Source organism: Pseudoalteromonas sp. MMG006 (assembly GCF_018101025.1).
Lineage (GTDB): Bacteria > Pseudomonadota > Gammaproteobacteria > Enterobacterales > Alteromonadaceae > Pseudoalteromonas.
In genome coordinates this window covers 1-57,671 of sequence record NZ_JAGJEJ010000013.1, presented here as the reverse complement: position 1 = coordinate 57,671, position 57,671 = coordinate 1, and the positions used below count along the sequence as shown (strand labels likewise).

Below are 57,671 nucleotides of genomic sequence, written 5' to 3'. Positions count from 1 at the left end.
AATTGGTAAAGGTTTACCAGCTGTTTTCCATATCACTAAGCAAGGTGATAAGGTTGAAGAAATCATGAAAATCGAACTTACAGATGCAATGATTTCTAGCTACTCAGTATCAGTTCAAAACGATCGTCCAATCGAAACAATCACTATCAGCTACACAGAAATGATGATGACTGTTACTCCAACAGACGACAAAAATAACATTACTGCTCCTCTTGTATACGGTTACAGTGGTGTTAAAGGTCAACAAATGTAATATTTGTTACCTTATAATGGCTCTGGGCATTGCTCAGAGCTTTTTTTGATTCTTAGGACGGGAAAAGCAAGGAATGCAAAAAGCAACACAAGAAAAAAACGTAATTCAAATTAGCACCCCTGCTGGTAAAGATGCCCTCTATTTAACTCGTTTTGTTGCCCAAGAGGCAATGTCTGATTTGTTTGTTATGTCTGCCAATATGTACACGATTGGTAAACAAATCGCGCACGAAGACTTAGTGGGTAAACCTGTATCTATTAAAGTAAAAAATGCAGATGGCGGTGGTGAGCGTTACTACCACGGCATAGTTAGTCATTTAGTTTCAAATGGCAGCCGTACGGCAGATGTTGACGAGCAAAAAAATTATATAGATTATCAAGCGACGATAGTTCCATTCGCAGCTTCAATGCGCAATCGTAAAAATAGTCGCATTTTTCAAAAGAAAACAATTAAAGAAATATTTGCTGATTTATTTGGCCAACACAATGTTGCATTTAGCGATAAAACCAGTAAAACCTACCCTAAGTACGAATATTGTGTTCAATATCAAGAGTCTGATTTTGATTTTATCCAGCGGTTATTTCAACAAGAAGGTATATTTTACTTTTTTGAACACTCAAACAGCAACCATACGCTTGTTTTAGCTGATGATATTACAGCTTATGAAGTATGTGGCGAAGGCAAAGTTGTATTTTCAACTGGTCATTTAAGTGAATCACATGTATCACGTTGGCAAGGCGGTTTAAGCATTGCCCCTGGTAGTTTTAAACGTGTTGGTTACGACTTTAAACAGCCATCTCGATACCCTGATGGCGAGCAAGCAAACCCTGAGCTTCCTACTCAATCGGTCTCTGAAATTTTTGAATACACGGGCGAGCAAGAGTGTCACCCGCGCGCAGCTAATTTAGCATCTGTACAGTTAGAGTCATTACAAAGAGATATGAAGCTTTCTAGTGGGCGAAGTGATTGTCGCTCATTTACTGTAGGTAAGTTATTTAGCTTTAAAAAGCATGAAGACCCACGCCTTGAAGGTAAAACATTTGTTATTACCTCTATGATGACCTCAATTACAGTGCCTAACCAATCAGGTTCGCAGCAGTCATCGGTAGAGGAAGTTTATTCAAATCACTTTGAATGTGTCCCAAAAGAAATCCCTTACAGAGCACAAATAAATAAGAAGAAGCCTGTAATAAATGGGGTTCAAACGGCAATTGTAACTGGCGATAGCGCTGATGAAATTATGATTGACCAATATGGTCGTGTAAAAGTGCAATTTGATTGGGATAGAGAAGGCAAAAAAGATTCTAAAAGTTCGTGTTGGATCCGTGTTGCGCAAAACTGGGCGGGTAAAAAGTGGGGGGCGTTTTTCTTCCCTCGTGTAGGCCAAGAAGTTCTTGTGGACTTTATAAATGGCGACCCAGATCAACCCATAATAAGTGGGGCAGTGTATAACGCAGACTTAATGCCTCCGTACGCATTGCCTGCTGAAAAAACACAAAGCGGTATAAAAACGCGCTCTACAAAAGAAGGCGGGGCTGATAATTTTAACGAGCTTAGATTTGAAGATAAAAAAGGCAGTGAGCTGGTTTATCTTCAAGCAGAAAAAGACAAGCAACTTTATGTTAAAAACGATCAAAACGATAAAACAGATCACGACCATAATATTGAAATTGGCAACGACAGAAAAACAGATATTGCTAACAACGACACCCTTAAAGTTGCTAAAAATCGTATTGCCGAAATGGGCGAAAACGATACTTTAAAAGTAGGCAAAACATTAAATATAGAAGCGGGTGATGAAATAGTTATTAAAACAGGCTCTGCGCAAATTAAAATGAGCAGTAGTGGTAATATAACTATTGAAGGCACTAATATAAATATTAAAGGTAGTAATGTTAAAGTTGATGGTAGTGCTATTACTTTATCTGCCGGAATGATTAAATTAAATTAGTGCATATATGGAAATAATAAACAGCTTTCATTCAGGACTTAGAAACGGCATTAATAATAACGGCTATGTTGTATATTGCCGTTATGGGCTTGCACATTTAATATGTTTACCAATTAATAGGCCTGATGATCCATTGCTAAATCCTGCATTAACTCACTTAAAAGCAATGAATGGTTATTACGCTAGTCAGTTTTTAAATAATTTACACCCAGTATTAAATAGTGAAGATATTGTGTCGGGATTATACCAATATGCTATGCAAAGCCCTGTTGCACTTTCAGATTACTCTCAAAGTGAGTTAATAGAGTCTTTATCTCTTTTAGTGGCGCACAGTAAGTTATTAATTATCCCTTTATTTGATTAATTTTATTTAAAAAATATAAACAGACAAGGAGTCTTTATGGGTAAGCCCGCAGCTACAATTGGTCACATGCATGTGTGCCCTAAAACAACCGGCACAGTGCCGCATGTAGGCGGCCCTGTAGTTATTGGCTCAACTAATGTGTTAATTGGTGGTATGCCCGCTGCGCGTAAAGGCGACATGATGGTGTGTATTGGCCCGCCAGATAGCATTAAATCGGGTTCTGGCTCAGTGAAAATTAACGGAAAGCCTGCCGCTAGAATGGGTGATGACAGCTCCCATGGTGGTAAAATTGTTGTTGGCAACCCTACAGTATTAATAGGTGGCTAACCTTGCTATCTACATACCTAAGTAATCATAAAGCGCAACTGCTAACAATTAGTGAAGCACAATATTGCCCTTTTACATGCGTAGGTTTTATAAAAACGCTTAAAACAAAGTTACTAGAAGCTTGTTGGTTAACGGCTAAAAAAAATAACGTAACACAAAAATTCAGCCAACCAGATATAGTGCAATTAATCACTTTTTTACAAAGTGACACCAACATTGATACCACAGCACAAGCATGTATTGAGGTTATGGCTAATTTGCCCCAAAACATTAACCTAGCGTTTATTAACGCTTTAATGAATGAGCCCGCCTTACATAGCCTAACTAAATTAATTATTTATAAAGTGTTATTACAACAACATAGCTTTAATTTAATCGCTTATATTGATTTAAAAACGCTGGGCTTTGCATTAACCACTAATCAAGAGTCGCTTGAGAATTTACAGCCAGCGTTGGATAAAAATTTTTTAGTAAGCAGCCAAACAAAAAATACCGATGTAATAAATACGTTTAAACATTTATGTAATGCTGGGCTTATTAATTCTCCGTTAATGTCACTTTTTTTACTATCACTCAGTTGGGAACAGGTGAATGTAGTTGGGAACTATGCAAGTAACACTTTAACGGTTGATCAAACTATGCAGGTTTTACTGCAAAGTAACTTTGCAAAACTTATTCCTTTAGCTAGTACCTCTTTAAATAAAGTTGAAGATCCTAGTGCCATTATTGCTTTAATAAGGCGCTTGCTTGGCGATAAGCTTGATTTATTGGTGAGCTTTGAAACGCAGTTACAAGCGTGGCAGGGCGATGAGCTATCGTGCAGTGAATTTAAGCGTCAGTTACACACTAACTGGCCCAAGTTTGAAGGCGAGCTTTCATCTTCGCGCTTAATAGCTGGGAAGGCATTAAATACTAAGTTAAATGCGATAGAGATGTCTGCTATGGATAGCTATAGCCAAGCTGTATTTAATTTATATAGTTACTACCAGCACGTTACTACTAAGCAGTTAACTGCGGAGGCCGTGCTGTGAGTGCTTTTAATATTAATATGGAGTGCTTTTCAGCGCCATTTTCACAAGACATCGATGAGCTTTTATACGGCGAAAACCCAGCATCAAAAGAGTTTAAAGAATGGCAATCGTGGAATGCTTGCATATACGATTGCATATTAAAAGCAAAAGAGTTATTTGCAAAAGTTGAAGACCTACAAACGCCTTTAGTTTGGTTGCTTCCTGCGCTTGAGTATCAAGGTGAGCTTAAGCAACTTTTGGCAAATAGTTTAAAACAGTTATTTCCACAGCATGTTAATCATATTTTGTTTTATGGTGCTACGGGCGCTAATGCAATGGTTGAACTTGTACAAAAAAATCAGTGGAAAAAGGTTAACGTACTTGCAGTGGACGCAACATACAAAGCAAATAGTAACAGTGAATATATTTATCAAGGTGTTGGTGGTGCATTTGCAACGGTTACGGCAGGTAAAACGGGTTGGATGCAACAAAGCCACGAACTGGCTCCATCTGTAGATTTTATAAAGCATAACCAATTAAGTGGGATGTTTTCTAACATTGCGCTTAATAGTAAAAAACGAATAGATTTTATATGTGCGCCAGGTAATGGCGTAAACCACGAAAGCGATGTGTGGTTAAATAATTTAGAATTGCTCAGTAGTTTAATTAGTGAGCATACACATTATGAATTACCTAATTACAAATTAGGTAAAATTGGTGCGCTTGAAGGACTCGTCAATTTATATCAATTGACCTCAAGCCCAGCTATTGTAAATCACTTTAAACACGCGTTAGTGATTTCTCAAGAACAATCAAAATACCAAGCTGCAGCATCATACTTATGGATAAGTGAGGAAGTACACAACTAATGCAAAGTAATACAGTTGTTTTACAAGGAACGAGTTACCCCATTTGCCTAGTTGCTGGTGCTGCAAAAGCGCCTGCAGGCTACGAAGCTGTTGTAACTAATACCAATGAAAGTGCGAATCGATTGGTTGATCAAGTTAGTGAAACGCTCACAAATGATCCCTCTAAACGGATTGACACTATTAAGCTACTTATAAGTATAGGTATTGGAGCCTCTAAAGCAGACGACCAACGTAAAACCGCTAACTCGCTTATTAAAGCAATTGCTGCAGGCACTATTAGGTGTTTCCGTGAAAAAGTTAAATCTTCTATTCAAGTTAGTGATAATACTAATAGCGGCTCGGCGGATAAAAAGTCTAACAAAAAAACTAAAACAACCGCATCGGGAAAAAGTGCCGCGCAAGCGCCCGCTAAAAATACGGGTGGTGTGAGTAATAACACCGCAAGCGAAGAGCCTATTACAAATCAAGAGTGTCGTTCTGATCCGGTTTCAATGCTATCGGGTGAAGAAATACTGCCGCTTATCGACTTTACCCTAGCAGGCAGTCGCCAATTAGTGTGGCGACGTTTATATCGCTCATCTCATGCTGATGTGTGCACAACAATGGGTAATGGTTGGCGCCATGACTTTATGGCAAGCCTTACAGAGCATTACTTGCCACCGCCAAAAGTGGGCCCTAAGCAAAAAGGGACATACTGGTTAGAGTACCAAGACGAGCATGGCGCTAAACATAAATTTGAAAAGGTAAAGCCTGGCCAATCAAGCTATCAGTTAAGTAGTAACCTTGCGCTGCATTACCAAACAAATGGCAAGCAAGTCCTTGTAACGCCAGATGACCAACACCTTACGTTTAAACCAGGCGCAAGCGCATGGTTGCTTGAAAAAATAATTAATGAAAAAGGCCAAAGCATTGCGCTTTATTACGACGCTAAAGAGCGCCTACATCGTATAGAAGTAAACAAAGTACGTGGCTGCATTATTAGCTACAACGCACAAGGTTTATTAAGCAAAGTAGCAGCGTACTGCACCGATAAGAACAACAAGCAGCAATTGCTATCGCCATTACTTGCAAGCTATGAGTACGACGAAAACAAAAACCTTGTTGAGTCTACTAATCAGCAAAACGAAACTGAGCGCTACGCCTATAATGCCGCTAACTTATTAACAAAGCGTACCCGAGCCAGTGGCTTTAGCCATCATTTTGAGTGGGATAGCTACTCACCTAGCGCTAAATGTATAAAGCAGTGGGGCGATAACAATACCTATACTTACCAGTTTGAATATAACTTAGAGGCTGGTGAAACAACCTGTATAGACTCCCGCGGGCACAAAGAGCACTTTGTACATAACGCACAAGGTAAATTGGTAAAACATACCGACCCTAACGGCAATGTTTGGCAATATACATACAATGCACAAGGCCAAAAGCTCAGTGAAATAAAGCCCGATAGCAGCACAACGCGCTATACCTACACACCTTTCGGCCAATTAGAAGCAATAACACAGCCAGATGGTAACCAAACCCATTTTGCCTACAACCAACTTGGACAACGTGTATTGACTACCTTACCTGATGGCCAAACCATTACGCGTAAATACAGTGTGGCTGGCTTACTACAAAGCGAAACCTTTGGCGATGGCCGCACCACGTTATACAGCTACGATAAGCTCGGCCAGTTAACCCAGCATATAAATAAAAACGGCCAAATTACTAAGTTTATTTGGAACGAGCAAGGCGAGCTGTTAGCAAAGCATTATAACGATGAGCTAATACGTTACAGCTACGACAATTTAGGCCGCGTAAATGCCACACTTAATAACGCAGGCTTACTCACTCAATATAAATACAATGAGCACGGCCAGCTTACGCAAACCATTGCTTTTGATGAAAACGAGCCTGAAAATAAACAGCATCAAAATTTTAGCTACGACGAAGCAGGGCGATTAGTTAGCTCGCAAAACAGCAAAGGCGATACCACAGAGCAACACTTTGAAGGGCTAAGCCAACCACATTGTGTTATTCAACCCGATGGCAGCGCACTGCATTTAACGTACGACAAAGAGCGAAACTTAACAGCCATCGAGCGAAGCGACGGCCACGTATACCGCATAAGTTACGACGCGAACGAAAACCCAACACAAATAACTGGGTTTGACGGTACGCTACAGCAGTATAAATACGATGCCTGTAACCGCTTAGCCTCAGTTACACAAAGCAACAAACGCCATGTACAAATAGAGCGCGACAGCCTTGGCCGTGTAACTGCGCAGCATGCAAGCCTTGCAAGCGACTCACATATTGTTAATAACGCCAATTACTACAGCTACACAAAGCAAGGTAAAATAGCGCGTGCACATAATGCGCAATCAACACTTAAACAAACGTTTGATCAAGGCGGTAGGCTACTGTGTGCTGAGCAAGTTAATAACCAGCAACAAGCGCATACCTTAAAATACAGCTACGACGAATACGGCAGAAGGCAAACGCTTACACTGCCAGATTCAACCACGCTTAAATACAGCTACAACCAGTTTGGCCAGCTAAGCGGTATTAACTTACAGCAAACCAACAGCAAAGAGGTTGAACTTGCGAAGCCGCTTGTAACACTAGGCTACGACAGCCAAGGTAATATTAAAACCCAGCAGTTTGGTAACAGCATAACCCTTACTCAACAGTTCGATGTATTCAACCGTTTAACGCAGCAACAGCTTACACACCCAGCGCAAACATTATTTGATACCTGTACGTACAACTACGACAGCGTAAACCAGCTTATTGCTCGTAAAAACGAAGGCGTAAGCAGCCAAAACATCAATTTTGAATACAACAGCCTCGGGCAGTTAATACAACAAACATTGGCAAGTTCACGTGCTGATACAACCACACATTACCAGTGGGATAGCTTTGGTAACCCGCAAAGCCAAACTGTTCAATCAAACACAAGCGATACAGTCACTAGCGGTACAGAAGCTAGTAATACAGGCGAGCAGGGTATAGAACATGATGCAGCCAGTAATGAGCATACAGCCAGCTCTTCTATTGATTTAACACGCGCCACGCATAGCGAATACAATGAGTTAGCGCCAAATAGTAGTGAAAGTAGTAGTAAAAACAGTAGCAACGCTGACTCAGTAGCAAATAATGAAAGTACTAACAACACCACAATAAACAGTGCCACCGACGCCGACCGGCTAACACACTTTGGCGACAGCGACTTTTACTACGACGAGTTTGGTAACCAAATACGCGAAACCGGCAAAGGCATTAAAACCCGCCGTGAATACAACGCGTTTAACCAGTTAAGCTGTTTTAATAACAACGGCACGCTCACGCAATACGACTACGACCCATTAGGTCGTCGTATTGCCAAGCACACCGAGCACGGCAAAATTGACTACATTTGGGATAACGACCAGTTAATCGGCGAGTGCCAACACGGTGAATATACCTGGTATATCAACCTGCCAAATCGATTTCACCCAGTTGCGCTGATTAAACAAGGTGAGGTGTACTACTACCACCTAGACCAACTTAACACCCCGCGTTTTGTAACCGACAACAAAGCACGAGTAGTATGGGAAAACCAAGCCGATGTGTATGGTTATGAAGAGTTAAAAGCAGAATCAAATAAAGAAGACTCTTTCACTCAACCAATCCGTTTTCAAGGGCAATATTTAGATGAAGAGAGCGACTTACATTACAACCGTTATCGCTACTACAGCCCCAAACAACAGCGCTTTATAAATCAAGATCCGATAGGCCTTGTTGGAGGGATAAACCACTATCAATATGCACCGAACCCGGTTAATTGGGTGGATCCGTTTGGGTTGAGTTGTAAGGAAAATGGCTGGAATACATTCTTAAAAAATACCAAAGGGCACTTTAATAGCACCACTGAAGCTGCAGATAGCTACAAAAAGGTAAAAGAAGTTTTACTTACACCTAAAGCTGAGCGACCAGATCCGTCTACATATCTACCACAATCATATATAGATGCACATATAGCCCAGTTTAATCAACAAGGTGCAGGTTTTATTTCTATTCAAAGTTGGATGCTGAACCCTGAATACCCCACGTTACCCCCAAGAAAGTTTGTAGGGCTTAAAAGTGAAATGGACGCTATTATCGCTAAATACACTCAATCAGGAAATGATTGGAGAATACTTAGAGATGAACTTAGTTTAGGCGAAAACACAGACTTAAGTAATGATGAAATTACGTATATTACAGTCGAACCTGGCGATGAGCGATTTGAGTATGATATTCCAAATGGTCGCGAAGGTGGTGCATACGATGGAGAATGGATCCCAGGAGGCAAAACTAAAGGCGGTATAACAGAGGCTGCGTTAATTAATTCCGAGACTGTCGTTCACAATAATAGTCTTGAAGAGCTATCGAATAGCTTTAAAAGCTCGAGAAGCTTAGATAACGATGAAGTAATTGATGCACAGAAAGACCAAACTTTAAAAACTTGGAGTGCTCCGGTCAAAGTTGATGGCAGGCGTGTTTTTCAGCGAAATGATTTATTTGATCCTAATAAAGTTGATGGTGAGAATCGTACTAATATACAGAGGATGAAAAAGGGAAGGCCTCCGATCGGTTATGATGACCAACCCGTGAATCTTCATCATTTAATACAAAGAGAGCCAGGAACAATAGCTGAAGTAGGTGGTGAGTTTCACTCTAAAAAAACTAAAGTTTTACATGTACCACAATACAATAAAGTAAACGGTGAATGGGTAGCTAGAAAAAATTATAGCTTTAGAGCTCATAATGGGAAAAAATCAACATGGCCTAAAACTAGAACTGGTAAAGTGAAGCAGACAGATGCTCAGAAAGCTTTCACAAAATGGAGTTCTAAATATTGGATAAAAAGATCAGAAGGGTTTGAGTAATGAGTACAATTTTAGATGTTCAGTCAATGTTATCAGAAATGTCTTCTAACGAAGATATTTCAATTGGAGTAACTCATAGCAGTGAAGAGATAGCCAATGCAGAAACCTATTTAAATGTTTCCTTACCTGAAGAGTATAAAGCTTTCTTAAAAAAAATAGGTTATTTATGCTTAGGCTCTTTAGAGTACTATGGGTTGACTAGAAGTAGTAATTTTAGCACTGCTGGTATTCCTAATTTTGTATGGTTCACAGCAAAAAAGAGAGATGAAGTTAACCTACCGAAGAACTTGATAGTTTTTCAAAACTTGAACGATGAGATCTATTATTGCTTAAATGCATCTCGAAAAATGGAATCTTTTGGTAACGTTATTGTTTGGAATAACCTTAGTAGAACAGTTGATGATACTTTAGAAATAAGTTTTTTGGATTTCATAGTTGGTGATATTGATGAGTACAAAGACGAATATGAGACTTGAAAATACTCTCTTTATAATTTTACTTTAGTTAGGTTACATATGAATAATTTATTTGCAGCTGCTTTAAAAACGAATGAGACAAATAGCTTTTTTCGTGGAGAAAAAAACTACTTTGTAAGAACCACTGACTTTGACCAACATAATCATGGTGCAAACCTTGGCGGGCATGTCGAATCTTTTTTAAAAGCGAGTAATGATAACGCTGAAGTTTTCGATGACGCTTTTATAAAATTTTTGGAGTCTTTAGAAGTAACTAAAGAAGATTTGACACATTTTATGGCCAATCTTTCAGCGTTTTTTGCTTTAAAAAATAGAGATAGATTGGAAGGGTCAACGCTCTTTAGGAGCCCGGGTAGCAACGAATCAAAATTAGTTAAAAGCTATTTAACAAATATATCAAACACTAATATATCAAACACTAATATATATCTTACTGAAAAAGATAGGTTATATATACATGCAAATTTTATCTCTAAAAATGGTAACGATATTTTATTAAATACATTGAAAGAAATAGATAAGGGATAGGTTGAACTTTCCATCTTTCACTAACTTATATTTAAATATTAAACGAGCTATATAAAAACTCTAAAAGGACTTTATTGATGTCATTAATCAGAATAACTCAACCTGTTGGGCTGGGTGGGATTAACAGTTTAAATGATGTAAAAACTGTACAAACGGTTTTGAATAAATTACTAAAATTTATTCCTCCTACACAAGCTTTAGCTGTCGATGGTCGCTCAAACCCTCGCCCAGATAGCTATAAACCACCACTAGGATAGATATGAAAAACTTACCTGTAAATTTGAGAGATGAAATTGATGCACTCTATATCGCGGCCTATGAAGCATTAGAAAAAAAAGATCTTAATACGGCGAAAGAGCAAGCAGAAAAAGCATGGGAGTTATTACCTGAGCCTAAATTCGACTGGGACGTAACTCTCAGCTTTGTATCTGGAATTTGCGAAATGTATAAGGAGTTAGGCTTTTATGAAAATTCTCATAAGATAGTGGATGAACTCTTGAACTCAGATCATCTAGATGACTATGATGATGGACCTATATTCTTAAAGGGAGCCATTTATTTTGAGCAAGGTGAGCTAGAGCTAGCAAAAATGTGGTTTGATAAAGCGAATACAATATCTAAAGGGCGCTGCTTTGTTAGTCAGCCGAAGAAGTATAAAACTTTCTATAGTGAGTATAAATAATGGATATTCATGATCAAATAGAGCGGTATTGCGAACAAGGTAATGACTTGTTCGATGAAGATGATTTTTTAGGCGCTATAGCCATTTGGCAAAAAGCGCTTGATTTAATCATTGACCCTGATGAAGATTGGAATGAAGTACTATGGCTCAAAGTTTCGATTGGTGATAGTTTTTACATGATTGATGAATATGAAAAGTCTTTAGACTCTTTATTGGACGCCTTAAATTATCCTGAAGCAAATGAAAATGCATTTATCCACTTTAGAATAGGGCAATGTTATTACCAACTTGGGGATAAAGATAGTAGTAAAAATTCACTGTTAAAAGCTTATATGCTTGCAGGTAAAGAGATTTTTGATGAACATGAAGAAGAAGGGTTGTTTTTTTATGATTTTCTGTCTTCGGAAGTGAACTTATAGGCAAAGTGAGCTGTGCTTAGTGCATGGCTCGGTATTAACAAGGAGCTGTGAGTGATTTCACATAAGCCAAATGATCGTAAAATCAATTTAGATTTAATGAGTACTGAGTTTAAATCAAATTCAGAGAAAGAAACTTTTTTGAAGTGGTTTTTGGATGCTCTAGATAAGGCAGAGGTAATTAATAAAAGACGCCATATAGCAATTTGCCCTATATGTAATGAAAAAAACTTTTTATTACATAAGGAAAATAAAGTCATATCCAAGTATGAGTACAGAATACCCGATGGAGAAATAAATTTTATTGTAGACTCATCCATTCTGCACCTAGTTTCTGTTCACTCCTTAGTGCCGGATCGTTCACTGATTGCAGCCCTAGAAAATTTGTATTGCAAGTCACCTGAAAGTTAGCTGTTCATTATGGTATGTATAAATATCACAAATTTAACATTCCAAGACGTTGCTTCTTTTACGCTAAAAAACAACCCCAGCACAAGATAAACAAGACACCCATCCTAATTTTTGCAGTTTGGCTAACTAAGTACTAGGCTTTTGTAAGTGTAAAAAACAAGCAGGGTGTCTTATGGCAATCGCAAGAAAACGTCAAGTAAGTTTGGCTGATACTAAATATTATCACTGTATCTCGCGTTGTGTTCGGCGTGCATTTTTATGCGGCGAAGACCATTTTACTGGCAAGTCTTACGCGCATCGAAGAGGGTGGGTTGAAGATAAGCTGCTTGAGTTAGCTAAGATATTTTGTATTGACGTCTGTGCTTATGCAGTAATGAGTAACCACACCCATTTAGTCCTGTATGTTGATGATAAAAAAGCGAATCGATTAAATGACAAAGCGATTGTTATTCGCTGGCATAAACTCTGTAAAGGCACATTGTTAACGCAAAAATACATGCAAGGTGAAAAGCTAAGTAACGTTGAGCTCATCTTTTTCAATCAAACGGTAAAACAATACCGAGAACGTTTAGCAAGTATCAGCTGGTTTATGCGCCTATTAAATGAAGATATAGCGCGTAGAGCAAATAAAGAAGATAACTGTACAGGAAGGTTCTGGGAGGGTAGGTTTAAATCGCAAGCTCTCCTTGATGAAGCGGCACTTGCAGCGTGTATGGCCTATGTAGACTTAAACCCCATCAGATCTAAAATGGCAAATACACCAGAAGACTCTAACCATACAAGTGTTCAAAGGCGCTTAACAAGTGCAATAGAAGGTAAGCAACCTAAGCAGTTACTTCGCTTTGCAGGTATGTCGCGCCTAATAATGCCAAAAGGGTTACCGTTTGAACTTAAATCGTACCTTGAACTGGTTGAATTAACAGGACGAATAATGCGAAAGGATAAACGCGGGTATATTGATAATATAAACCTTCCTTTGCTAGAAAGATTAAATATATCGCCAGAAAACTGGCTAAAATTGACTACGCAATTTACACGCGTATTTCACGGTGCTGTTGGTAAGCCATCTTCACAAGCAGGTTACTGCGAAAATTTAAACAGAAAACGACGCGCGAATATTAGTAACTGTGTAAAGCTACTTGCCTAGATTAAAAACCACAATATTAAAAATTAACATTGCAGTTATGCAATTATTTTCATGCTTATAATTTAGGTTTAAGGGTGAAAATGGCTCATTTACTATATGAAAAGAAGTAATGCAGCCGCAAAAACTCAATTATTGACTTAAAAAAATAAATCTAGTGACTCAGCTTTGCTTGCCAAATTAGAGTGGGTGTCTAGTTAGTTACTCACCCGAATATTAGTAACTGTGTAAAGCTACTTGCCTAGATTAAAAACCACAATATTAAAAATTAACATTGCAGTTATGCAATTATTTTCATGCTTATAATTTAGGTTTAAGGGTGAAAATGGCTCATTTACTATATGAAAAGAAGTAATGCAGCCGCAAAAACTCAATTATTGACTTAAAAAAATAAATCTAGTGACTCAGCTTTGCTTGCTAAATTAGAGTGGGTGTCTAGTTAGTTACTCACCCAATACGACTACGACCCATTAGGTCGCCGTATCGCCAAGCACACCGAGCACGGTAAAATTGACTACATTTGGGATAACGACCAGTTAATCGGCGAATGCCAGCACGGTGAATATACCTGGTATATCAACCTACCAAATCAATTTCACCCAGTAGCGCTGATTAAACAAGGCGAGGTGTACTACTATCACCTAGACCAACTTAATACCCCACGTTTTGTTACCAACAACAAAGCTGAAGTCGTGTGGGAAAACCAAGCTGATGTGTATGGTTATGAAGAGCCAGAAGCTGAGTCTAATTTTAATAAAGAAAGCAGCTTCACTCAGCCAATCCGCTTTCAAGGGCAATATTTAGATGAAGAGAGCGGCTTACATTACAACCGCTACCGCTACTACAGCCCCAAACAACAACGCTTTATAAATCAAGATCCGATAGGGTTAGTTGGTGGGATAAATCACTATCAATATGCACCGAACCCGGTTAATTGGGTGGATCCGTTTGGGTTGAGTTGTAAGGAAAATGGCTGGAATACGTTCCAGAAGAACTCTAAAGGCGTATTTTCTAACGTTTCACAGGCCTCCATAGGTTACAAACTCTGGAAAGAGCAAAAGTGGCTTGAATTACAGGATTTACTCGGACCTGAAGCATGGCCTCCAAACAGAGGCTTCGTAAGTATAGAAAAAGTAGAGGTAAATAATGGGAGTACTATAGATCGCTTTGGTGGATTTATAGATCCTAATGGTGAGTTTCGTGATTTTGGTACATTTGTCTCCCCAGAAGGTAATTCATTTGCGAGCAGAGCTTTGCCACCTTCAACTAGGGAAAAAGACTATAATGCATATGAAGTGCTTGAGCCGTTAGAAGTGAATGCTGGGGCTGCAATCCCATGGTTTGGTCAACCAGGGGGAGGGATCCAGTATGAGTTACCAACTTCAATTGAAAATTTGAAAAGTAAAAATAAAATTAAGAAAAAGAGGCCAATTAATAATAAGGAAAATTTATAAATGAAATATATATGTGCTAGTAGTCGCCTACGTTCTGTTTTTTTGGGGAGTGAAAGTAGCCTTTTTGAGTCAGAGTTCCATGTGAAATGCCCAAATTGCAAAAGTCAGATTTATTTTTTCTTTAATGAGATGCATGCCATTAAAGAGGAACTACTTGACTTTGCAAAAGCTTCAAATTTGATAATAGAAACGGAATATAGTGTCGAAGTTAGAGAAGATTTACCAGCTTATGTTGTTAATACAAAATGCGGCGTATGCCACATTAATACACACATTATAGTGGGAATTAAAGAAGTTCAACCTCAACGTTTTAATGCTTATATTAAAAGTGTGATTACCGAGACGTAAACTACTTTGGTAGAAATAAGAAGACATCATTTCAATATGTAAGCTTACTACTGTTTGTTTAACATCCATTAAAGGGTAGATACAGTGAGTAAAAAATACAGCCACTTTTGGGGTTAGTAGACCATAATAATTTGAAAACAGATGAAGAAATCCTTTCAACTATTAATTATGAAATGTTTCCAGATGAAAAAACTTCTTATAAAGAAAGAAAATTATTTGGTAATATCTACTGATTTTTATTCAAAAATGAAAAAGAAAAGACGCCTCACACAATCTGAGTATCCACTACCTGCATTACCTTGGATAATTAATCAAATAGAAAATGGTTTTTTTTAAAAGAAGGATGAAGGTGGTTTTTCAAACTTTGAGCGCAGTACAACCGCAGAGTTTAGCGAAGAGACTATTGGTATCAAAAAATAACAAAGACATATATGGACGCTCCCTTGAAGTCAAGACGAGCTGGTGTATAAACATCAAAATTGATGCCTTTATTTTATTATCATGTATCCCATTTCACAGTAATGATGCGTCACAAGCTTGCTGAAAAGCACAGGTACTGACATATATTCGAGCTATGGTGTCATGATTATCATGCGCCATGCTCCTAATGAGCTTCGTACCAAGGGACCTAAAAAATATTCACCCAAACGAGATTTAATCTCGTGTCTTTATCTGGTTAACCTTGGTTAGCGTGCGCTTTTTGTTTCATTATAAGTGAATTACATACAGGATAAGCGTATGTTACGACTTAAGTGCCCAAACACCCACTCAGGTTTTAAAACCTATGTCTTCGACGGGCTGTCTTAAGTCGTAAACTCGGGTGTGATTGGTGAAGAAATAAACTAGACACCCACTTTAAATAGTAGGTGCCGATTTACGACTAACACATTGTAATTCAAAATATAACTTTAAAGAAAAGGATGCTTCGATGGCAGCAATTAGAATAACTCAATCTGTTGGATTGGGTGGTGCTAACAGTTTAAATGATGTAAAAACTGTACAAACGGCTTTGAATAAATTACTAAAACTTATTCCACCTATACAAGCTTTAGTTGTCGATGGTCGCTTAAACCCTCGCCCAGAAAACTCCAAAACTATTGCTGCTATTAAGTTGTTCCAAAGCAAAGTATTAAATACGGCGCGGCCTGATGGAAAAATAAACCCAAATGATGCTACGTTTCGAAAAATTAATGAAAAGCTTGCCTTATATAACTCTCAAAAAGCAGGAATGAAAGATCCCCAACTTTTTTTGAAAAATATAATAAAACCAACGCTGTTAAAAATCGGTTTATCATCAAAAAAAGCAGAAATCTTATTGCTAGGTACGGCGATTCAAGAAAGTCGATTGAAGTATCGTCAACAACTAGGCGGTGGACCTGCGTTGAGTTATTTTCAGATAGAGCCTGTTACTCATGATGACATTTGGGATAATTACCTAAGTTACAGAGGAGAGTTAGCATTAAAAGTTAAAAGCTTAATGACTACTGAAGATAAGTTAAAGGAGCTAAAAGAGAATGATGCTTATGCATGCGTCATTGCTAGAATTCACTATTTAAGAGCGCCAGCTGCCTTACCTGAAGCTAATGATACTAATGCGCAGGCACAGTATTGGAAAACTTATTATAATACGCCACTTGGAAAGGGAACTGTTCAAGAGTTTATCCATAATTGGCAAACATATGGAGTAAGTATATGAATGTTTTTAAGGCCTTAATTTATACTCTGCTATTAACGATAAGTCATACCGCTTTCGCGTCAGAATGTTTAAATATAAAAGTAACTAAGCCTATAAAAGTTGATGACAAAACAGGGCTATTGCAGTCATTGAAGTTTGAGCAAGTTAAATTACTCCACAAAGATAAGTCAGGTATTTGCTTGCCTACAAGGGATACCTACATCTTGTCTTTTAGTGAAGGGATCCCTTTTATTGCCACTCGATTAAAAGGTCATACACCAGAAATAACATTGCTTGAAAAAGACAAAAATTATTATGCATTAATAAAGTTTTATGCAGGTAACAAATTGCAAGTACTAAAGGGATATCAAGTCATCAAATCAGAGCTATACGCACTCCCTAATTTCACTTTAAGTAGTAATGTAAGCAATATTAGTATTGATGAAGGGGTTATTAGCGTAAATAATACTAAGTTAGTTGAAGAGCACTCCATTGATTCAGTTACGCTTTATAACTTTGATTTATCAGGTGTATCAGTTAAGCATTAAGTAATGTATTTACTAAATAACTATAATATTGAACTACCAAGGGTATTAAAAAGCATGATAAAAAGTAACCTTGGTAAGTTTTTTCTGATTACAGCCTTGTTTTTTATTGCACCGTATAATGAAGCTCAAGGTGCCTCGCAGGTTATATTTAAATGTAATGCGGATGTGCCAACACCTATTGAGCTGGTTATTAACAAAGTAGGGAGTAAATTTCACTTAGCTGAATTTACTATAAATGTAGCCCCTGTTATTGATTCAGCAGACTTTAAAGCTGTAGAAAAATCGAGCTATCATCGCTCTTTGGTTACTGAACATAGTTTAACTTTTAATGGGGGAGAAAGTGAAGTTATAGTAAGTGATTACTATAGCGAAGAGTTTGATACAGTAAAAAAAGAAAACACAGTCACACTACAAAAGAATGATATAAAGAAATATTGGGTTTGTGACAGTACCGCTATTAGTAAATTAGCTTCTATTGAAGATTTTTAGCCAATTAAAAGCGCTGATCGCGCACACTATTTTATTAAGCTTTATTTTTTGTTCTAATACTCAACATACTAATTTATTAGAGCTTGATGACTTTAGAAAAGCGGTTAGTCGTGCTGACTATTTAGCTAAAGTAAAAATTATCAAAATAGAATTTTTTCAAGAGGTTGATGGTTCCCAAGGGCATGTTTTTACCGCTGATGTAGTTACTACCTATAAAGGCTCAACTCATAAACAGATTTCTTATGAGATGCTTGTTGAGAGAGGTGAAGATGTAATGTGTAACTCGGCGCCCATTTACCTAGCACTTTGTAAGAGTTTAAACGGGTCTTATTATTGGCCTGGTACGGGTTCAGAGTTTAAACCTACACCTGTTATTAATGCTTGGATTAATGAAAATAGAGTTTCCCTTAAACTAGCACGCACACCAGCAGGTTGGTGTGACTAGCTTGGGTTTTTGAATAATATTAAGAATATTAAACATAAGGAAATACAGTGAGTAAAATAAACACGGATGTAAATTACAGAACAATGGCAGGTAACGCGCGCTTAGTGATTATTGCCGAGTCTAGCCATAATCCAGTATCTTATAAATATGAGGCTATAAAGGCTCTAAAACAACTTAAAGCTGCGGGTTTCACTCATTTTGCGATGGAAATGTTACCTATAAAGATAAAAGAAAAAATAGATTTTTATCAACGTACTGGTAAAGGTTTTGATGTCATTTACAAACATTTTCGAGAAAATTGGTATTGGAATGGTGCTGCTAGCACAGGTTATGGTGAACTAGTTAAAGCTGCTAACTCTCTAGGTATGAAAATTATTCCGTTAGATATGCCCGTTGAGGTGATGGATAAAATTGATGGTAGGTGCAGTTGGGAGGACGCTGATGGTGGTTTATGTACTGATTCACATATTCAAAGAAATCAAATGTGGGCGAGCATACTAAGTAGTACCCTTAAAATTGAAAAAGGCTCCCGTATTGTTGCATTTATGCATCGGTACCATGCATTTAATGCTGGTAATAGGCATATAGGTGTTGATTCTATTTTACTTAATTTAAAAATCAGTGGAATAAGTATAATTGACTATATTGGTGGGATGACCTGCAAAGATAGCGGAGTTTGTGAAGGTGAAGGCGACTTAAAAAAGCCGCTTAGAGAGACTTATTTCTATAGGAAAGGTGCATTTTTACCTTCACCAGTACCTTCTTATACTGTTCATCTTCCTGAACAATCTTTAGGGAAGTGATTTTATGGATAAATTATTATTATTGTTAATTATAATGGCGCCTTCCATTTATGCCGCAGGTCCTCGATGGGATAATACTATAGATATAAATGACCCAGATTTAACTGTAATAACCGCCGCACAGCAATGTCATAAAAGCTTAATTAACGCGCCAGAGTATCTTGAGGAGTGGTGTGAAAAAGCTTATTCCATGGGATACTGGAAAGCATTGATTACTTTAAGCCTTCACACTGGGGATGGGACTCGATTATTAGAGGAAGCCAAAAAGCGGGTTGCGGCAAAAGAGATAGAAGCTTATTCAACATTAGCTTGGTTATATGGAAGTGGCATGTTTGTAGGGCAAGATATTGATAATGCAATTTCCCTTCACAAAGAATTTTTAGCGTTAGGTACAGAATTGCCAGATTCATTAGTTACAACGGCGCATTTTGAGTTAGCAAGTTTATATAAATCGCAGCATAATTGGCTTGCAGTAAAAGAGCATGCACAATATGTTATTGAACACAGCGCTTTAGCTTATGACAAAGAGCAAGCTGTTAGTTTATTACAGTTAGCAAAAGAGAAAGCTCAATTAAAAATAAATCATTGAATTAAAACTGATACACAAAGGAGCTATAAACGCCTAAGCTAAGGCACTATAGAAATAATATGGAACAACAAAACCAACAAACACTAACTAACCTTGTTTACGATATATACGAGAACCCAACTTTAATAGAAGAGCATCAAGTGCTTATAATGCCCTTGTTGAGCGATTTAGTTGCTACTGCGCCAGCTGGGTTTGAGGGCATGGCGACAATGATTAATACCCATATTTCAAATGGGTTTAAATTCAAAAATCCTAAAATACAAAAATTTGAACTTGAGTCGGGGCTTTTAAAACTTAAAACATATTTTCAAAAAATAAACCTATAACCCCCATCATAATTACACACTCAATTTTTAATATTAATGCAGCACGTGTGCTGCATTTGTTTTTCTCATTAAGGATGATGTATGAGCCTTATTACCACGAGTATTTTAATGCTGTTTTTACAGCCTTTATTTGTATATTTAGCTCTTTTTAAAGAGTCAGATCGGAGTACTCCAAGCCGTTCATTAGATAACGAAGATGCTATGTATCTATTTATAGCGCCTGGTTTAGCCGTATTTTATTCTGATGAGTTTTGGCAGGCGGTACTTTATTTAGGAAGTGTATGCCTATTAGGTTTAATGCTTGCCACTATTGTAAAAAGCAAAGCTAAAAAACGATTAACAAGGGATGACGCTATCGGGTTTACTATTGCCAGCTTTTTATTTTTTTGGATTATAAAATTAATTATTGGTGGGATAGGGTATCTTTTTACCGAAAATGCCGCGAATGCTTCAGCAGCCGACATAGGCCAGCAAGCTTATTCATCAAATTCAGGTGAGCTTTTAAACTGGGGGTACTTATATTATCAGTTTTGGCCAACGTTATACTTTTTACTCTTAATGCTAGCCACATTAGCTATAAAAATAATTGAGAGCCGATTTAATAAACATTCATTTTCAGGCTCGCTCTTAATATTGGGCGCAGTTTTGGCAGGTGTATCACCGTTATTTGGGCATGCTTTTATTTTAGGCGTTATCGCAAACTTTTTTATATTTTTTGTTGTGTGCACGGCATGTATAGAAATTGATAAAAGGAGCGATCCTTCAGCGGGTGCTATTAGTTTTATGTATGGCTTTTTGCTTATGGGCGGCATCATGTTTAGTGGCATTGGTAAATTAATATATACACTATTTTATAATTAGATTAGTGATTGTTTTTTGATTAAAAAACATGCAGTATAATTGTACCTAATTAGACCCCTACTTTTCAGTATAAATATGGCTGGTGTAATTAATTAGCCATATACATTAAGTAGTCTATAGCTAGGCCTTGGGAGAGAGTTTGCTTTGTTTTTATCGCGTTTAAAAATTTTTGTGTTGGTAATAGTCTCTATTGCCGTTGTTTTTTTTACTACATCACAGGCTTGTGCGGATATGTTTGGCTTTTTTAATAAACAAGAATTTTATTTATCGGCTCCAGTAAAGGGGCAGTTATTAGATGCTGGGCAGCCAGTTGCAAACACTAAAGTAATGCGCTCACTCACCTATGGCGATGAATACGTTGACGAAACCACAACAGACGAACACGGTTATTTTACTTTTACAGAAAAAACAATAAAAACAGGTAAGCCCTCTAATATGTTTGATAACGACTCGTTGGTTCAGCATATTTATTTAGAAAACGGCACGCCAGAAGGAATTGTTTTGTGGTACACGCTTGTTTCAATTCATGAAAAAAGTGACACACTTAAAGAGCTTCTTGCACACTTGAAGTGTGATATTTCTAAAGAGCCGCAAACATACGATATTCCAATTAAAGAAGATACCAGCCACGCTTTTGCGATTTACACATCATGTAAACTTTAACTATTAATTTAAAGGGAACTTATATGAATACTTTGACGCCAACCCAAGCGGTACAGTTAGCTAACCTTGCTTATAAAGCAAAAAGCATTAAAACCACTAACTTACTTCATCGTTCACTTCATGCATCTTTGCGCGACAATTTTAACTTTTCAGTTAACCCTGGCGCAGTACAAGGTGTAACAGGCGGTTTTTTCTCCCATTTGTTTAATTTAAGTACGGGTTTTGCTTTAGTAGGGCATGGGCTTGGCGATTATCAGGGTGATTCGGTTATAACAATTCGAGGTACTAACTCGCTAAGAGATGGCTTAACTGATGGCCATTTTGGTTTAAGTGGAGGCTCAAACGGCAGTATGGTGCATGCTGGGTTTAATAAAACCTTTTATAGTATGAAACCAGCGTTAAGAGAGTTTGTTGAAGCTAATATTAAAGATAAAGTAATCGAATGTATTCATTTAGTTGGCCACAGCTTAGGTGGTGCATTAGCGACGCTTTCTGCTGATTGGATTAGAGCTGAATATTCAATACCTGTAAAGCTATATACGTTTGGCTCACCGCGCGTTGGGCTTGAAAACTTCTCTCGGGCTGCGACATCAAGAATTGATAAAATTTACCGCTGTACTCATGGTGCAGACCCAGTTGCTAAGGTACCTTTGTGGCCGTTCTCGCATGCACCTTATAGCGGTCAAGAAATTCGCTTAGATAATGGGCAAGGTTTAAAAGGTGCTGCCCATACCCTCAATGGTACGCCTGGCTATATAAACACAGCCAATAGTAATAATTGGAACAACTTAACTATTCAAGCTAATCATTTTTTGAGTACCCCTGTACGTTTGAAGTTTGAAGATAGAAATCAAGCCTCTTTTACTTCCCACTGGGCTGATAAACTAGGGGCTGCGTTAGTCACACTTTTAAAAGATGCCGGCTATTACAGTGCAGTTGCTGCCCAAGCTGCTATTGGTACTGGGCTTACTTTTTACGATATGTTGGCGCGTACTTTAGATAAAATAGCGAAGGCTTCAGCCTCGTTTGCAACACAAACCTTAGGTTTACTAGGGCATATGTTAGTGTTTGCTGGCAAAGTAATTAGTAAAGCGGTGGAGCTTACATATAGCTTTATAAAATCGGTATTCGATTCAACCCTAGGTGCTCTATACCGAGCGGCGAGAGAGGGACTAAGCGGCTTAGATTAACTTTAATCTAGCCCTCAATCTTGCTCTAACAAAATAGCACCACTTTGGTTTTCGCCTAAGTGGTCGTTTTTGTTATAGATAGGGCATTTACTCATAGATAAACACCCACAGCCAATACATCCATCAACGCGATCGCGCAAACGCTGCATATACGCTATGCGCTCATCTAGCTGTGTTTGCCATTGCTTTGAAAGGGCTGACCAGTCTTTTTGTGTGGGTGTGCGCTGATCAGGTAATGTGGCTAGGGTGTGTTTAATTTCATCAAGCGTTATTCCCATGGCTTGTGCAGCTTTTATTACCGCTATACGGCGTAGTACGTCTTTTTTATAGCGGCGTTGATTGCCGCTATTGCGCCAACTACGTATTAGCCCTTTTGTTTCGTAAAAGTGCAGGGTTGATACTTTTACGCCGCTGCGCTTGGCGACATAACCAACCGTTAAGTTGGCCTCTGTTAGTTTTTTTTGATCTGTTTGCATTATTTTTAATTTCCGTTTGACCTCAATATAACTTGAGGTTTTAAGCTTCTTTCAACATTAAAAAAGGAGCTAACTAAATGCAACAAAAACTTGAGCGTAGCACGGTTATTATTTATTCAAGCGCACGTAAAAATGGCAATACACAGGCGCACGTTAACAGCTTTGCTGAGCAAAATAATGTGCGGGTAATATGCTTAGATGATTATAAAATTGCGCCATACTGCTACAGTAAAAACTATAAAAACGATGACTTTTACGCAGTATTTGAAGCACTTTTAACGTATGACCATTGGGTGTTTGCTTCACCCGTTTATTGGTACAGCACCACAGTACAAATGAAATTATTTATTGATAGAATAACCGATTATATGGACGATGAAGCATTAAAACCTAAACTTCGTAGTTTACGCAGTAAGCATTTTTCGGTGCTTTCTAATGCCTCATCAAGTGAAGCCCCCGCCTGTTTTATAGAGCAGTTTAAAAATACGTTTAGCTATTTAGGCATGCAGTTTATTAACCACAGCCATAAAAGTACCCAAAAGGTTGCTTAAATTGCAGCCTTTTTTGGTTGTCTCTGGTAGTTTAGTAATATGCTTAAAAAACAAAGGATAGTTTTATGAAATATTTACTATGGTTAGTGCTACTTTTTAGCCCTTTAATAAATGCAGCTGAGCAACCAATTAAAGGGTTTGGTAATTATTATGATGTACCCGAACACGATAAAATTAATAGCTCTACGGTATTTAAAATAGCATTTGATGTTGCCGATGGCGCTGAAAAAGGCACGCAAAATAATTCAATAAATTCGCTTGCGCGCTTTATCAACATGCATGTAGCGCATGGCGTAAAGCCTGAAAACATACAACTTGCATTAGTTGTGCACGGCAGCGCAAGTGTTGATGTATTAGCTAATAGCGAATATAAAAAGCGCTTTAGTGCCGGCAATAAAAACCAAGCCTTAATTAAGCAGTTACTTGCTAATAACACTAAAGTGTATGTATGCGGGCAATCGGCTACTCACTTTAAAGTAACGCCAGCGCTTTTAATTGATGGTGTAAAAATGTCGCTTTCAGCGATGACTGCTCACGCGCAACTTCAACAACTAGGTTATACGCTCAATCCATTTTAATGACTCAAATAATAAAAAATATACTTTGCTTTGGTGACTCAAATACATGGGGATTAAACCCTAAAACGGGTAAACGTTTTGATGAAAATACTCGATGGACATCACTGTTAAATAAAAACCTAGGGGCTGGTTTTAATGTGATAGAGGCTGGGCAGCCAAATCGTACTTTGGTAAATAATCCGCCGTTTGACGGTGTGCTGAGCGGTGTTAGTTACTTAAAACCTTATTTAGATGCGTATGAGCTTAATTTTATAATAATTGCATTGGGTACTAACGATCTAAAAAAACGTTTTGATTTAACGCCAAGCACAATTGCAAACGGGTTAAACGACTTAATTAATGCCATAAAAATGTATTATCAATCAAAGAGTAACCCTGTGCCTCAGGTTGTTGTTATTTGCCCTGCTAAAATAAGATTAACTGGACAATATGCTCGCATTTATAACGGCGCCGATGCCAAGCTAAAATCGCTGTTTAACGAATTTAAGAAAATAGCTGATAATCATAAATACGAATGTTTAAGTTTGAGTTCGATTGAGGTATCAGCTGAGGACGGTATTCATTTTAATGCAAAAGAGCATGTAGATATCAGTCACAAAATGGCAAATATAATAGGTCGGTTAACGGGTGGTGATTAAGTCTATCTGGCTGAATTTAATGAAATTCATGTAATTCCCCACTTCAATCGCGATATTACTATCTGGCAGGTAAAAAGGGCTGTTTAGTCTGATGGGTAGTCTCTTTTTTATCTTATGAAACGGGTCAAGCGTGCAATAGTAATAATGCTAATTATTGTACAGCGCTGCATCTACCTTGGAGTACGTTTTTTCAAATAATCATTTGTTTAGAAATCACGGAAGATGAATACCTTGATACACGTATTGCCCTCGCTCAGTTTAGAACCTTGGTTGAGTCTGGTTTTTATTTGTCGTTAGATGGCTTTGGTACCGATTACTCACATTTGAGAAATTTACAAAATTTGAGTTTTCATCAACTTAAAATCGACCGAACATTCGTTCAAGATATAGCGACTGAGGGTTTCAAAGCGTCGATGAACCCTAATATTATGGAGCTTGTATATAAATTTGATTACACCTGTGTGGCAGAGGGCATAGAAACCTTTGAACAAGGTGCTACATTAAAAACATCAGGTGCGCATTAACGGACAAGGTGGATGTATGGAAAGCCTGTGACGGCCGCTAAATCTAAAACGTTTTTATCTAAACTAAGTTTTTAGATCTTAAATACTACATTAAACGTAAAGTTATGATATTCATAAAATTAGGGCTAGATATGTTCAAATTAATAATAAGTGTGTTTGCATTTTTGCTGTTGAGTGCGTGTTCTGCTCAATACCCAAATCAGCAGGTAAAGGGTGAGCACTTTCCAAGTATTAGCGGCGAAAGCCTAGAAAAACAAAATGTCTCTATTCCTAATGATTTTAAAGCAGCTAAAACACTTTTACTCCTTGGCTACAAGCAAGATAGCCAGTTTGATATAGACCGCTGGTTAATAGGGTTAGACATGGCTGGGGTGTCGATTCCTACCTACGAGCTACCTACTATCGCCGGTATGGCACCGCGTATGTTTAGCACATTTATAGACAATGGGATGCGCAAAGGTATTCCTAAAGAGTTATGGGGTGGGGTGATCACTATTTACAAAGATGGTGACGCTGTTCAAAAATTCACAGGCAATGAAAGCCCAAACAACTCGCGTGTAGTACTTATAAATAGCAGTGGCGAAATTTTATATTTTTACGACCGTGGTTTTTCGGTAGATGCACTTAATAAGTTAAAGGAAAATATAAAGTAAGGGTAGTTTAAGAGCTTCGACATAGGTTCTATCTATATAAATATTTTTTGACTTCATTATAGACTCGCTAAACGCTAATTAACGTTGCATGTATTAAGAAATATTATAAGTACAGCCCAGTTAAACATACTGATTAGATGTATGGATATTAACGGGTTAGGATGCTATTTTATTTGTAACGTTATGTTATGTAATAGTTTAATCTAATAGTGTTAGTGAAAAACATGCAGTTTCTCATACCAAAATCGCATTGTAACTTTGGAGTAATTTCGGTAATGTAGTTTAAACATTTCAAGGATGAGATTTATGTCGCAGCAGGCTATTTTTGTAAAAACCACATTCCAATCATCTTTTCACAGTGAAAGTTACACAACCATTCTAAAAACTATACAGGCGCTTTTTGGCGACATCAAAATGGACGATACTTTGCCCAAAGCTGAACAGCGTAGCCAGTATTATTTATTTTTAATTGATGGTTCTAAAAACAATTGGCATGACCTGATACCTGCTGATTTAATATGCCTTGCCAAACAACACTGTATTGTTATTTTTAACGTAGACAAAGACAGTGTTTGTGAAAAAAACTTATTGCTAAATCATATAAATGGTGTGTTTTATAAATCAGACGAACCTGAAGATATTTTTAAAGGATTAGTAAGGGTAAGTGCCGGAGAGCTTTGGTTTACTCGTAAGGTCATTTCTCAAGCATTTAACGATATACTCGCTGTGACGACTTCATTTAGTAGCTTAAAAGATAAGGTAGAGCGTAAGCAAGATGATTACGCTCATTTAACTAAGCGTGAAAAGTCGGTTATTCACTTAATTGCACAAGGAGCGAGCAATAATATTATTGCTGATAAGCTTAATATTAGCGATCACACTGTAAAAACTCACTTGTACAGCGCGTTTAAAAAAACCAACTCTCGTAATCGAATTGAATTAGCTAACTGGGCTCAGCGTTACATATCGGTCTTACTACCGTTGGTTAAATAATTTAGTATTCCTGAGGTGCCCTTAAGCCCGGCTTTGCTGGGCTTTTTGTGTTTTATGATAGGTGGAATAAGCTATTAGAGTGTATTTTGAATAGATAACTAGGCTTTTTTATACGGGTGGGTTTTAAGCCAGTGCTCGGCGATTTGTTCGCGCGTGGCAAACCATACCTGCTCATGCGCGCTGGCATATTCAAAAAACCTTGCTAATGCTTTTATTCTTCCTGGTCTGCCAATTAAGCGACAATGTAAACCTATCGACATCATTTTTGGGGCGTTTTCGCCTTGTGGGTCACCTTCTTCATAAAGCGTATCAAAGGCATCTTTCAAATAATTATAAAACTGATCGCCGGCGTTAAAACCTTGCACAGCTGCAAAGCGCATATCATTTACATCAAGGGTGTAAGGTACTATTAATTGTGGTTTACCTTCTTTAATACTGTAAAAGGGTAAGTCGTCGCTGTAATCGTCGGCATCATATAAAAATGTGCCATTTTCTACCACAAGGGCTGCTGTGTTGGGGCTTGTACGCCCGGTGTACCAGCCTGTGGGCTTTTTACCAGTAAGCGTTTGAATGATCTCAATGGCTTTTTGCATGTGCTCGCGCTCGGTTTGCTTATCTATATGTTGATAATTAATCCAGCGTAGGCCATGGCTTGCTATTTCGTGCCCTGCATCAACAAAAGCTTTAGCTACATCGGGGTGGCGCTCAAGCGCCATCGCCACGGCAAAAATGGTGACCGGTATATCGTATTTTTTAAAGAGTTTAAGTAAACGCCATACACCTGCTCGCGAGCCATATTCGTAAATAGACTCCATGCTAATATGGCGGTCTTCTACATGTGGAGCGCTGACTATTTCAGATAAAAATGTTTCGGCCGCTGCATCACCATGTAATACACAGTTTTCGCCGCCTTCTTCGTAATTTAATACCACTTGCACAGCAATGCGGGCTTTATTGGGCCAATTTGCATGGGGCACCTGTGATCCATAACCAACTAAATCGCGCGGGTAGTGTTTAAATTGCTCGCTCATGTTATTGCTCCTTTTTAAGCGTTGTGAGCCAAGAGCCTAGCGTTTCGCGCTCTGCATCAGTCATTTTGGTCATATTTGCCAATGGCATGTCTTTGGTTATAACCGCGCGGGTATGAATAAGCGTGCTGGCTTTTTTTACATCAGCAAGTGAGTCGAGCTTAAAGCCAAGCGGCGCTGTTTGAAAAAGTTTTGATGTAGGTGTGTCACTGTGGCACTGTGTACAGTGCTTGCTGATTATATCCCACGCTTGAGTGTCGGTAATGCTTGCTTGTAAAGGTGCGTTTTCGCCTGCATTTGTTGAGCTGCTAGGCCACGGAGCTATAGCCAGCATTAGGGCAAAAAAGGCGGCAATACCACTTATAAGTACCGAAGGTTTATTAATACCTTGGTGCTTTAAGTTAAAGTAATGGCGTATCCACATGCCAATACCAAATAGCGCAATTAATATAAGCCAGCCAAAGCTGTGGCTGTAGGTATAAGGAAAGTGGTTGCTCAGCATAATAAATACCACAGGTAACGTAGCGTAGTTATTATGAATAGAGCACAGCTTTGCTTTTAAACCTGGTGCTGAATCAGGAATACGGCCAGCTTCTACTTCGCTTACCATGTAGCGTTGCCCTGGCATAATAATGTGGTACACATTGCCAACCATACACGTACCAATAAGCGCACCTACATGAATATATACAGCGCGGTCACTAAATAGCTGGTCAACCCCGTAAGTCCAAAGGGCCAATATGCCAATAACCACAGCAATAAACGCTTTACCGTTTTCAACGAGCGGGGTTTTGCACAATAATCGATAAACACCATACCCTAAGCTAATAAAGCCAAGCGACGCGCCAATAGCGGCAAATTTACTTAGCTCACTTTTACTGTTATCGATTAGGTAAACATCGGCGCCAACATAATAAAGTAGGCTAAATAATAAAATACCGGTGATCCACGTTGTGTAGGCTTCCCATTTAAACCAGTGCAGGGTATGCGGCATTTCTTCAGGGCCATTTTGATACTTAGCCACTTCGTAAAAGCCACCGCCGTGCACGGCCCATAAATCGCCTTTTATGCCTTTGTCTTGTTTCCACTGTGGCGGAGTTTGTAAGTTATTATCAAGCCATGCAAAATAAAACGACGCCCCAATCCATGCTATGCCCGCAATCACATGAAAATAACGCAGGACTAAATGGGCAAGCTCAAATAAATAGTTTTCCATTAGGTTAAGCCTCTTCTAATTGCGGTGAATGGGTTGTTGAAAACTGCTCTTTTGCATCGCGCTTATACACGCTTTTACCCATGATGTAGGTTTGTTCTATGCAGCGATCATCGCCTAGCATCATCATGGCAAAAAGTTGCTCATGCAGGGTTTTTGCATGGCCAATTCTGAATTTTAAAAATGAGGTAGCCGCATAGTCCATTACTATAAAGTCGGCTTCACAGCCAATAGCAAAGTTACCTATAGTGCCTTCTAAATCAAGCGCCCGTGCACCACCTAAAGTAGCGAGATACATGCCTTTAAATGCTGAAAACTTTTGACCTTGTAATTGCTGGATTTTGTAAGCTTCGTTACCTGTTTGTAGCATAGAAAAACTTGTGCCTGCGCCTACATCGGTACCCATACCCACGTTTATTCCGTGCTCTTCACATCTCTTTAAATTTAATAAGCCAGAGCCTAAAAATAAGTTAGAGGTAGGGCAGTGCGATATGGCCGCGCCCTGATCTGCAAGGCAGCAAAGCTCACGTTCAGATAAATGAATACTATGGGCAAATACCGAGCGTTTACGCACCATTTTAGCTTGCTCGTAAACGCCAAGGTAATCTTCTGCTTCTGGGAATAATCCTTTTACCCATTCGCACTCGTCTTTGTTTTCAGATAAGTGTGTATGCAGGTAGGTGTCGGGGTATTCTTCTAATAATTGAGTACATTTTTGTAGTTGTTCAGGGGTTGATGTAGGCGCAAAACGTGGCGTTACCGCATAGCTTAACCTATCAACATTGTGCCATTTTTCTATCAGTGCTTTTGATTGATCGTAACTGGTTTGCGCGCAATCTGATAAGTCATCTGGGCAGTTTCTGTCCATCATAACCTTACCGGCAATCATACGTAAATTACGTTTTTGAGATTCGTTAAAAAACGCATCTACCGATTGCGGGTGCACAGTACCAAATACCAATGCGGTAGTGGTGCCGTTTCTAAGTAGCTCATCTAAAAAGCGATTAGATATATCTTTTGAATAATGCTCACAGGTAAACTTTTTTTCGGTTGGAAAGGCATATTCGGTGAGCCAGCTTAAAAGCTGCTCGCCATACGCGCCGACCATTTCGGTTTGCGGCAAATGTATGTGCGTGTCTATCATGCCGGGCATAACCAATTTGCCATCGTGGCGAATAATAGTGGCTGATTTATCTAAGCTTGGCAGTATGTCTTGCTCGTAACCAAGCTTAACGACTTTGCCGTTTTGAATAACCAATGCGCCTTTTTCAAAATAGCGATGGGCGCTTTCGCCTGCTATGGCGGGGTCGTCAACAAAGTCGAGTATGTTGGCACAAATTACGGTTATTTTATTATTGTTGTGGGTGCTCATAATTAGCTGCCTCTGTACGTTGAGTAGCCAAATGGGCTAAGCAATAACGGAATATGATGGTGTTTTTTATCTTGCAATCTAAAGGTAATTTGCGCCTCAGGGTAAAACGCGGGGGTAGGTTGATTTTTATAGTAACTATCTAAATCAAATACCAACTTATAGGTTGCAAATTCAACGTCTGTATTTAGCCAGTCGGTAATACGCCCGTCGCTATTTGTTTTACCTTGAGCAATTAATTGCCACTTGTTATTAGTGAGTAAAAACAATTGTACAGCTACATCGGCTGCAGGTTTACCAGTGCTGGTATCGAGAATATGGGTAGTGATAGGGCTTTTATTCATACTTTTATTCATATCAGGGACTCCAATCTTATTTTTGTTATTTTGGCTTGTTCGCCCGCGGCTATATTAAGCTCTGTGCTGCGGGTGTTGTGTATACGCTGCTCAATAAGTTCAAGCATTTGCTCAGCACTTTTGCCGCTGGCACACACAATAAATATAAAGCCAAATTTACTGAGGTATTCTTTATTTAGCGCAATCATTTTTTTAAGGGTTTGCTCGTTTGCTTTGCTCATTCCTGATTGTTCGTGCCCCGCTTTTTGCGCTGTAGCGGCGTACTTTTTACTTAATGTTGATAAATCGCCAATTTGCGGGTGGCCTTCAAAAGCGGCTAAATAATCGCTCTCACCTAGGCTATCCCATACGCTTTGAGCGCTCTGAAATAGGTGCTCTTTATTTTCAAATGGCATGGTATTTAGCATACCGCTTACCCAGTTAGGGGCGGCGCAACAGTGCTCTAAAGCTTGATGCGCTTGCGCTTCATTTAGGTTATTAATTTTTAAGCGACTCATGCATTTACTTCCTCTTGCGCGGTGCTAATTAAGGCATTTTTAAGTGCACGCCATTGCACACCTTGGCGTTTAGGCGCATGGGCTTGCATAGCCTGATAAAGACCAATTAACTGCCCACTAATCGAAATAGCCACTTCCATAGGGAGCTTGCCCGTTACATTTTCAAGCCCGACAGGGCAGACCATTTGCTTTATTTGCTCGGTGGTAAAATCGCGATGAGCTAAGCGCTGCTTAAAGCGTTTTGCTTTGGTATCTGAGCCAATAACGCCAAGCCAATTGGCATCGGTGCGTTTAATAATGGCTTGTGTAAGTGCAAAGTCGAGCTGGTGGTTATGGGTGAGTATTAAGTAATTATTAGCTTTGGGCGCGAGTTTAACTTGCTCTGTTGGCTCTTCATCAACCACTTTTACTACGTTATTAGGAATGTCCTGTGGGAATACATCGGCGCGGCTATCTATCCAACGTATACGCATAGGCAGCTGTGCCAATATACCAATAAGCGCTTGTGCTACATGGCCTGCGCCATAAATGTCGAGGGTAAAGCGCTCGCATTGCATGCACTCAAGCATCACGGTGGCAGCTCCCCCGCAGCACTGGCCTAAATTTGCGCCTAGGTTAAATTGCTCTATCACTTGTGTGGCCTCACCTTTGGCAAGCAGTTCGCGGGCTTTTTCTATTACTACGTATTCAAGGTGACCACCGCCAAGGGTGTCGTAAATATGTTCGCCACTTATTACCATTTTAGAGCCTGTGCCCCGTGGGGTTGAGCCATTGGTTCCAAGCACAGTCGCAATAACATAGTTAGTGCCGCTCTGCTCGTGCTCGTTTATAGCTTGCGCCCAATTTTGAGTATGAAAACCCTGAAACGACTCATTTAAATTAGCCATGTTGATGCTCCTTAAACCAGCTAGCGGTTTGCTCAATTGCATTTAATACACGCTCAGGCGTAGCAGGCGTATCAAGTGGGGCGGTGTATTTGTAATCGGCCACACTGCTGATGGCATTACGAATAGCACTCCACACACTAAAGGCCAGCATAAACGGCGGCTCGCCTACGGCTTTTGATCTAAACACGGTGGTCTCTGGGTTGGCCGAGTTATATAAATTGACGTTAAATTCGGCAGGTGTATCGCCAATAGCCGGAATTTTATAGTTAGCAGGGCCAAAGCTTGCAAGCTGGCCTTTATCATTCCATTGTAAGTCTTCGGTGGTAAGCCAGCCCATACCTTGCACAAAGGCACCTTCAATTTGCCCAATATCAAGTGCTGGGTTAATTGAGCTGCCCACATCGTGCAGAATATCAACACGCGTTACGGTGTTTTCACCTGTCAGCGTATCTACTTCTACTTCACTAAGTGCTACGCCGTGAGCGTAGTAAAAAAATGGCCGGCCTTCGCCTTTGGCTCTATCGTAATGAATTTTAGGCGTGGCGTAATAACCCGTTGATGAAAGCGATATACGATTCATGTAAGCAAGGTTTGCAAGTTCGCTAAAGCTAATTTCGCCTTTACTAAAGGTAATGAGATTATCTTTAAATACAATACTTTGGCTGTCTACCTCAAAGTGCTCACTTATAAAATTTATTAAACGCTCTTTTATGGTGTTTACCGCGTTTAGCGCCGCCATGCCATTTAAGTCGGTACCGCTTGAAGCCGCTGTTGGCGAGGTGTTTGGTACTTTGTCGGTACGGGTAGCGCTTATGCTTACTGCGTCAAAATCAACGCCAAACCCATGGGCTACAATTTGCGCTATTTTAGTGTTTAAGCCTTGGCCCATTTCGGTGCCGCCATGGTTTAAATGAATTGAACCATCACTATATACATGCACTAACGCACCTGCTTGGTTTAAGTGCTGTACCGTAAACGATATACCGTATTTTACCGGCGTCATCGCAAGGCCTTTTTTGATAATAGGCGATGTGGTATTAAAGGCTTTAATAGCCTCTTTTCGCGCCCAGTAATCCCCCGACTCTTCAAGCTGGGTTATCATATCCTTTAAAATATGCTGCTCTACGGTTTGATGATACGGCGTGGTATCGCGGCCTTTTTTGTATAAATTAAGTTTTCGGATCTCAAGCGGATCTTTACCTAACTTAGCGGCTATGTCGTCCATTATTAGCTCGCCCATGATCATGCCTTGCGGGCCACCAAATCCTCTAAAGGCGGTGTGGCTTACGGTGTTTACTTTACAGCGATTCCCTTTAATGGTGGCAGTTGGGTAGTAATACGCGTTATCTGCATGAAACATTGCACGGTCTACAATGGCATCAGATAAATCAGGCGAATAACCACAAAATCCATTTACGGTTACATCAGCGCCTTCAATTAGGCCATTTTCGTCAAACCCTACATGGTACTGGTTATAAAATGGGTGGCGTTTACCGGTAAGTTTAAAGTCGTCGCTGCGGGCTAGGCGCATTTTCACTGCACAGCCAAGGTAATAAACCGCAAGCGCTGCAAGGCAAGCCCACGGTGCGCCTTGGGTTTCTTTACCGCCAAAAGCACCGCCCATACGGCGGGTTTCTACGTTAACAAAGCTAAATGGCTTTTTTAAAATTTTAGCAACTAAGTGCTGCACCTCTGTAGGGTGTTGCGTAGAGCACTGAACATGAATCCCGCCGTCGTTATCGGGCTGAGCGAGTGCTATTTGTCCCTCAAGGTAAAAATGTTCTTGCCCGCCTATGTGTATTTCACCTTTAAGCTGGTGGGCTGCATTGTTGATGGCTTGCTCGCTATTACCACGGTTGAGTGAATGGGGCGGCCTTACCCAATGTTCTTTTTTTATGGCTTCTTTAATATCAAGTATGGGTGTGGTTTGCTCGCACTCTATAATCACTAAGCGAGCAGCGCGGCGCGCAATGGCGTAGCTGTCGGCAACGACTACCAGCACAGGTTGCCCGTGGTATTGAATTTCATGGTTAGTAAGCAGTACATCACCTGGAAATACTGGGCCAATATCAAGCTTACCGGGTACATCATCGGCCGATAAAATACGTTTAACACCTACCACTTCAAGCGCTTTACTTGTATCAATTGATTTAATAAAGCCGCTAGTAATAGGCGCAAGCACAGGGTAGGCGTGTAAGCAGCCATGGGGCTCTGGGTTATCGTCGGCGTAGTTTGCATTGCCACATACTTGTTTTATTGCACTTTCGTGGTATTTAGATTGCCCAACGCTTCCGCCTTGGGCTTTTAGTTTATCCATTTCAAAGTGACGCATGTGAGATCCTCGTAATGGCAATGTTGTTATTATTTTTATTGCTGCTTGGCTGCGTACCGCAAAACTCAATACCAATACGCTGCAGCAAGTTTTTGCTTACCGTAGTGCGGTAATGTGCGCTGCTGCGTACATCGCTCATGGGTGCAAAGTCATCATTTATAGCATTAGCGGCATCTATAAACGTGCTTACTTGTAAGGGCTGAGCATTAAGCTTTTGCTCTATATGCGCGGCGCGTTTGGGTATGGCAGCCATACCGCCCATGGCGCAGCGGGCATTACTAATTAAACCTTGTGTTTGCTCAATAGCCAGTACTAAACACACGGTAGATATATCGTCTTCAAAGCGTTTTGAAATTTTATGACACGCAAGCTTTAACGAATCTGGGCGTTTTGGCACTGTAATTTTGCTAATGACTTCGTCGCTTTTAATGACTGTTTTTTTGTAATCAACAAAGTAGTCGGCCACGTTTATAGTGCGTGTGCCTGCTGCGCTTAATAAGTCCATAGTGGCATTAAGTGCAATAAGTAAAGGGGCCGGATCGCCAATAGGAGAGGCATTTCCTATGCTGCCACCTAAGGTGCCACTGTTACGTACTTGGTTAGAGCCAAGGCGTTCAAACAGCTCCTTAGACTCAGGGTAGTAATTGTAAAAAGCGTCTACAAACTGGCTGTAAGGGAGTGCTGCACCAATATGTAGCTCGCCGTTGTTATCGCTTAATGTGCATAGCTCTTTAGCTTGGCTGAGGGATATTATTACATCGGGCAGTAGCATATTTTGGCTAAGCTCAATGGCAAAGTCGGTGCCACCAGCAACCAAGTGTGCATGGGGGTAAAGCGCTTTTAGTTCAACAAGCTGCTTAGCATTTTGTGGCAAGTAGAATTTGCGAGGGCCATTTTTTAAAAATGGAACATCGTCATCATATTGCGTATTAAGTGAGGCTTTAAACTGAGCTGCCATGGCTGAGTAAGGCTCATTTTTGCGCTCATAGCTGTAGGCTTTTTCTACCGCGAGTAAAATAGGGCTGTAACCAGTACAACGGCACAAGTTACCACCTAAAGCATGAATAGCGGCTTTTTTACCTGGGTAACTCGGGTTATTAATATAAAGCGCCAACATGCTCATTATTATACCTGGGGTACAAAAACCGCATTGCGAACCATGGCACTCTACTAATGCGCGTTGTACTGGGTGTAAGTCTTCAAGAGTTGGGTAAAGCCCAGCAGTTACAGCCTCTACGGTTACTATATGCTTTGCGTGTGCATTGCCTAATAAAAGCAAGCAGCTGTTCATGGTTTGGTAGTGCCAAACTGCGTTACCGTTTGTATTTTTTTTTTCTTCGCCGACTAAAACTGTGCACGCGCCGCAATCGCCTGTAGCACACCCTTCTTTGGTGCCCACTTTCCCTTTTTTGGTGCGTAGCCAGTCCAAAATGGTGAGACTTGGCGAGCATTCTTCTACTTCTATTGGCGTGTCATTTAATAAAAACTGAATCACACAGACCCCCTTATTTTTTATAAAGCCCTGATATGTAAAGGCTTGGCGTATATTTTTTCTTGTTGTTTGCGCACGGGTAAGAAAAATACTTTTTCATCTTGGTAAGTTTATTGCAGTTACCATGCCATTGTTGACCGTTTGGTCAGCTAGTTTTCTAGGCTAGCTTATTTAACCAACAAGCACAAAAAAGGTTTAAATAATGGACAATAAATACCGCCTTACTATGCAGGGAATGACAAAGCACTACCCCGGATGTATAGCCAACGACGGCGTAACAATAAAAATAAAACACGGTGAGGTGCATGCCCTGCTAGGTGAAAACGGCGCGGGTAAAAGTACGTTAATGAAAATGCTTTACGGTGTGGTTAAACCTGACCAAGGGGACATGTTTTTTAATGGCCGAGTAATGAACATAAAAGAACCGGCCGATGCCCGCGAATTAGGCATAGGTATGGTGTTTCAACATTTCTCGTTATTTGAAACCTTAACTGTTTCGCAAAATATCGCATTAGCACTGGGCGATTTAGCAGGACACAGTAGTTCGCTTGCTAGCAGAATTAGTAAAACATCGGCTAGGTACGGCATGCCGCTTGACCCGCATAGGTTGGTGTCGACGCTTTCAACAGGCGAGCGGCAGCGGGTAGAAATAATAAGGTGCTTATTATTAGATATTCAGTTACTTATTTTAGACGAACCCACCTCAGTACTCACCCCTCAAGAAGTTGATGCTTTATTTACAACATTAAAATCATTCAAAAAAGAAGGCTGCTCGGTACTCTTTATTAGCCATAAGTTGCATGAAGTTATTGAGCTGTGCGACAGCGCGACTATTTTACGCGGCGGCAAAGTGAGTGGGCATTGCATTCCTAAAAACGAAACGAGCGAATCTATAGCGCGCTTAATGGTAGGCGACAGTACGCCAATAAGTAACCAAACGCGCAGAGCGAAAGGCACAGGCGACTTTTTAACAGTCAATAATTTATCAACCAATGCGCAGGCACTATTCGACACGCCACTTAAAAATATTAACTTTGCCGTACAGCAAGGCGAAATAGTGGGTATTGCAGGCGTTGCTGGTAACGGGCAAGAAGAGCTATTAAAAGCGCTCTCGGGTGAGGAAATACAAGAAAACAGTAGCGCTATAAAATTTAAAAATACCGTAGTTGATACTTTATGCCCATTAAAAAGGCGCAGGCTCGGGCTTGCCTGTGTACCAGAGGACAGGCTAGGGCGCGGCGCAGTACCCGATATGGACTTAGCTCAAAACGCACTACTTACTAGTTTTGATAGTGGTTTAGTTAAAAATGGCTTTTTAGTAAAACAAAAAATTAGCCAACTCGCCGATAAAATTATTAAAAAATACAAAGTAAAAACCCCAAGTAACCGTACGCATGCACTCAGCCTTTCTGGTGGTAACTTACAAAAATTTATTATTGGCCGAGAGGTCGAGCAAAACCCACAACTGTTAGTAATGTCGCACCCAACATGGGGGGTAGATATTGGCGCGCAAGTAGCCATTCACGAAGCTATTTTAACGCTGCGCGACGAAGGCTGTGCGGTGCTGGTTATTTCAGAAGACTTAGACGAGCTCTATAAAATTTGTGACCGAATTGGCGCAATTTGCGATGGCAAACTCTCTCCTATTTTAGATACCGACTGTGTACCGCTTGTGCAATTAGGGCAGTGGATGGCGGGTGATTTTAATCACGACCTTAAAGCTAATACTGCAAAAATAAAACCGCAAGGAGCGCTAGCATGATAAAGCTTGAACCTCGCGTAGAGCGCTCAAACACATGGAGCTATTTCTCTCCTGTTTTAGCCATATTGCTCACATTAATAACAGGTTATGTGGTGTTTGCCATACTCGGGCACGATCCGCTTAATGCCTTATATACGTTACTCGTAGCGCCTATTGCTGATTGGTACGGCGTTACAGAGTTATTAGTTATGACCATCCCTATTTTGCTATGCGCCTATGGCTTAGCGCTTTGTTATAGAGCATCGGTTTGGAATATAGGCGCCGAAGGGCAGCTACTTATTGGCGGTGTATGCGCCAGTACCGTAGCTGTTAACTTTGTTGATTCTACAAGTGCATTTGCATTACCGCTTACATTACTTGCGGGTATTGCCGGTGGCATGTTGTGGGCAGGCCTTGCTGCATTTATGAAATTACGTTTAAACACTAACGAAATTTTAGTCACCATTATGCTCAATTACATTGCCGTTAATGTGTTGCTGTGGGCAGTGCATGGGCCATTAAAAGACCCTCACGGTTATAACTTTCCTGAAAGCGCGCTCTTTGGCGATAGCACTTTACTGCCTGTGATTTTTGACGGCACTCGGCTTCACTTAGGGCTGGCTTTTGCGCTATTAGCGCTATGTGCAACATGGGTGTTTATTAGTAAAACCTTTGTGGGTTTTCAAATTCAAGTACTCGGGCTTGATGCGTCTGCTGCCAAAATGGCGGGCTATAAACGCGCGCTTTTAATTGCTGGTGTATTAGTGATTAGTGGCGGGTTAGCAGGGCTTGCGGGAGCTGGTGAAGTGGCTGGGCCTATTGGGCAATTAGTGCCGCAAATATCACCCGGATATGGTTACGCTGCGATTATTGTAGCCTTTTTAGGGCGTTTGCATCCTCTGGGTATTACCTTGGCAGGGCTGTTAATGGGACTTATTTATATGGGCGGCGAAATGGCGCAGATAAACATAGGTTTGCCCAATGCGATTACCGGTATTTTTCAGGGTTTGATGCTGTTTTATTTACTCTCGTGCGATGTGCTTATTGGTTATCGCATTAAATTATCGCTGCCATTTAAACAACAAAAAACGCAGCTAACCCCCATTGCACAGGAGTCATAAAAATGGATTTAGAGGTTATTACTAATATTTTATACGCCACCATTAGAACCGGCACGCCTTTATTGCTGGTGGCACTAGGTGAAATGGTATGCGAGAAAAGCGGCACGCTAAACCTTGGTCAAGAGGGCATGATGCTGTTAGGCGCGGTGGCAGGGTTTATAACCATGTACCAATGCGACAACCTATTTTTAGGCTTTAGTGTGGCTGCACTTGTGGGGGTTATGGCGTCGTTAGTATTTGCGTTTGTAGCACTTAATTTAAATGCCAGCCAAGTGGCAGCAGGATTGGCGCTCACTATTTTTGGTACGGGTTTGTCGGCTTTTTTAGGCGCCGACTATGAGGGAAAAACCATTAATGCTTTACCTACTTTAGCAATTGCTGGGTTTGAGCATATTCCGGTACTGGGCAAAGCGCTATTTTCGCAAGATGCCATTGTGTATTTAAGTTGGGCGTTAGTGCTAGGTGCTTATTTATTTTTTAAACATCACCGAGCAGGTCTTGCGGTACGTGCTATAGGCGAAAACCCAGGTGTTGGTAATAACTTAGGTTTACCTGTTATGCGTACTCGTTATTTAGCGGTGATGTTTGGCGGCGCATTAGCAGGTATTGCAGGGGCGTATTTGTCGCTTGCTTACACACCGCTTTGGACACAAAACATGACATCAGGACGTGGCTGGATAGCGCTGGCTTTAGTGGTTTTTGCAAGCTGGCGAATTGAGCGGGTAATGCTCGGCGCTTATTTATTTGGTTTTGCCAGCATTATGCACTTAGTGGCACAGGCATTTGGCTTAGCGGTTGATTCTAATTTACTGGCCATGCTGCCTTATGGGGCAACGCTTATTGTACTAATTATGCTAAGTAAAAATAAACAAAAGTTAAAAATGTACGAACCCATGTGGCTAGGGAAACCGTGGCACAAAGGGCATTAAAATTTTAAATAAAGAGTAAAAGTAAGCCTTCAACAGGATATTAAAAATACAACACGGAGAATAACAATGAAAAAACTAATAACAGCGCTTGGCGTAGCACTTAGCTTAGGGTTAAGCGCTACTGCACTTGCAAAAGACAGCGTAAAAGTAGGGTTTGTATATGTAAGCCCCATTGGCGAAGCCGGTTGGACGTACACACACGATGTAAGCCGCCACTACCTAGAAGAAAAATTTGGCGAAAAAATAGAAACCACCTTTGTAGAAAGCGTTCCTGAGGGCGCCGATGCAGAGCGAGTTATTACACAATTAGCTAAAAGCGGGCACGATTTAATATTTACCACCTCATTTGGCTACATGAACCCGACCATTAAAGTGGCTAAGCGTTTTCCTAATGTAAAATTTGAACATGCAACAGGTTATAAACGCGCTAAAAATGTAGGCACTTACTTTGACCGTATTTACGAAGGACGTTACTTAACCGGTGTTATTGCTGGGCACATGAGTAAGTCTGACAGCATTGGCTACATTGCTGCATTTCCTATCCCAGAAGTAATACGTGGTATTAACGCGTTTACTCTAGGCCTGCGCTCAGTAAAGCCTGATGCTCAAGTAAAAGTAGTGTGGGTTAATAGCTGGTTCGATCCTGGTAAAGAGCGCGAAGCTGCCGACAGCTTAATCGACCAAGGTGTTGATATTATTACCCAACACACCGACTCGCCTGCACCACTGCAAGCCGCAGAAGCCGCCGGAATATACGCCATTGGTTACCACTCAGATATGAGCGGCTATGGTAAAAAAGCGCACCTTACAGCGCCTGTGCACCATTGGGATGAGTTTTATGCCGAACGTGTACAGCAAGTGCTTGACGACAAGTGGCAATCACAAGATGTATGGAAAGGCATAGACGCCGGTATGACGCGTTTAGCGCCACTGAGTAAAGATATTCCTGCCAATGTAGTCGCTGAAATAGACGCACTGAGTGCAAAAATTGCTAATGGCGAGTTTCATCCATTTGCTGGGCCAATAAAAAATCAGCAAGGTGAGCTGGTTACTAAAGCGGGTCAAACAATCGATGATAAAACTTTGCTAGGTATGGACTTTTACGTTGAAGGCGTAGAAGGGCAGCTTAAATAAACGCAAACGTATTTGAATTAAAATAGGGCAAGGCGTTAATACCTTGCCCAAATTTGAGCGCTAAAAGGATATTGACCATGTCAAACCAAGAAGCTATTTCAGAAGACATAATTTACGCAGTAGATGATAAACCAGGGCTAACTGAATCATTTTTTGCCGCACTACAACATGTGCTAGCAAGTTTTGTTGGCATTATTACACCCACACTTATTATTGGCGGGGTGCTGGGGCTTGGCAGTGAAATACCGTACTTAATAAGTATGGCGTTGTTTGTATCGGGTGTTGGTACGTTTATACAAGCGCGCAGAGTTGGGCCTGTTGGTTCTGGGCTTATATGTGTGCAAGGCACAAGCTTTGCTTTTTTAGGTACTATTTTAGCCACGGGCTTTACGGTTAAGGCCACCGGAGGCAGTAACGATGAGGTACTGGCAACTATTTTTGCAGTGTGTTTTTTGGCGGCCTGTGTAGAGATATTTATTAGTTTTTTTATAGAAAAACTCGGCAAAGTAATTAAGCCTGTTGTTACCGGCGTGGTTATTACCACTATAGGCGTTTACCTCATTAAAGTAGGTATGACTGATATAGGCGGCGGGCAATGGTTATTAACTAACATGCCTGAAAAGTTCGCTTCAGCAAGTAACTTAATTGTGGGCTTTTCGGTGGTCGCGCTAGTGGTATTACTTAACGCCAGTAAAAACCAATGGGTAAGGCTAACTGCGGTGGTTGCAGCAATGATAGTAGGTTGGGTGCTGGCCGTTATATTAGGAATAGCTAAATTTGAGGTGGGCGAATTTGATTTAATCGCCATGCCAATACCTTTTAAATATGGTTTTAGTGTAGATTTTGGTGCCATGATTGCTTTTGGCTTTTTATACCTTATTACAGCCATAGAATCGACCGGCGACATAACTGCTAACTGTGCGGTGTCTAAATTACCCGTTAAAGGTGCCAGTTATTTAGCACGTATACGCGGCGGTATTTTAGGTGACGGTGTAAATTCAATGATTGCAGCTGCGTTTAATACCTTTCCTAATACTACTTTTAGCCAAAATAACGGCGTAATTCAGTTAACCGGTGTAGCAAGTAGGTACATAGGCCTGTGGATTGGTGCAATACTCATTATTTTAGGGTTGTTTCCGGTTATTGGTGCTGTGCTTCAAAACATACCAAAACCAGTATTAGGCGGCGCAACGCTTGTGATGTTTGGCACAGTGGCCGCAGCAGGGGTGAAAATACTGGCCAGTGAAAAAATTAATCGCCGTAGCTTACTTATTATTGCAGTGAGTTTAGGTATGGGATTAGGTGTAAGCTTTGTACCTGAAATGTTTTTAAATGCGCCAAAACTTGTTACCGCCATATTTGGAAGTGCAGTAACAGTATCAGGGTTAACTGCAATTATTATGACCTTGGTATTACCTGAAAATTACTCAGCAAGTACAGATCATCTTAACTAAACTAATAAAAATCATAAAAGGGATTAACAATGAAAAATAAAACAATAAAAAAATTAGCATTAGTAACTGCCATTGCAATGTGCTCAACGGGCGTGTCGGCAAAAGAGCTTTGGTCGGATTTTAGTATTACCGCAATGACCGGAGCTGACTACCTAGAACCATTTTCTGGCGAGGAAGATGACAGAAGCGTAGTCACCATTGAGCACGCATCGGGCCATACTTGGGGGAGCACGTTCTTCTTTATGGATAGGTTGAGCAACCCTGATGAAGTGTACGGAGAGCTAAACATAAACCCAACACTGTATAAGCCAGAAGACAGCTTTGTAAAAGAGGTGTTTTTAGGGCTACAAACAGAATATGGCTCAGGCGATACCGATCAAAATAACTATTTATTAGGTGGTGGCGTATCGTTAGATGTACCTGGTTTTCAATACTTTAACGTGGCTTATTACCGCCGTTTTCAAGACGATATAGGCATAGAGCGTGAAGATAACAACCAAATAACGGTTACGTGGGGCTATAACAACGGTAACTTTAGATTCGATGGCTTTTTAGATATTGTTGATAGCACCGACACTATGTTTGGTAAAAGCGAAGGGGGTTTTAACTTTACCTCGCAACTTAAGTACAACATTGCCCCAATGCTTGGCATTGACACAGGCCGCCTAGATGTAGGTATTGAATATGTATTTTGGAAAAATAAGTTTGGTGTAGATGGTCAAACAGAGCACAACCCAAATTTAATGGTTAAGTGGCACTTTTAAATTTTAAGCGCTTCAGAATATGACTACATAAGGCTGCTATTTAATGCTGCCTTTTTTGTAATCGAGATAGTCTAACTACAAATCTACATAATTCCCTTACAATTGATCATTACACTATCTATAAATATTTATATCTGCTGTGACATATTGGAGCGAAAAAAATGAAAAACTTATGGATATTATGCTTTGCCATAGTGTGCGGGGTTTCGTTAGCTGGGTGTAATAACAACACAAGTGATACACAAAGCTCGGAATCCAATACGTTTAAATTAGTTAGTAACGTAATGAAAAATAACGGTACGTTACCTGTAGCCTATACCTGTGATGGCAATAGTGTTAACCCCCCTCTTAGATGGAGTGGGGCACCAAAAGGCACAAAGTATTATGCTCTTATAATGCATCACAATGCGCCCGATGGAGTACATTGGTATTGGAATGTTTATAATATTAATGCAAGCACTTCACACATAAATAGTGACCAAAATTTAGCTGATATTAAAGCAGAGCTTGGTAGCAACAGTGTTAATAATTTAAACCAGTATGCGCCGCCTTGTTCAAAAGGACCCGGTGAAAAACGCTATACGTATACTGTTTATGCATTATCGGATGCGATCAATTTTGCTAAAAACACTCAAGTAGATAGAGCAACCTTACTTAAAGCTATAAAAAATATTACCCTAGACTCAGCACAAATGACGGTAACTTACGAGAGAGCAGGCAGCCCACATAAGCCTGCACGTAAAAAGCCTAAAGTGTATGAAGGTATAAAAACACCCTTAAGTTTAGTTAATTCAACAGCCCCTGTTGCTTTAACCGCTTCACAATCTAGCCGCTGTAATACAATAAAAAGCTCGGTGAATGACGCTGGGTTTAATAAAAACGCTCGCGTGATTTGTGATAATGAGTATGCCTATGTCGTATCGAATACGTATCCCGAACACCCAGTGATGACAGGTATAACAGGTACTAATGAACAGGTGCCAGTTCCTGCAAAAAATTACGCCGCACCTATTAAGTTAGCTCCCAAAAAGGCTAAAACGTTTACAACAATAGATGCAGCTGTAGGTATAGCGGTAAATGGGGTGCCAATTTACGATTATTCATCACAAGGTGAGCTGAACGTTAATGAGTATGATCCCAAACACGATACTTTAAAGTTAGGCCAGCTAGATAACTGTGGCGGCCATGCAGGGCGTGGGGATGATTATCACTACCATGTAGCACCGACATGTATGATCGACACAATGAAAAATAAAAGTAGCGATGCCATTATTGGCTGGGCGTACGACGGATACCCGCTTTATGGTAATAAAAACCCTGATGGCAGCACCATTACAAAAAACGAGCTCGATGTATGTAACGGGCAAAGTGATAGTAAGTTTGGTTATAGGTATCACACATCTCAAAGTGCCCCTTATATTATTCAATGCTTAGTAGGTGAAGTCGATACGCGCGTATTACCTCGAGTTGCGCCGCATAGTGGTGATACCCAAGGTATTAGAGCTGAATTAAAACCACCTGCTGGTGGGGTAACAAATTTAACGCATACCGTAGCTGAAGATGGTAGCCGTACTATGCGCTATACATATAAAAATGAGCAATATTTTACTACTTATAGCCCTTCACAGCAGGGGGATGACTGCTTTGACTTTAAGCAAAAAACCATTAGCAATAAAAATGGTGTTGAAACAGGTATATTTTGCAGAGGTCAGCAACCACAAGCCAAAAAACCAAGTCAAAATAATCCTGAAGCTCGTTTTAAATTAGAGGCATGGGCCGACAATTGGTTTGCTGCATATATAAACGATAAGTTGCTTATTGAAGACTCTGTACCTATTACCACGGAGCGTTCTTTTAATGCGGAGAGTATTAACTTTTCGGCGTCGTACCCTATAAATCTTAATTTTATTATTAAAGACTTTAAGCAAAATAACACAGGGCTTGAGTATATAGGCACACGCAAACAGCAAATGGGCGATGGTGGCTTTATTATGCAAGTTACTGATACTCAAAATAATAAAGTAATAGCGGTAAGCAATAAAACCTTAAAATGTGAGGTACTACACAAAGCCCCACTAGATAAAGCATGTGAAAACAGTCAAAGCCCAACAGCAGGAACTGCACCGTGTAACTTCATGGCTAAAGAGCCACCAAGCAACTGGTTACAAAGTAATTTTGATGATAGTGCCTGGCCTAATGCTACCGAGCATACCTATTCATCGGTAAGCCCTAAAGATGGATACGATGAAATAAACTGGGATAAAACCGCTCAATTTATTTGGGGAGAGGACCTTGAAACCGACAATACGCTTATTTGTAGAATGACCATAAATAAGCCGCATTAATAACTTAAAGGCAACGTATGTTTGTATTAAAAAAATACTATTTAATTTTTATGTGTGTATTTCTGAGTTTCAGTACAGCTGTGAGCGCGCATGAGCTTAATGGTACAAGTGCTCATATTATTTTAAGAGATGGCCAAGTAGAAGTTAAAATAATAACCGACACAGCCCATTTAGCAGCTACATTACAAAGTGATCAAGCGTGGTTAATGGGCGACATAGAACAAGTTATGCCAGAAAATTTGGGCATAAATGATCAGCAAAATTATATTAAAAATATGCTTTTACAATCGACTCAATTGCAAATAAATAACCAAGCAATAAAGTTTGAGCGAGCATTATTCAACACATACCCAAATCAACATGATGAAATAGTTTTGCTAGCACGGCATAAGGTTTCAAAAGTAAGTGATGTGTCGTTGTCGTTTTCTAAAAGCTTAGGCGCGGTGCACGCTAACATTGTTAAACCGCAGTATAAGTTGCTCAATGCTGGTGAAGCTTTAAACGCCAGCTTTTAATGTGCTAAATAACGAGGGGTTATTTATTTAAAGCTTAATTGTAAACCCTCGTTATGCAATACTGCTAATTAGAGTGTAAGCACTATTACCGCACACGCCTACAGCCTAAAAAAATAGAGTACCTGTGAAATTAATACATAAATTCTTTTTAGCATTTTTTATAACGAATATAACGCTCGTAGGCTTAATGTTTGTGTTTATTTACATGAACTTTGCTAGCGAATTTAATAATTTTGTTGAAAAAGAAGAACAACAGCACTTAGCAAATGTAAAACAGCAACTTACAAAAGTGTATAGCCAATATAATAGCTGGCAGGGTATTTCTCAAAGTGTACATTTATGGCGCTCTATTGTCGCTCCAAAATCTAAGCCTGACAAAGGTACCCCAAAAAGTAATACTGCAAATAATCCGGTTAAGCCAATTCCTTCATTGTTATGGATAAACTTGCCTGCTGATTTACTTAAAACAGGCCAGCGTATTAGCTTATATAACGCAGATAAACATGTTGTGGTAGGCAAGCCTCAAATAGCCGACAATCCTCATATTGAACCTATAGTAATTAACAAAATTACCGTTGGCTGGCTTGGTTTAATGCCGTCACGCTTAGTTGAAAACAGCCCCGCAAAAGCCTTTTTAACGGCTCAGTTTCATAACTACTTTATGATCACGCTGCTTGTCATTTTATTGGCTTTTGTAATGGCTATTTTACTCTCTCGCCATTTAACTAAGCCAATTAAACAAATAGTGCATGGCACAAATCAGCTTAATAAAGGGTACTTTTCAAACAGGATCACTCCTTTAACGCGTGATGAGCTAGGTATACTCGCAAATAATGTAAACGTGCTGGCTAATACGCTTGAGCACAACCAGCAAATGCGTTTTCAGTGGATGTCGGATACGTCTCATGAACTTAAAACACCTATTACCGTACTGCGCTCTCATTTATTAGCGGTGCAAGATGGCGTATTTGTAGCCGACGAAAAACGAATAAACTTATTAATAGAGCAAGTAGATAACTTAAATCATATTGTTGACGACCTAGCTCAACTGGTAAATAACGACACAGCTAATTTAACCTATCATTTTATTAAGCTTGATTTAACGGATACAGTTAAACTCGCTTTACAAAGTTTTAGTGCACGTTTTAAAGAGCGCTCCTTAACCTTAAACAATGAAAGCGTAATAGCTGCACCACACTATTATATAAATGCCGATAAAGATCGCTTAATGCAACTATTTACCAACCTACTAGAAAATACCTGCAGATACACCCATGCTGGTGGGCAAGTAAATATAACTATTAGCAAAAACCGTAAACGTAAAGAAGTTACATTATGTATTCAAGACTCAACACCCGGGGTTAAAATCGAAGAATTAAACAAACTTTTTGAGCGATTTTACCGAGTAGAAAAGTCTCGCAATAGAGAATTTGGCGGCTCGGGGCTTGGCTTAGCGCTTTGCCAGCAAATAGTGTTGGCGCACAATGGCGATATTACGCTTGGGCATAGTGAACTTGGTGGGCTCAAAGCTAAAATTACCTTACCGCTATTTGAGTAACACAATGACCAAACAAAAAATACTAATAGTAGAAGACGAAAAAAACATAGCCGAAGTACTTATAGCCTACAGCCAACAACAAGGTTACATCACCGAATATTTTAATACGGGTAAAGGGGTTGTGGACTTTGTTAAACACAATGTACCCGATTTGATTTTGCTCGACTTAATGCTCCCTTATGTTGATGGACTGACTATTTGTAAACAGATCAGAGAGTTTTCTAGCATCCCTATTATTATGGTCACTGCTAAGCATGAAGAGATAGATAGATTAAAAGGGCTGGAACTTGGTGCTGATGACTACATATGCAAACCCTTTAGCTCTAAAGAGGTGATGGCCAGAATAAAGGCCGTATTAAGGCGCACAAGCCAGCCTAAAAACAATGTGATTAGTTATGGCGAATTTGAGTTATTTAAAGAGGATTATGTTGCTTTAGTTCATGGCGAAAACTTAGCGTTTACAGCCGTTGAATTTAAAATATTTTTGCTATTTATTAGCCATGTTGGCCGTGTATTTAGCCGTGAAGATATCATTAATAGCGTTTATAACCACACAGTTGAAATATCAGATCGCAATATTGATAACCACATTAAAAATATTCGTAAAAAAATTAGTGATATTAAAAGCGATTTAAACCCCATTACAGCCGTTTATGGAGTCGGGTATAAATTTAATAACTAAAAACGGCCTGACTCATAACTTATTGAATATTATTAACTATGTATGCTACTTTGAAGAGGGTTATTCAAAGGAATGTACAAAATTGAACACTCAAATAGACTTTACCCCCTACACCTTAGATGAGCTTTACTCCAGCGCAAAAGCAATTGACCGAGAATGCTTTTCTAAGCATGCAAAAGAAATAGACGAGCTTATTAAAACCCGAGAAGCGCAAGGTCCCATACAAAATACCGACTTAAAAATAGTGGACGAACAAGCATCCCGCGGGGATAGGCGCGTTGCTGCCATTATTGACGGCTTAATAGGAATCGCTTTTACTGTACCTTTAATTATGTATATCGGCTTTGATAGTTTAATGCAGCCAACACTTGAGTTATCTTTGTTTTTATTGGGTTATGGTGTACTTAGCGTTTTAGTGCTTCATGGTTACCTTATGTATCAACGCGGACAAACTATTGGTAAATACTGTATGTCTATTCGTATAGAAAACGTAGACGGCACAAAGGCAAGTTTTACAACTATTTACTTTAAGCGCATGTTACCCATGCAGTTGTTATCGCTCGTTTAATCTCCTCGGGTTAAATATCACGCCGCTTGTGGCGTAAAAACTTTAGCCTTAGACTAGGAGCTATTTAATCGCGGCGCGAGATTTGTAATCGAGTGGGCTCGGTAACTGCTCCTGCATGAGCCTAATGACTTACATCCATGTAAGAATAAGCAAAAACCGAGCAAAGTTTGCGCGTCGTGCTCATGCCCTTTACCAACATCTATGTAGGCAGCAAAGAGTAAATAGCCCCTAGAAAGAACCCAAAGGGGAGCGCATGTTTGGTCTTTATGCTACGTTATTGCTCATTTATGAGGAATAACCACACAGCATTGCCTAAATACCAAACATACCGCTGAAGATTTAACTTTTGAATATAAAGATCATTGCTCGTTAGGGCTAATGTTGTTTACTTTTGTTTAAGTAAGTAGGCGCCATTGGGCCTTTCGTAAGGCATGTATTCTTCATCGTTCTCTATTCTTCTTTGTATTTTGCGCATGATTTGCATTTCATCGGTGCTCATATAACCATTTTTTTGGGTTGTAGACCATGTTATACCTGCACCCGCATCAGTGATTTTTCGAGTAAAACGATATGCTTGCTCTACCCCAAATACAAGGTCAGTTTTTGCTACGCTCCATCTTGATCTTATAGGGAACCATGCATGTTTTAATACGTTATTTTTTCCTTCAAAGTGATCCCAAGGTGCGCTGACCATATCAGGGATTGTATATTCTTCATACGCCCATGAGTTAGGTGGAGCGCCACGACCTAACGGTGTAATATGGCCACTGGTAAAGTCTTCAAATTCATTGGTTGCTGCGTATTTTATTATTTTATAGTTTCTCTTATCTGTATCATTGACCCCATCGCTATCTACATAGATAAAATCATCGTTGTTATTTTTAAAGTATGTTTTAGTTTTATTTACGGTAATTGCCAAGGTTGGGTCAACACTTCGAAGCATGGTAACAAAATCAGAAACCTCACCAGGTAATTTGTTGGCATTATCTAACCAATAGCCATCAACTAAACCATCAAATCGCTGAGCATAACCTAATACTAAATCACGCCAAGCAGCGCCTTCATCACCAGCCCACTTAGAGTTGTAGTAATTTTTCCACGCTTTTTTAATCGCTATTTCATTATTAGGATCGGAGCTGAGTATCATTGAAGGACCTGCGGCGTTTAAGTACAAAATGACCTTTTTACCAGCACGACGATACACATTAATAACATCGAGTATTATTTTTTCATTATCAATTGAAGGTACCATATCTGGGTGAATTGCAGCTACGTCTACATTGTTATTATCACGCAGGGTAAAAAGGTATGCATGGGCAGGATGAGTAAAAGAGGTAATTACATGCCCCACTGACGGCAAGTTTTTAACTATTTGCTCTGCACCAGCAACCCAATTAGAAGAGTTGGCAGTTTTGTCGAGTTTATAGCCGCCATCAACCCGCTGAGTAACCCCCCAGGAGCCGGCTAACCACTGTGCATTTTGTTTAATGTATATATCATTTTTGGTGGTGTTTTTTATTGGTATGCTATTACACGCCAGTAAGCTACTTATAACTACCAAAATTAATGGCCATTTTATTTCATTTTTTATCATTGCAGTGCATATTTTAGCGTTAAGTTGAGTGATTTTAGAGGGGTAGCTTACTATAGGCAATAAGCTTAAAGAGGTTGTAAGAAATTTTATAGAATTGCTGTTTGGAATATAAATAAAAGAGATTTTTAAACTCAATATTAAAGTGGTTTATACCGATTACGCCCGAATCACTCTAATCATCCTAAATGAGGTAAAGCTAGTTCTTCAATTGTAATAACGTTTAAATTTATATTTTTGATAGTTCAAAAATAACCCACCTTAACTAAGGTGGGTTATTTATCAATTCATATACATTTAGTTACTTTCAAGTAAATAGGCTCCACTTGGCCTTTCATAAGCTTCATAGTCTGGCTTACGCTTTTGGCTCATTCTGTCCTCTATTTCGAGCATCATCTCCATGTCTCTTGCTCTTAAATGGCCATCTTTTTCAGTGGTTGACCATGTAATACCTGCACCGGCATCAGTAATTTTGCGTGTAAAACGATAAGCCTGCTCTATATTAAACACCATATTAGTGCCCGTACTCCACGTTTTTCGTATAGGAAACCATGCATGCTTAAGTACGTCTTTTTTCCCTTCATAGTTATCCCAAGGCGCTTTTTGCATGTTGGGAATAGTATACTCTTCATATCCCCAAGAGTTAGGTGGAGCACCTTGACCCAGTGGTGTAACGTGCCCACTAGTAAAGTCTTCTAATTCATTAGTGGCAGCATATTTTATTATTTTGTAATCAGTGTCATCTAAATCATTGAAGCCGTCGCTATCAACGTAAAGAAAATCTCCATTTTCATCTGTAAAGTATTCTTTTGTTTTGTTTACAGTAATAGCAACTGTTGGGTCAACACTGCGTATCATCTCAACAAATTCGGCTTCGCTTCCAGGTAGTTTTCGTACGTTATCTAACCAGTATCCATCTGCTAAACCATCAAAGCGTTCAATGTAGCCTAGTATTAAATCGCGCCACGCTGCGGCCTCATCACCTTTCCATTTATCAGAGTTGTAGTAATCTTCCCATGCTTGTCTTATTGCTAGCTCATTTTCAGGAAAATTACCTTCAATCATAGAAGGGCTGGCAGTATTTATATACAAGATAATTTTTTTACCGGCGCTACGGTATTTCTCAATTACATCAAAAATAATCTCTTCGTTTTGACGCGAAGGCACCATATCTGAATGTATTCTCTCAGCAACATTAACTCTTGTGTTATCGCGCAGTGTAAAAAGGTGTGCACGTGCAGGGTGAGTAAGTGATGTGATTACATGCCCTGCAGAGGGTAAATTTTTAATAATTTCGTCTGCGCCGAGACGCCAGTCAGAACTATTTACAGCATTATCAAGTATATAGCCACCATCTAGTCGGTGTGTAATACCCCAAGAGCCGGCAAGCCAGTTTGCGTTTCGGTCACTATATCGATTAGTGCTTTTTGCCTCTGCATCACTACAATCAAGTGTAATAAGCGTAATTACTGATAATAATAAAGGCCACTTTATTAACGTTTTAATCATTGTTTGTACCGTTTTTAACTTCAGGTGGCGCATACTAAAGGGTTGCTTTATTTTTAACAATAGGTAGATAGGATTGGGTTTTGAGTGCTCGACTTCGTGTTTATACTCTTACAAATAATCAAGTTACTAAATGTGTAAAAACTACATTTATATATAATAATTTCATCTATTACTTCATTCGAGTTGAAAAGTATTTTGTTAATGTATTACTTTAAAAATTTAAGTTGTTGATTTTTATTGCTTTTATTTTTTGGCATGCAAGTTGGATTAGTGATGCATACATTTTTAAAAGGAATTAGCATGACTGACGAGTATTTTATGGTATTGGGGCTGCTTGGGGTGGCATTTTTTTCTGTAGCAGGTGCATTGCTCGGCTACGATAAAAACATAAGTGGCTTTGGCGTAGTTGTGGTGGCAACTGTAACTGCGCTAGGGGGCGGTACCCTCAGAGATATGCTGTTAAATAAGCCAGTATTTTGGATCGCCACGCCAGAGTATTTGTACTCAACTTACGCCGCTATTATTGCAACCATATTTTTTGTGCGCTACTTACCTCATGTAAATAATTATTACTTTTTATTAGTAGATGCCTTAGGTATGGCATTATTTAATATTATGGGAATAGAAAAAGCCCTGATCAGTGGCGCAGGTATGGCAATTGCCATTACTATGGGGATCACCACAGGGATTTTTGGCGGCCTTATACGAGATGTAATTTGCCGCGAAGTGCCCTCAGTTATGCGAAATGAGCCTTATGCATCAGCGTGTTTAGCGGGAGGCTTGGTTTATGCGGCACTATTTACATTAGAAGTAGATTATATCTGGTGTATTTTAGGTTCGCTTTTTACCACAATATTTTTAAGACTAGGCTCGCTTCATTGGGGTTGGCACTTAACCATTTTCAGAAAAAAAGATTTTAAAAACCAAAGTGATTAGGCATTAAAACCAATGCTTTTAATAGGCTGGGTTTATAAGGTATTAGTATTTACTACCTTAAGTGATGCTAAAGCGTTTTTTAAGTCACTAGTAACTCATTATTTAACTGTATTAGATATGAGTAATTAGGTTGTTTATTTGTTCTTTTTATATGCTGCTTTAATAAAGTTAAGCCTAATTAAACTCCTTTTATAGCAGCCCTAAATTGATTAATAGGGCTGCAAGTTCGTATTTAAGCATTTGGTATTAACTATGCTGGTAAAGCAAAAATACTATTACCAATACCCAAGTGCCTTCCACCAAAGACCGCCAATAATACCCCACACACTTAAATTAATAATGCTCATAATAAGCCCCATTACCCACCAATTTTTTAAAGAAACATAACCTGATCCAAATACTATGGGGGAAGTACCGGTAGCATAATGGGTTAACGACATCATGAGTGATGAAGCGCCCGCTAATAACAAACCAAGAAACAATGGTGGTGCGCCAAGTGCTATACCTGCAGCGTAAAAAGCAGCAAACATAGCTGTGATGTGTGCAGTCGTACTGGCAAAAAAGTAATGAGCGTAAAAATACACTGCAACCAGTATTATGGCCGATATAATCCAATCGAAACCGAGCTGCGCAATATTGCTCTCAACTAGGCTTGAAAACCATGTAACTAAACCTAATTTATTTAAAAATGTTGCCATCATTACCAGCGCTGAAAACCACACTACCGTATCCCAAGCAGACTTTTCTTTAAGCACATCGTCCCAACTTAATACTCCGGTAATTAATAAAACCGAGAGCCCTAAAAAGGCCACTGCGGTTGTATTTACCGCATAATCAGCACCTAAAATCATAGCGGGAACACCGGCCCATAAAGTAAGTAGCATGGCAAACACACCCACCATTACTTTTTCGCCGTAACTCATAGGTCCTATTTCAGACAGCTTAGATTCTGCGTAGGTTTTTGCATCGGGCGTACTTTTAACCTCAGGAGGGTAAATGGCATATACAACCAAAGGCACAAGGGCAATACATAGCAAACCAGGTAAAAGTGCAGCAAGGGCCCACGTACCCCATGTAATACTAATATTAGCGCCTGTAGCGTCTGCAATCAGTTTTACAATTAGTGGGTTTGGCGCAGTTGCTGTAATAAACATAGCAGAGGTTATAGGGTTTATGTGGTAACTCACAAGTGCGAGGTAGTGGCCTATTTTACGAGATGTGCCTTGCTCTGGTGATGACCCAAAGCTTGTAGCAATAGACTTCATAATTGGGTGGATAATAGCACCACCTCGAGCAGTATTACTTGGTGTTACAGGGGCAATAACCAACTCAGAAAGAGCCAGTGCATACCCAATCCCTATTGTTTTTTTGCCAAATAACGAAATGAAATTATAGCCAATACGGTTACCTAGACCGGTTTTAGCCAATCCACGAGAAATTATAATAGCAATACCAATTAACCAAATCAGCGAGTTAGAAAAGCCACTCAGTGCATCTTTAACAGCGCCTGAAGGGCTACTATTTGTCACTCCCGTTAATGCAACAGCAGTAATGGCTAAAATTGCTATCGCGCCAATTGGCATCGCTTTTCCAATAATGGCAACCACGGTGCCAACAAATAAAGCCAATAAATGCCATGCGTTTTCAGTTACACCTTGCGGAGCCGGTACTGCAAACCAAAGTATTAAAATAACGGCAATGGAAACCACGCCAGAGCTCACTTTAATATCACTACCTTTCATTAAAAATATCCCTAATTTTTATAAATGCATACATTATGTATATTAAAAATATGACGTTATTCTACTTCATTTAATAATCAAAAAAGATGATATACATCATGAGGAAAGTGATGAAAAAACCAATTTTATTAATTAACCGAAATAAACTACGCGCTTAAAAAAACACTAAATACCAATAAGCGCTTACAGTGTACTTAAACAGGGTTTAGTTTTTAAGGGGGAGTTTGAATTGTTTTATTACCTTATAAGGTCTTTATGTATCTGAACTAATGTACGGAAATAAAATGAATTTAAAACTAACCAACAACGTGGTCGCATTTTTATTAACAATTAGCTTTTTATTGCTTGGTTTGTCATTTGCTTTAGGTGCTGGCCAAAATTTGTTATCAGCAACATTTAGCTTTTATCACATTGACTCGCTTATTTCTGTATCGGCTTTAGGCTTACTAAGCGGCTCATTTATGATTGCGCTGGGCTTTGCGACCTTACTGGCTCATTTTCAATTAATGAAACCTACCGCTGCATTGGTGTTTGCGTCTGTTATAAGCTTAATCCCCTTACTTACCTTGTTGGCCAGCAACCGCTGGATGGCACAACTTGGCGGCTTTCCAATAATTGGTAGTGGGCAGGGCATAATTAAATACTTTGCTGTAGTACCTTTGTATTTATTTTTGTTTTATAAAGACAAACTTACCGACAAACAACACGTACTTTTAAACTTTATTCCAGTGGCTATGGTTTTACTATGGATTGGCGGCATGAAGTTTTATGAGTTTGAAGCAAAAGGCATTGTAAGTCTTGTTGAAACATCTCCGTTTATGTCGTGGTTATATACGTTATTTAGCGTACAAGGTGCATCAAACGTAATTGGCGGGTTCGATGTATTATTTGCTGTGTTACTTGGCGCGGGTATTCTTCTGAATAATAAAAAGCTAATTATTGTAAGTGGTTTAGCGTGTTTGAGTGTATTTTTAATGACTCAAACCTTTTTATTTACTGCAACAGGGGCATTTAGTGCCGCCACTTTATTAGATGGTCTCGGTATGTTTGTAATTAAAGATCTTTGGTATATCGCCAACCTTGCAGTAATAGCACATTTAATGCTTTTTCAATCAGCTAAATAATTTATAACGAGGCTTTATGATCAGTTGCCACCAATATGACTACATCGAAATTGCCTGTATGCACAGGCTTAATATTGAGCTTGTATTAAAAAATGGTGATGGAGTCTGTGGTGTAGCCACTGATACAAAAAGTAATGCAAATAAAGACGAATGCATAGTTGTTAACGTAAATAACGAACTGCAACTCATTGTGCTTAATACAATAAGTGTACTTAAAGCGCGTGAGAAAAACCCATACTTTGACCGCGTGAATTTTGATGTAAAGTAAACACCTCATTCATTCGTTTTTATCATAAACACCTCAGCGGGCCTGTATCATTAATATGTTAAGGCTCACTTATTTAACTAGTGTTTAAGCTAATTACACGCTAAACACATAAAGCCAAAATTTTTCTATTACTTTCTTCTCTTCTTTACTCGAGTTTGTCTACCGAATAAGGCTAAACGCCAACTATTAAAGCGTGTAAAGCCCCTAACAAGTAGTAAGTAAACCTTCAAAGCGAGCTGTTTATATAAACAGCTATTTTAGTTTGTTCAATAACATTATTAAAAGCCGTTTTGGTGCAAAATAACAAAGGCTTTTCATTACATACCTAATTGTTTGTTTACATTGCAGTTATTTAGTGGAATTATTGAGCGGTGTAATATACGCCGCTTTGGGGTGTTATAACCCCCCAAAGTGGTGTTCAATAAGCTGTTATGTGTATCAATTAGGTACTTGCTTCAATTATTGGGGGCAGTTATTACAATATTAGTAAAAGGACTCTTACAAAAATAATGAAATCAAATTTTGAAGAAAAAACTTATGAAAGTTACTTTAATAATGAACTAGATAGGAAATCTCAAGTTTATTTTCCTCCCGGACAAGTATTAGAAGGTAGTCTAGGCTTTGATTCATCTTCCTTTTCTAAAAATAGAAAATTATGGCGACGACTCGGTCATCCATATTGGTTTCATCCTGATTTTGAAGGAGCCCCTTTAAGGGAGGTTGCAGATGAAATGGAACACTTTTTGGGTAGGGAAATAAGTAACCTACCAAACATGAAAGCTAATATCTTATTTCAGTATAAGCGACCTGAATTTATAACTTCAAAAAAGGGAAAGGAATGGAAACATTGGAATAAGCCGTATTTTAGATATGATATATATAAAGAGCAGCAAATAATTCTAAATCAGATCCATGACAAATTTAACTCTAAAGTATTAGTTGTCTATGCATCTCCTTGTACCAAAGATGTTAATGAACTTATTCACTTAAGAAAAGACATTATTAAACATTCAAACTTTGCCAAAGCTGTCGATTTAAATGGACACCATAAAAATACATATGTTAAATCTGGAACTTATTCAATTGCTTGTAGTGATCCATCAAGAGTTGAAAGTTTGAACATAACTGAAGCAATAGAAACGTTAGGATCACTTAATTATGAAGAGCGAACTGATAATAGTGAATTTATAATTAATTTTGGTAGAAATATAGAATCCATTATTAATAAGTATCAATATTTATCTGAGTCCTTTGCCGACTTAAATGAAGAGGCTCATAAAGTTAAAGATTATAAATTATTTTATAATTTCTTAATGATGAGTAACTTTCGTAAAGTAACAGGTACGCAGTGGATCGCTAAATTATAAGCGTGCTCAAAAATACACA

At 39.4% G+C, this 57,671-nt stretch carries 58 protein-coding genes and 1 pseudogene (1 of these 59 running past the window's edge); 47 read left to right on the top strand and 12 right to left on the bottom strand.

All coding sequences use genetic code 11. The annotated features are described in order from the left end of the window. From J8L73_RS13035 to J8L73_RS12910, 26 genes are all read left to right on the top strand, one after another. Positions 1 to 253: the 3' portion of a type VI secretion system tube protein Hcp gene (locus tag J8L73_RS13035; protein WP_024594574.1), read on the top strand. It extends 227 nt beyond the left edge of the window; 253 of the gene's 480 nt are visible here — the last part of the coding sequence; the start codon falls outside the window, past its left edge; it ends in the stop codon at positions 251 to 253. A gap of 73 nt (positions 254 to 326) precedes the next feature. Next, on the top strand, positions 327 to 2,204 hold the full coding sequence (tssI, locus tag J8L73_RS13030) for a type VI secretion system tip protein TssI/VgrG (protein ID WP_211017662.1): 1,878 nt from the start codon (positions 327 to 329) through the stop codon (positions 2,202 to 2,204). A gap of 7 nt (positions 2,205 to 2,211) precedes the next feature. Beyond that, positions 2,212 to 2,568, top strand: a complete 357-nt coding sequence (locus tag J8L73_RS13025) for a hypothetical protein (RefSeq protein WP_058547837.1) — start codon at positions 2,212 to 2,214, stop codon at positions 2,566 to 2,568. A gap of 36 nt (positions 2,569 to 2,604) precedes the next feature. Then, positions 2,605 to 2,895: a PAAR domain-containing protein gene (locus tag J8L73_RS13020; protein ID WP_024595244.1), complete on the top strand. Its 291-nt coding sequence runs from the start codon at positions 2,605 to 2,607 to the stop codon at positions 2,893 to 2,895. A gap of 2 nt (positions 2,896 to 2,897) precedes the next feature. Then, positions 2,898 to 3,926, top strand: coding sequence for a hypothetical protein (locus tag J8L73_RS13015; protein WP_211017660.1), 1,029 nt, complete (start codon positions 2,898 to 2,900; stop codon positions 3,924 to 3,926). Beyond that, positions 3,923 to 4,774: a hypothetical protein gene (locus J8L73_RS13010; RefSeq protein ID WP_211017658.1), complete on the top strand. Its 852-nt coding sequence runs from the start codon at positions 3,923 to 3,925 to the stop codon at positions 4,772 to 4,774. Before J8L73_RS13015 ends, J8L73_RS13010 begins: the two co-directional genes overlap by 4 nt. Further along, the gene (locus tag J8L73_RS13005) at positions 4,774 to 9,669 is read left to right on the top strand and encodes an RHS repeat-associated core domain-containing protein (protein ID WP_211017657.1); all 4,896 of its coding nucleotides are present in this window, start codon (positions 4,774 to 4,776) and stop codon (positions 9,667 to 9,669) included. Before J8L73_RS13010 ends, J8L73_RS13005 begins: the two co-directional genes overlap by 1 nt. Then, entirely contained in the window at positions 9,669 to 10,145 is a 477-nt protein-coding gene (locus tag J8L73_RS13000) for an SMI1/KNR4 family protein (protein WP_211017655.1), read from the top strand. The genes J8L73_RS13005 and J8L73_RS13000 overlap by 1 nt, the downstream gene beginning before the upstream one ends. A gap of 39 nt (positions 10,146 to 10,184) precedes the next feature. Next, positions 10,185 to 10,673 carry a hypothetical protein gene (locus J8L73_RS12995; RefSeq protein ID WP_211017653.1) on the top strand — a complete coding sequence of 163 codons (489 nt, stop codon included), beginning with the start codon at positions 10,185 to 10,187 and terminating at the stop codon, positions 10,671 to 10,673. A gap of 77 nt (positions 10,674 to 10,750) precedes the next feature. After that, on the top strand, positions 10,751 to 10,930 hold the full coding sequence (locus tag J8L73_RS12990) for a hypothetical protein (protein WP_211017652.1): 180 nt from the start codon (positions 10,751 to 10,753) through the stop codon (positions 10,928 to 10,930). A gap of 2 nt (positions 10,931 to 10,932) precedes the next feature. Beyond that, positions 10,933 to 11,355, top strand: a complete 423-nt coding sequence (locus tag J8L73_RS12985; RefSeq protein ID WP_182719978.1) for a hypothetical protein — start codon at positions 10,933 to 10,935, stop codon at positions 11,353 to 11,355. Further along, entirely contained in the window at positions 11,355 to 11,774 is a 420-nt protein-coding gene (locus tag J8L73_RS12980) for a hypothetical protein (RefSeq protein ID WP_182719977.1), read from the top strand. Before J8L73_RS12985 ends, J8L73_RS12980 begins: the two co-directional genes overlap by 1 nt. A 51-nt stretch (positions 11,775 to 11,825) precedes the next feature. Then, entirely contained in the window at positions 11,826 to 12,182 is a 357-nt protein-coding gene (locus J8L73_RS12975; protein WP_211017650.1) for a hypothetical protein, read from the top strand. 172 nt (positions 12,183 to 12,354) lie between these two features. Beyond that, entirely contained in the window at positions 12,355 to 13,329 is a 975-nt protein-coding gene (locus J8L73_RS12970; RefSeq protein WP_211017649.1) for a transposase, read from the top strand. A 689-nt stretch (positions 13,330 to 14,018) separates the two neighbouring features. Then, the gene (locus J8L73_RS19460; RefSeq protein ID WP_348771980.1) at positions 14,019 to 14,780 is read left to right on the top strand and encodes an RHS repeat-associated core domain-containing protein; all 762 of its coding nucleotides are present in this window, start codon (positions 14,019 to 14,021) and stop codon (positions 14,778 to 14,780) included. Next, entirely contained in the window at positions 14,781 to 15,128 is a 348-nt protein-coding gene (locus J8L73_RS12960) for a hypothetical protein (protein WP_211017647.1), read from the top strand. Between the two features lie 928 nt (positions 15,129 to 16,056). Beyond that, a complete protein-coding gene (locus tag J8L73_RS19380; protein ID WP_247659654.1) occupies positions 16,057 to 16,824 on the top strand; it encodes a hypothetical protein in 768 nt (255 codons plus the stop codon). Continuing rightward, on the top strand, positions 16,821 to 17,351 hold the full coding sequence (locus tag J8L73_RS12950; protein WP_211017645.1) for a hypothetical protein: 531 nt from the start codon (positions 16,821 to 16,823) through the stop codon (positions 17,349 to 17,351). The genes J8L73_RS19380 and J8L73_RS12950 overlap by 4 nt, the downstream gene beginning before the upstream one ends. A gap of 3 nt (positions 17,352 to 17,354) precedes the next feature. After that, positions 17,355 to 17,840: a hypothetical protein gene (locus tag J8L73_RS12945; protein WP_211017644.1), complete on the top strand. Its 486-nt coding sequence runs from the start codon at positions 17,355 to 17,357 to the stop codon at positions 17,838 to 17,840. Next, on the top strand, positions 17,827 to 18,285 hold the full coding sequence (locus tag J8L73_RS12940; RefSeq protein WP_211017642.1) for a hypothetical protein: 459 nt from the start codon (positions 17,827 to 17,829) through the stop codon (positions 18,283 to 18,285). The genes J8L73_RS12945 and J8L73_RS12940 overlap by 14 nt, the downstream gene beginning before the upstream one ends. A gap of 47 nt (positions 18,286 to 18,332) precedes the next feature. Next, positions 18,333 to 19,088, top strand: a complete 756-nt coding sequence (locus J8L73_RS12935; RefSeq protein ID WP_211017640.1) for a ChaN family lipoprotein — start codon at positions 18,333 to 18,335, stop codon at positions 19,086 to 19,088. Positions 19,089 to 19,092: 4 nt separating this feature from the next. Further along, entirely contained in the window at positions 19,093 to 19,677 is a 585-nt protein-coding gene (locus tag J8L73_RS12930) for a hypothetical protein (protein WP_211017638.1), read from the top strand. Positions 19,678 to 19,736: 59 nt separating this feature from the next. Then, positions 19,737 to 20,003 carry a hypothetical protein gene (locus J8L73_RS12925; RefSeq protein WP_096042758.1) on the top strand — a complete coding sequence of 89 codons (267 nt, stop codon included), beginning with the start codon at positions 19,737 to 19,739 and terminating at the stop codon, positions 20,001 to 20,003. An 81-nt stretch (positions 20,004 to 20,084) separates the two neighbouring features. Then, positions 20,085 to 20,864 carry a hypothetical protein gene (locus tag J8L73_RS12920; protein WP_211017636.1) on the top strand — a complete coding sequence of 260 codons (780 nt, stop codon included), beginning with the start codon at positions 20,085 to 20,087 and terminating at the stop codon, positions 20,862 to 20,864. Positions 20,865 to 21,095: 231 nt separating this feature from the next. Then, positions 21,096 to 21,527, top strand: a complete 432-nt coding sequence (locus J8L73_RS12915; protein WP_247659653.1) for a transthyretin-like family protein — start codon at positions 21,096 to 21,098, stop codon at positions 21,525 to 21,527. A gap of 23 nt (positions 21,528 to 21,550) precedes the next feature. Further along, positions 21,551 to 22,717 (top strand): lipase family protein, encoded by a 1,167-nt coding sequence (locus J8L73_RS12910; RefSeq protein ID WP_211017634.1) that lies wholly within the window; start codon positions 21,551 to 21,553, stop codon positions 22,715 to 22,717. Positions 22,718 to 22,731: 14 nt separating this feature from the next. On the opposite strand, the gene soxR is transcribed toward J8L73_RS12910, so the two are convergent. Beyond that, positions 22,732 to 23,193 carry a redox-sensitive transcriptional activator SoxR gene (gene soxR / locus J8L73_RS12905; RefSeq protein ID WP_211017632.1) on the bottom strand — a complete coding sequence of 154 codons (462 nt, stop codon included), beginning with the start codon at positions 23,191 to 23,193 and terminating at the stop codon, positions 22,732 to 22,734. A gap of 77 nt (positions 23,194 to 23,270) precedes the next feature. Here soxR and J8L73_RS12900 point away from each other — a divergent pair, with 77 nt between their 5' ends. The 6 genes and pseudogenes from J8L73_RS12900 to J8L73_RS12875 all read left to right on the top strand — a co-directional run bounded on the left by J8L73_RS12900 (position 23,271) and on the right by J8L73_RS12875 (position 27,130). Beyond that, a complete protein-coding gene (locus tag J8L73_RS12900) occupies positions 23,271 to 23,744 on the top strand; it encodes a flavodoxin family protein (RefSeq protein WP_211017631.1) in 474 nt (157 codons plus the stop codon). Between the two features lie 65 nt (positions 23,745 to 23,809). Beyond that, positions 23,810 to 24,322, top strand: a complete 513-nt coding sequence (locus J8L73_RS12895; RefSeq protein WP_211017629.1) for a DsrE family protein — start codon at positions 23,810 to 23,812, stop codon at positions 24,320 to 24,322. Further along, complete coding sequence (locus tag J8L73_RS12890) at positions 24,322 to 24,960, top strand: SGNH/GDSL hydrolase family protein (protein WP_247659652.1); 639 nt, start codon at positions 24,322 to 24,324, stop codon at positions 24,958 to 24,960. Before J8L73_RS12895 ends, J8L73_RS12890 begins: the two co-directional genes overlap by 1 nt. A gap of 191 nt (positions 24,961 to 25,151) precedes the next feature. Next, positions 25,152 to 25,559: pseudogene (locus J8L73_RS12885) on the top strand (EAL domain-containing protein); the annotation flags it as partial. 56 nt (positions 25,560 to 25,615) lie between these two features. Further along, on the top strand, positions 25,616 to 26,137 hold the full coding sequence (locus J8L73_RS12880; RefSeq protein ID WP_210999868.1) for a hypothetical protein: 522 nt from the start codon (positions 25,616 to 25,618) through the stop codon (positions 26,135 to 26,137). Positions 26,138 to 26,443: 306 nt separating this feature from the next. Then, a complete protein-coding gene (locus tag J8L73_RS12875) occupies positions 26,444 to 27,130 on the top strand; it encodes a LuxR C-terminal-related transcriptional regulator (RefSeq protein ID WP_210999867.1) in 687 nt (228 codons plus the stop codon). Between the two features lie 98 nt (positions 27,131 to 27,228). Here the strand turns inward: J8L73_RS12875 and puuE are convergent, their stop codons facing one another. Genes puuE through xdhA form a run of 8 tightly spaced genes read right to left on the bottom strand, consistent with a single transcriptional unit; the run spans position 27,229 to position 36,307 of the window. Then, positions 27,229 to 28,161, bottom strand: a complete 933-nt coding sequence (gene puuE, locus J8L73_RS12870) for an allantoinase PuuE (RefSeq protein WP_211017627.1) — start codon at positions 28,159 to 28,161, stop codon at positions 27,229 to 27,231. A 1-nt stretch (position 28,162) separates the two neighbouring features. Further along, complete coding sequence (locus tag J8L73_RS12865) at positions 28,163 to 29,374, bottom strand: urate hydroxylase PuuD (protein WP_211017617.1); 1,212 nt, start codon at positions 29,372 to 29,374, stop codon at positions 28,163 to 28,165. A 4-nt stretch (positions 29,375 to 29,378) separates the two neighbouring features. After that, positions 29,379 to 30,743, bottom strand: a complete 1,365-nt coding sequence (gene guaD / locus J8L73_RS12860) for a guanine deaminase (RefSeq protein WP_211017615.1) — start codon at positions 30,741 to 30,743, stop codon at positions 29,379 to 29,381. 2 nt (positions 30,744 to 30,745) lie between these two features. Further along, the gene (gene uraH / locus J8L73_RS12855) at positions 30,746 to 31,096 is read right to left on the bottom strand and encodes a hydroxyisourate hydrolase (protein WP_247659651.1); all 351 of its coding nucleotides are present in this window, start codon (positions 31,094 to 31,096) and stop codon (positions 30,746 to 30,748) included. Then, entirely contained in the window at positions 31,093 to 31,593 is a 501-nt protein-coding gene (gene uraD, locus J8L73_RS12850; protein ID WP_211017613.1) for a 2-oxo-4-hydroxy-4-carboxy-5-ureidoimidazoline decarboxylase, read from the bottom strand. The genes uraH and uraD overlap by 4 nt, the downstream gene beginning before the upstream one ends. Then, positions 31,590 to 32,480: a xanthine dehydrogenase accessory protein XdhC gene (gene xdhC, locus J8L73_RS12845; protein WP_211017611.1), complete on the bottom strand. Its 891-nt coding sequence runs from the start codon at positions 32,478 to 32,480 to the stop codon at positions 31,590 to 31,592. Before xdhC ends, uraD begins: the two co-directional genes overlap by 4 nt. Further along, on the bottom strand, positions 32,473 to 34,812 hold the full coding sequence (gene xdhB / locus J8L73_RS12840) for a xanthine dehydrogenase molybdopterin binding subunit (protein ID WP_211017603.1): 2,340 nt from the start codon (positions 34,810 to 34,812) through the stop codon (positions 32,473 to 32,475). Before xdhB ends, xdhC begins: the two co-directional genes overlap by 8 nt. Beyond that, positions 34,799 to 36,307, bottom strand: coding sequence for a xanthine dehydrogenase small subunit (xdhA, locus tag J8L73_RS12835; protein WP_211017601.1), 1,509 nt, complete (start codon positions 36,305 to 36,307; stop codon positions 34,799 to 34,801). The genes xdhB and xdhA overlap by 14 nt, the downstream gene beginning before the upstream one ends. 199 nt (positions 36,308 to 36,506) lie before the next feature. Here xdhA and J8L73_RS12830 point away from each other — a divergent pair, with 199 nt between their 5' ends. The 11 genes from J8L73_RS12830 to J8L73_RS12780 all read left to right on the top strand — a co-directional run bounded on the left by J8L73_RS12830 (position 36,507) and on the right by J8L73_RS12780 (position 49,115). Further along, the gene (locus J8L73_RS12830) at positions 36,507 to 38,066 is read left to right on the top strand and encodes an ABC transporter ATP-binding protein (RefSeq protein WP_211017592.1); all 1,560 of its coding nucleotides are present in this window, start codon (positions 36,507 to 36,509) and stop codon (positions 38,064 to 38,066) included. Then, a complete protein-coding gene (locus J8L73_RS12825; protein ID WP_211017590.1) occupies positions 38,063 to 39,166 on the top strand; it encodes an ABC transporter permease in 1,104 nt (367 codons plus the stop codon). The genes J8L73_RS12830 and J8L73_RS12825 overlap by 4 nt, the downstream gene beginning before the upstream one ends. A 2-nt stretch (positions 39,167 to 39,168) precedes the next feature. Further along, a complete protein-coding gene (locus tag J8L73_RS12820; protein ID WP_211017588.1) occupies positions 39,169 to 40,095 on the top strand; it encodes an ABC transporter permease in 927 nt (308 codons plus the stop codon). Between the two features lie 66 nt (positions 40,096 to 40,161). Further along, positions 40,162 to 41,229 (top strand): BMP family ABC transporter substrate-binding protein, encoded by a 1,068-nt coding sequence (locus J8L73_RS12815; RefSeq protein WP_211017586.1) that lies wholly within the window; start codon positions 40,162 to 40,164, stop codon positions 41,227 to 41,229. Between the two features lie 77 nt (positions 41,230 to 41,306). After that, entirely contained in the window at positions 41,307 to 42,683 is a 1,377-nt protein-coding gene (locus tag J8L73_RS12810) for a nucleobase:cation symporter-2 family protein (RefSeq protein WP_211017584.1), read from the top strand. A 29-nt stretch (positions 42,684 to 42,712) separates the two neighbouring features. Beyond that, positions 42,713 to 43,447: a DUF5020 family protein gene (locus J8L73_RS12805; protein ID WP_211017583.1), complete on the top strand. Its 735-nt coding sequence runs from the start codon at positions 42,713 to 42,715 to the stop codon at positions 43,445 to 43,447. 161 nt (positions 43,448 to 43,608) lie between these two features. After that, positions 43,609 to 45,792 carry a YHYH protein gene (locus J8L73_RS12800; protein ID WP_211017581.1) on the top strand — a complete coding sequence of 728 codons (2,184 nt, stop codon included), beginning with the start codon at positions 43,609 to 43,611 and terminating at the stop codon, positions 45,790 to 45,792. An 80-nt stretch (positions 45,793 to 45,872) separates the two neighbouring features. Beyond that, a complete protein-coding gene (locus J8L73_RS12795) occupies positions 45,873 to 46,307 on the top strand; it encodes a hypothetical protein (protein WP_348771785.1) in 435 nt (144 codons plus the stop codon). 124 nt (positions 46,308 to 46,431) lie between these two features. Beyond that, positions 46,432 to 47,865 carry an ATP-binding protein gene (locus J8L73_RS19505; RefSeq protein WP_348771979.1) on the top strand — a complete coding sequence of 478 codons (1,434 nt, stop codon included), beginning with the start codon at positions 46,432 to 46,434 and terminating at the stop codon, positions 47,863 to 47,865. Positions 47,866 to 47,869: 4 nt separating this feature from the next. Beyond that, positions 47,870 to 48,547, top strand: a complete 678-nt coding sequence (locus J8L73_RS12785) for a response regulator (RefSeq protein WP_211017579.1) — start codon at positions 47,870 to 47,872, stop codon at positions 48,545 to 48,547. An 82-nt stretch (positions 48,548 to 48,629) separates the two neighbouring features. Beyond that, the gene (locus tag J8L73_RS12780) at positions 48,630 to 49,115 is read left to right on the top strand and encodes an RDD family protein (protein WP_211017577.1); all 486 of its coding nucleotides are present in this window, start codon (positions 48,630 to 48,632) and stop codon (positions 49,113 to 49,115) included. A 385-nt stretch (positions 49,116 to 49,500) separates the two neighbouring features. On the opposite strand, the gene J8L73_RS12775 is transcribed toward J8L73_RS12780, so the two are convergent. After that, complete coding sequence (locus J8L73_RS12775; RefSeq protein ID WP_211017575.1) at positions 49,501 to 50,709, bottom strand: hypothetical protein; 1,209 nt, start codon at positions 50,707 to 50,709, stop codon at positions 49,501 to 49,503. Positions 50,710 to 51,003: 294 nt separating this feature from the next. After that, positions 51,004 to 52,215: a hypothetical protein gene (locus tag J8L73_RS19370; protein ID WP_247659650.1), complete on the bottom strand. Its 1,212-nt coding sequence runs from the start codon at positions 52,213 to 52,215 to the stop codon at positions 51,004 to 51,006. Between the two features lie 300 nt (positions 52,216 to 52,515). Between J8L73_RS19370 and J8L73_RS12760 the strand changes: the two genes are divergently transcribed. After that, a complete protein-coding gene (locus tag J8L73_RS12760) occupies positions 52,516 to 53,151 on the top strand; it encodes a trimeric intracellular cation channel family protein (RefSeq protein WP_211017562.1) in 636 nt (211 codons plus the stop codon). A 275-nt stretch (positions 53,152 to 53,426) separates the two neighbouring features. Here J8L73_RS12760 and J8L73_RS12755 read toward each other — a convergent pair whose 3' ends face one another. Beyond that, entirely contained in the window at positions 53,427 to 54,893 is a 1,467-nt protein-coding gene (locus J8L73_RS12755; RefSeq protein WP_211017560.1) for a DASS family sodium-coupled anion symporter, read from the bottom strand. 284 nt (positions 54,894 to 55,177) lie between these two features. Here J8L73_RS12755 and J8L73_RS12750 point away from each other — a divergent pair, with 284 nt between their 5' ends. The 3 genes from J8L73_RS12750 to J8L73_RS12740 all read left to right on the top strand — a co-directional run bounded on the left by J8L73_RS12750 (position 55,178) and on the right by J8L73_RS12740 (position 57,652). Next, positions 55,178 to 56,017, top strand: coding sequence for a DUF417 family protein (locus J8L73_RS12750; protein ID WP_211017558.1), 840 nt, complete (start codon positions 55,178 to 55,180; stop codon positions 56,015 to 56,017). 16 nt (positions 56,018 to 56,033) lie between these two features. Beyond that, positions 56,034 to 56,285, top strand: coding sequence for a Rho-binding antiterminator (locus tag J8L73_RS12745; protein ID WP_211017550.1), 252 nt, complete (start codon positions 56,034 to 56,036; stop codon positions 56,283 to 56,285). A 509-nt stretch (positions 56,286 to 56,794) separates the two neighbouring features. Beyond that, positions 56,795 to 57,652, top strand: a complete 858-nt coding sequence (locus tag J8L73_RS12740; RefSeq protein WP_211017548.1) for a hypothetical protein — start codon at positions 56,795 to 56,797, stop codon at positions 57,650 to 57,652. The last annotated feature ends 19 nt before the right edge of the window (positions 57,653 to 57,671 follow it).

Coding starts and splice junctions, on each gene's coding strand:
- tssI (WP_211017662.1), top strand. CDS start 327: ATGCAAAAAGCAACACAAGAAAAAAACGTAATTCAAATTAGCACCCCT.
- J8L73_RS13025 (WP_058547837.1), top strand. CDS start 2,212: ATGGAAATAATAAACAGCTTTCATTCAGGACTTAGAAACGGCATTAAT.
- J8L73_RS13020 (WP_024595244.1), top strand. CDS start 2,605: ATGGGTAAGCCCGCAGCTACAATTGGTCACATGCATGTGTGCCCTAAA.
- J8L73_RS13005 (WP_211017657.1), top strand. CDS start 4,774: ATGCAAAGTAATACAGTTGTTTTACAAGGAACGAGTTACCCCATTTGC.
- J8L73_RS13000 (WP_211017655.1), top strand. CDS start 9,669: ATGAGTACAATTTTAGATGTTCAGTCAATGTTATCAGAAATGTCTTCT.
- J8L73_RS12995 (WP_211017653.1), top strand. CDS start 10,185: ATGAATAATTTATTTGCAGCTGCTTTAAAAACGAATGAGACAAATAGC.
- J8L73_RS12990 (WP_211017652.1), top strand. CDS start 10,751: ATGTCATTAATCAGAATAACTCAACCTGTTGGGCTGGGTGGGATTAAC.
- J8L73_RS12985 (WP_182719978.1), top strand. CDS start 10,933: ATGAAAAACTTACCTGTAAATTTGAGAGATGAAATTGATGCACTCTAT.
- J8L73_RS12980 (WP_182719977.1), top strand. CDS start 11,355: ATGGATATTCATGATCAAATAGAGCGGTATTGCGAACAAGGTAATGAC.
- J8L73_RS12970 (WP_211017649.1), top strand. CDS start 12,355: ATGGCAATCGCAAGAAAACGTCAAGTAAGTTTGGCTGATACTAAATAT.
- J8L73_RS12960 (WP_211017647.1), top strand. CDS start 14,781: ATGAAATATATATGTGCTAGTAGTCGCCTACGTTCTGTTTTTTTGGGG.
- J8L73_RS19380 (WP_247659654.1), top strand. CDS start 16,057: ATGGCAGCAATTAGAATAACTCAATCTGTTGGATTGGGTGGTGCTAAC.
- J8L73_RS12950 (WP_211017645.1), top strand. CDS start 16,821: ATGAATGTTTTTAAGGCCTTAATTTATACTCTGCTATTAACGATAAGT.
- J8L73_RS12945 (WP_211017644.1), top strand. CDS start 17,355: ATGTATTTACTAAATAACTATAATATTGAACTACCAAGGGTATTAAAA.
- J8L73_RS12930 (WP_211017638.1), top strand. CDS start 19,093: ATGGATAAATTATTATTATTGTTAATTATAATGGCGCCTTCCATTTAT.
- J8L73_RS12925 (WP_096042758.1), top strand. CDS start 19,737: ATGGAACAACAAAACCAACAAACACTAACTAACCTTGTTTACGATATA.
- J8L73_RS12920 (WP_211017636.1), top strand. CDS start 20,085: ATGAGCCTTATTACCACGAGTATTTTAATGCTGTTTTTACAGCCTTTA.
- J8L73_RS12915 (WP_247659653.1), top strand. CDS start 21,096: ATGTTTGGCTTTTTTAATAAACAAGAATTTTATTTATCGGCTCCAGTA.
- J8L73_RS12910 (WP_211017634.1), top strand. CDS start 21,551: ATGAATACTTTGACGCCAACCCAAGCGGTACAGTTAGCTAACCTTGCT.
- soxR (WP_211017632.1), bottom strand. CDS start 23,193: ATGCAAACAGATCAAAAAAAACTAACAGAGGCCAACTTAACGGTTGGT.
- J8L73_RS12900 (WP_211017631.1), top strand. CDS start 23,271: ATGCAACAAAAACTTGAGCGTAGCACGGTTATTATTTATTCAAGCGCA.
- J8L73_RS12895 (WP_211017629.1), top strand. CDS start 23,810: ATGAAATATTTACTATGGTTAGTGCTACTTTTTAGCCCTTTAATAAAT.
- J8L73_RS12890 (WP_247659652.1), top strand. CDS start 24,322: ATGACTCAAATAATAAAAAATATACTTTGCTTTGGTGACTCAAATACA.
- J8L73_RS12880 (WP_210999868.1), top strand. CDS start 25,616: ATGTTCAAATTAATAATAAGTGTGTTTGCATTTTTGCTGTTGAGTGCG.
- J8L73_RS12875 (WP_210999867.1), top strand. CDS start 26,444: ATGTCGCAGCAGGCTATTTTTGTAAAAACCACATTCCAATCATCTTTT.
- puuE (WP_211017627.1), bottom strand. CDS start 28,161: ATGAGCGAGCAATTTAAACACTACCCGCGCGATTTAGTTGGTTATGGA.
- J8L73_RS12865 (WP_211017617.1), bottom strand. CDS start 29,374: ATGGAAAACTATTTATTTGAGCTTGCCCATTTAGTCCTGCGTTATTTT.
- guaD (WP_211017615.1), bottom strand. CDS start 30,743: ATGAGCACCCACAACAATAATAAAATAACCGTAATTTGTGCCAACATA.
- uraH (WP_247659651.1), bottom strand. CDS start 31,096: ATGAATAAAAGTATGAATAAAAGCCCTATCACTACCCATATTCTCGAT.
- uraD (WP_211017613.1), bottom strand. CDS start 31,593: ATGAGTCGCTTAAAAATTAATAACCTAAATGAAGCGCAAGCGCATCAA.
- xdhC (WP_211017611.1), bottom strand. CDS start 32,480: ATGGCTAATTTAAATGAGTCGTTTCAGGGTTTTCATACTCAAAATTGG.
- xdhB (WP_211017603.1), bottom strand. CDS start 34,812: ATGCGTCACTTTGAAATGGATAAACTAAAAGCCCAAGGCGGAAGCGTT.
- J8L73_RS12830 (WP_211017592.1), top strand. CDS start 36,507: ATGGACAATAAATACCGCCTTACTATGCAGGGAATGACAAAGCACTAC.
- J8L73_RS12825 (WP_211017590.1), top strand. CDS start 38,063: ATGATAAAGCTTGAACCTCGCGTAGAGCGCTCAAACACATGGAGCTAT.
- J8L73_RS12820 (WP_211017588.1), top strand. CDS start 39,169: ATGGATTTAGAGGTTATTACTAATATTTTATACGCCACCATTAGAACC.
- J8L73_RS12815 (WP_211017586.1), top strand. CDS start 40,162: ATGAAAAAACTAATAACAGCGCTTGGCGTAGCACTTAGCTTAGGGTTA.
- J8L73_RS12810 (WP_211017584.1), top strand. CDS start 41,307: ATGTCAAACCAAGAAGCTATTTCAGAAGACATAATTTACGCAGTAGAT.
- J8L73_RS12805 (WP_211017583.1), top strand. CDS start 42,713: ATGAAAAATAAAACAATAAAAAAATTAGCATTAGTAACTGCCATTGCA.
- J8L73_RS12800 (WP_211017581.1), top strand. CDS start 43,609: ATGAAAAACTTATGGATATTATGCTTTGCCATAGTGTGCGGGGTTTCG.
- J8L73_RS12785 (WP_211017579.1), top strand. CDS start 47,870: ATGACCAAACAAAAAATACTAATAGTAGAAGACGAAAAAAACATAGCC.
- J8L73_RS12775 (WP_211017575.1), bottom strand. CDS start 50,709: ATGATAAAAAATGAAATAAAATGGCCATTAATTTTGGTAGTTATAAGT.
- J8L73_RS19370 (WP_247659650.1), bottom strand. CDS start 52,215: ATGATTAAAACGTTAATAAAGTGGCCTTTATTATTATCAGTAATTACG.
- J8L73_RS12760 (WP_211017562.1), top strand. CDS start 52,516: ATGACTGACGAGTATTTTATGGTATTGGGGCTGCTTGGGGTGGCATTT.
- J8L73_RS12755 (WP_211017560.1), bottom strand. CDS start 54,893: ATGAAAGGTAGTGATATTAAAGTGAGCTCTGGCGTGGTTTCCATTGCC.
- J8L73_RS12750 (WP_211017558.1), top strand. CDS start 55,178: ATGAATTTAAAACTAACCAACAACGTGGTCGCATTTTTATTAACAATT.
- J8L73_RS12745 (WP_211017550.1), top strand. CDS start 56,034: ATGATCAGTTGCCACCAATATGACTACATCGAAATTGCCTGTATGCAC.
- J8L73_RS12740 (WP_211017548.1), top strand. CDS start 56,795: ATGAAATCAAATTTTGAAGAAAAAACTTATGAAAGTTACTTTAATAAT.